Annotated in this window: 54 protein-coding genes and 4 pseudogenes (1 of these 58 running past the window's edge); 38 read left to right on the forward strand and 20 right to left on the reverse strand. The window is 34.5% G+C overall.

The window, feature by feature from the left end; genetic code table 11:
- The first annotated feature begins 768 nt into the window (after positions 1–768).
- The 3 genes from G7034_RS08195 (at position 769) to G7034_RS08205 (ending at position 4343) form a co-directional block, all read left to right on the forward strand.
- On the forward strand, positions 769–1635 hold the full coding sequence (locus G7034_RS08195) for a fibrobacter succinogenes major paralogous domain-containing protein (protein ID WP_166400483.1): 867 nt from the start codon (positions 769–771) through the stop codon (positions 1633–1635).
- 694 nt (positions 1636–2329) lie between these two features.
- On the forward strand, positions 2330–2920 hold the full coding sequence (locus tag G7034_RS08200; RefSeq protein WP_166400484.1) for an outer membrane beta-barrel protein: 591 nt from the start codon (positions 2330–2332) through the stop codon (positions 2918–2920).
- 40 nt (positions 2921–2960) lie between these two features.
- On the forward strand, positions 2961–4343 hold the full coding sequence (locus G7034_RS08205) for a peroxiredoxin family protein (RefSeq protein WP_166400485.1): 1383 nt from the start codon (positions 2961–2963) through the stop codon (positions 4341–4343).
- Between the two features lie 249 nt (positions 4344–4592).
- On the opposite strand, the gene G7034_RS08210 is transcribed toward G7034_RS08205, so the two are convergent.
- From G7034_RS08210 to G7034_RS08235, 6 genes are all read right to left on the reverse strand, one after another.
- A complete protein-coding gene (locus G7034_RS08210) occupies positions 4593–6728 on the reverse strand; it encodes a prolyl oligopeptidase family serine peptidase (RefSeq protein ID WP_166400486.1) in 2136 nt (711 codons plus the stop codon).
- Between the two features lie 114 nt (positions 6729–6842).
- Complete coding sequence (locus G7034_RS08215) at positions 6843–7442, reverse strand: lipoprotein signal peptidase (RefSeq protein WP_166400487.1); 600 nt, start codon at positions 7440–7442, stop codon at positions 6843–6845.
- Positions 7443–7473: 31 nt separating this feature from the next.
- Positions 7474–8004: a DUF4097 family beta strand repeat-containing protein gene (locus G7034_RS08220; RefSeq protein WP_166400488.1), complete on the reverse strand. Its 531-nt coding sequence runs from the start codon at positions 8002–8004 to the stop codon at positions 7474–7476.
- Positions 8005–8336: 332 nt separating this feature from the next.
- Positions 8337–9281 carry a 2-hydroxyacid dehydrogenase gene (locus G7034_RS08225; protein WP_166400489.1) on the reverse strand — a complete coding sequence of 315 codons (945 nt, stop codon included), beginning with the start codon at positions 9279–9281 and terminating at the stop codon, positions 8337–8339.
- The gene (locus tag G7034_RS08230) at positions 9281–9682 is read right to left on the reverse strand and encodes an acyl-CoA thioesterase (RefSeq protein WP_166400490.1); all 402 of its coding nucleotides are present in this window, start codon (positions 9680–9682) and stop codon (positions 9281–9283) included. Before G7034_RS08230 ends, G7034_RS08225 begins: the two co-directional genes overlap by 1 nt.
- 81 nt (positions 9683–9763) lie before the next feature.
- Complete coding sequence (locus tag G7034_RS08235; RefSeq protein ID WP_166400491.1) at positions 9764–10351, reverse strand: CPBP family intramembrane glutamic endopeptidase; 588 nt, start codon at positions 10349–10351, stop codon at positions 9764–9766.
- A gap of 171 nt (positions 10352–10522) precedes the next feature.
- Between G7034_RS08235 and G7034_RS08240 the strand changes: the two genes are divergently transcribed.
- On the forward strand, positions 10523–13666 hold the full coding sequence (locus G7034_RS08240; protein ID WP_166400492.1) for a UvrD-helicase domain-containing protein: 3144 nt from the start codon (positions 10523–10525) through the stop codon (positions 13664–13666).
- Positions 13667–13684: 18 nt separating this feature from the next.
- Here the strand turns inward: G7034_RS08240 and lipB are convergent, their stop codons facing one another.
- Together lipB and alaS are read right to left on the reverse strand one after the other, a co-directional pair.
- On the reverse strand, positions 13685–14386 hold the full coding sequence (gene lipB / locus G7034_RS08245; RefSeq protein WP_166400493.1) for a lipoyl(octanoyl) transferase LipB: 702 nt from the start codon (positions 14384–14386) through the stop codon (positions 13685–13687).
- A gap of 225 nt (positions 14387–14611) precedes the next feature.
- Positions 14612–17221: an alanine--tRNA ligase gene (gene alaS / locus G7034_RS08250; RefSeq protein ID WP_166400494.1), complete on the reverse strand. Its 2610-nt coding sequence runs from the start codon at positions 17219–17221 to the stop codon at positions 14612–14614.
- Positions 17222–17340: 119 nt separating this feature from the next.
- Here alaS and G7034_RS08255 point away from each other — a divergent pair, with 119 nt between their 5' ends.
- The 4 genes from G7034_RS08255 to G7034_RS08270 all read left to right on the forward strand — a co-directional run bounded on the left by G7034_RS08255 (position 17341) and on the right by G7034_RS08270 (position 20243).
- Entirely contained in the window at positions 17341–18315 is a 975-nt protein-coding gene (locus G7034_RS08255) for a M23 family metallopeptidase (RefSeq protein WP_166400495.1), read from the forward strand.
- Complete coding sequence (locus G7034_RS08260) at positions 18315–18653, forward strand: MerR family transcriptional regulator (protein WP_166400496.1); 339 nt, start codon at positions 18315–18317, stop codon at positions 18651–18653. The genes G7034_RS08255 and G7034_RS08260 overlap by 1 nt, the downstream gene beginning before the upstream one ends.
- A gap of 88 nt (positions 18654–18741) precedes the next feature.
- The gene (locus tag G7034_RS08265; protein WP_166400497.1) at positions 18742–19479 is read left to right on the forward strand and encodes an MlaE family ABC transporter permease; all 738 of its coding nucleotides are present in this window, start codon (positions 18742–18744) and stop codon (positions 19477–19479) included.
- A complete protein-coding gene (locus tag G7034_RS08270; protein WP_166400498.1) occupies positions 19479–20243 on the forward strand; it encodes an ABC transporter ATP-binding protein in 765 nt (254 codons plus the stop codon). The genes G7034_RS08265 and G7034_RS08270 overlap by 1 nt, the downstream gene beginning before the upstream one ends.
- Before the next feature lie 14 nt (positions 20244–20257).
- Here the strand turns inward: G7034_RS08270 and G7034_RS08275 are convergent, their stop codons facing one another.
- The 7 genes from G7034_RS08275 to lpxB form a co-directional block, all read right to left on the reverse strand.
- The gene (locus tag G7034_RS08275; RefSeq protein ID WP_166400499.1) at positions 20258–21694 is read right to left on the reverse strand and encodes a DUF389 domain-containing protein; all 1437 of its coding nucleotides are present in this window, start codon (positions 21692–21694) and stop codon (positions 20258–20260) included.
- The gene (locus G7034_RS08280) at positions 21694–22782 is read right to left on the reverse strand and encodes a mannose-1-phosphate guanylyltransferase (protein WP_166400500.1); all 1089 of its coding nucleotides are present in this window, start codon (positions 22780–22782) and stop codon (positions 21694–21696) included. Before G7034_RS08280 ends, G7034_RS08275 begins: the two co-directional genes overlap by 1 nt.
- Positions 22783–22801: 19 nt before the next feature.
- Positions 22802–23410, reverse strand: a complete 609-nt coding sequence (locus G7034_RS08285; protein ID WP_166400501.1) for a SprT family zinc-dependent metalloprotease — start codon at positions 23408–23410, stop codon at positions 22802–22804.
- A 3-nt stretch (positions 23411–23413) separates the two neighbouring features.
- On the reverse strand, positions 23414–24097 hold the full coding sequence (locus tag G7034_RS08290) for an SDR family NAD(P)-dependent oxidoreductase (RefSeq protein ID WP_166400502.1): 684 nt from the start codon (positions 24095–24097) through the stop codon (positions 23414–23416).
- 135 nt (positions 24098–24232) lie between these two features.
- Positions 24233–25165 (reverse strand): M28 family peptidase, encoded by a 933-nt coding sequence (locus G7034_RS08295; protein WP_166400503.1) that lies wholly within the window; start codon positions 25163–25165, stop codon positions 24233–24235.
- A gap of 161 nt (positions 25166–25326) precedes the next feature.
- Positions 25327–25764, reverse strand: a complete 438-nt coding sequence (locus G7034_RS08300) for a hypothetical protein (RefSeq protein WP_166400504.1) — start codon at positions 25762–25764, stop codon at positions 25327–25329.
- 102 nt (positions 25765–25866) lie between these two features.
- Positions 25867–26982 carry a lipid-A-disaccharide synthase gene (lpxB, locus tag G7034_RS08305; protein ID WP_166400505.1) on the reverse strand — a complete coding sequence of 372 codons (1116 nt, stop codon included), beginning with the start codon at positions 26980–26982 and terminating at the stop codon, positions 25867–25869.
- Between the two features lie 170 nt (positions 26983–27152).
- Between lpxB and G7034_RS08310 the strand changes: the two genes are divergently transcribed.
- Positions 27153–28313: a sensor histidine kinase gene (locus G7034_RS08310; RefSeq protein ID WP_166400506.1), complete on the forward strand. Its 1161-nt coding sequence runs from the start codon at positions 27153–27155 to the stop codon at positions 28311–28313.
- A 191-nt stretch (positions 28314–28504) separates the two neighbouring features.
- Complete coding sequence (locus G7034_RS08315) at positions 28505–29179, forward strand: SCO family protein (RefSeq protein WP_166400507.1); 675 nt, start codon at positions 28505–28507, stop codon at positions 29177–29179.
- 18 nt (positions 29180–29197) lie between these two features.
- Here G7034_RS08315 and G7034_RS08320 read toward each other — a convergent pair whose 3' ends face one another.
- Genes G7034_RS08320 through G7034_RS08335 form a run of 4 tightly spaced genes read right to left on the reverse strand, consistent with a single transcriptional unit; the run spans position 29198 to position 31343 of the window.
- The gene (locus G7034_RS08320) at positions 29198–29983 is read right to left on the reverse strand and encodes a nitrilase family protein (protein ID WP_166400508.1); all 786 of its coding nucleotides are present in this window, start codon (positions 29981–29983) and stop codon (positions 29198–29200) included.
- Between the two features lie 13 nt (positions 29984–29996).
- Positions 29997–30860, reverse strand: coding sequence for a ChaN family lipoprotein (locus G7034_RS08325; RefSeq protein WP_166400509.1), 864 nt, complete (start codon positions 30858–30860; stop codon positions 29997–29999).
- 43 nt (positions 30861–30903) lie between these two features.
- Positions 30904–31125 (reverse strand): hypothetical protein, encoded by a 222-nt coding sequence (locus G7034_RS08330; protein ID WP_166400510.1) that lies wholly within the window; start codon positions 31123–31125, stop codon positions 30904–30906.
- Positions 31116–31343 carry a hypothetical protein gene (locus G7034_RS08335; RefSeq protein WP_166400511.1) on the reverse strand — a complete coding sequence of 76 codons (228 nt, stop codon included), beginning with the start codon at positions 31341–31343 and terminating at the stop codon, positions 31116–31118. The genes G7034_RS08330 and G7034_RS08335 overlap by 10 nt, the downstream gene beginning before the upstream one ends.
- Before the next feature lie 332 nt (positions 31344–31675).
- Here G7034_RS08335 and G7034_RS08340 point away from each other — a divergent pair, with 332 nt between their 5' ends.
- Positions 31676–33286, forward strand: a complete 1611-nt coding sequence (locus tag G7034_RS08340; protein WP_166400512.1) for a SulP family inorganic anion transporter — start codon at positions 31676–31678, stop codon at positions 33284–33286.
- 54 nt (positions 33287–33340) lie between these two features.
- Entirely contained in the window at positions 33341–33973 is a 633-nt protein-coding gene (locus G7034_RS08345; protein ID WP_166400513.1) for a SanA/YdcF family protein, read from the forward strand.
- Between the two features lie 14 nt (positions 33974–33987).
- Here the strand turns inward: G7034_RS08345 and pdxA are convergent, their stop codons facing one another.
- On the reverse strand, positions 33988–35046 hold the full coding sequence (gene pdxA, locus G7034_RS08350; RefSeq protein ID WP_166400514.1) for a 4-hydroxythreonine-4-phosphate dehydrogenase PdxA: 1059 nt from the start codon (positions 35044–35046) through the stop codon (positions 33988–33990).
- A 102-nt stretch (positions 35047–35148) separates the two neighbouring features.
- Between pdxA and G7034_RS08355 the strand changes: the two genes are divergently transcribed.
- The 26 genes and pseudogenes from G7034_RS08355 to G7034_RS08475 form a co-directional block, all read left to right on the forward strand.
- Positions 35149–35751: a riboflavin synthase gene (locus G7034_RS08355; RefSeq protein ID WP_166400515.1), complete on the forward strand. Its 603-nt coding sequence runs from the start codon at positions 35149–35151 to the stop codon at positions 35749–35751.
- Between the two features lie 183 nt (positions 35752–35934).
- Positions 35935–36711 carry a S1/P1 nuclease gene (locus tag G7034_RS08360; RefSeq protein ID WP_166400516.1) on the forward strand — a complete coding sequence of 259 codons (777 nt, stop codon included), beginning with the start codon at positions 35935–35937 and terminating at the stop codon, positions 36709–36711.
- A gap of 582 nt (positions 36712–37293) precedes the next feature.
- Positions 37294–38712 (forward strand): nucleotide sugar dehydrogenase, encoded by a 1419-nt coding sequence (locus G7034_RS08365; RefSeq protein WP_166400517.1) that lies wholly within the window; start codon positions 37294–37296, stop codon positions 38710–38712.
- A gap of 401 nt (positions 38713–39113) precedes the next feature.
- Entirely contained in the window at positions 39114–39980 is an 867-nt protein-coding gene (gene rfbA, locus G7034_RS08370) for a glucose-1-phosphate thymidylyltransferase RfbA (RefSeq protein WP_166400518.1), read from the forward strand.
- A 410-nt stretch (positions 39981–40390) separates the two neighbouring features.
- Positions 40391–40678: a GIY-YIG nuclease family protein gene (locus G7034_RS08375; protein ID WP_166400519.1), complete on the forward strand. Its 288-nt coding sequence runs from the start codon at positions 40391–40393 to the stop codon at positions 40676–40678.
- Between the two features lie 327 nt (positions 40679–41005).
- A complete protein-coding gene (locus G7034_RS08380; protein WP_166400520.1) occupies positions 41006–41644 on the forward strand; it encodes an NAD-dependent epimerase/dehydratase family protein in 639 nt (212 codons plus the stop codon).
- A gap of 49 nt (positions 41645–41693) precedes the next feature.
- Positions 41694–42503 carry an AlbA family DNA-binding domain-containing protein gene (locus G7034_RS08385; protein WP_166400521.1) on the forward strand — a complete coding sequence of 270 codons (810 nt, stop codon included), beginning with the start codon at positions 41694–41696 and terminating at the stop codon, positions 42501–42503.
- Positions 42504–42513: 10 nt separating this feature from the next.
- Positions 42514–42768, forward strand: coding sequence for a GIY-YIG nuclease family protein (locus G7034_RS12095; protein ID WP_166400628.1), 255 nt, complete (start codon positions 42514–42516; stop codon positions 42766–42768).
- Positions 42765–42977 (forward strand): annotated as a pseudogene (locus G7034_RS12100) (ATP-binding protein); the annotation flags it as partial. The gene G7034_RS12095 and the pseudogene G7034_RS12100, both read left to right, overlap by 4 nt.
- Positions 42972–43295, forward strand: a complete 324-nt coding sequence (locus G7034_RS12155) for a winged helix-turn-helix domain-containing protein (protein ID WP_449421263.1) — start codon at positions 42972–42974, stop codon at positions 43293–43295. The pseudogene G7034_RS12100 and the gene G7034_RS12155, both read left to right, overlap by 6 nt.
- A complete protein-coding gene (locus G7034_RS08400; RefSeq protein WP_166400523.1) occupies positions 43295–43666 on the forward strand; it encodes a winged helix-turn-helix domain-containing protein in 372 nt (123 codons plus the stop codon). Before G7034_RS12155 ends, G7034_RS08400 begins: the two co-directional genes overlap by 1 nt.
- A gap of 13 nt (positions 43667–43679) precedes the next feature.
- Positions 43680–44033 (forward strand): annotated as a pseudogene (locus G7034_RS08405) (hypothetical protein); the annotation flags it as partial.
- A gap of 70 nt (positions 44034–44103) precedes the next feature.
- On the forward strand, positions 44104–45297 hold the full coding sequence (locus G7034_RS08410) for an ATP-binding protein (protein WP_187349886.1): 1194 nt from the start codon (positions 44104–44106) through the stop codon (positions 45295–45297).
- Positions 45298–45359: 62 nt separating this feature from the next.
- A pseudogene (locus G7034_RS08415) lies at positions 45360–45722 on the forward strand (NAD-dependent epimerase/dehydratase family protein); the annotation flags it as partial.
- Positions 45723–45897: 175 nt separating this feature from the next.
- Positions 45898–46455, forward strand: a pseudogene (locus G7034_RS08420) (UDP binding domain-containing protein); the annotation flags it as partial.
- A 93-nt stretch (positions 46456–46548) separates the two neighbouring features.
- Complete coding sequence (locus G7034_RS08425; RefSeq protein WP_166400525.1) at positions 46549–47586, forward strand: NAD-dependent epimerase; 1038 nt, start codon at positions 46549–46551, stop codon at positions 47584–47586.
- 120 nt (positions 47587–47706) lie between these two features.
- On the forward strand, positions 47707–48585 hold the full coding sequence (gene rfbA / locus G7034_RS08430; protein ID WP_166400526.1) for a glucose-1-phosphate thymidylyltransferase RfbA: 879 nt from the start codon (positions 47707–47709) through the stop codon (positions 48583–48585).
- A complete protein-coding gene (gene rfbC / locus G7034_RS08435; RefSeq protein ID WP_166400527.1) occupies positions 48585–49151 on the forward strand; it encodes a dTDP-4-dehydrorhamnose 3,5-epimerase in 567 nt (188 codons plus the stop codon). Before rfbA (G7034_RS08430) ends, rfbC begins: the two co-directional genes overlap by 1 nt.
- Positions 49151–50476: a flippase gene (locus G7034_RS08440; RefSeq protein WP_166400528.1), complete on the forward strand. Its 1326-nt coding sequence runs from the start codon at positions 49151–49153 to the stop codon at positions 50474–50476. Before rfbC ends, G7034_RS08440 begins: the two co-directional genes overlap by 1 nt.
- Positions 50477–50486: 10 nt before the next feature.
- Positions 50487–51305, forward strand: coding sequence for a sulfotransferase family 2 domain-containing protein (locus G7034_RS08445; RefSeq protein WP_166400529.1), 819 nt, complete (start codon positions 50487–50489; stop codon positions 51303–51305).
- Positions 51302–52288: a glycosyltransferase family 2 protein gene (locus G7034_RS08450; protein WP_166400530.1), complete on the forward strand. Its 987-nt coding sequence runs from the start codon at positions 51302–51304 to the stop codon at positions 52286–52288. Before G7034_RS08445 ends, G7034_RS08450 begins: the two co-directional genes overlap by 4 nt.
- A gap of 6 nt (positions 52289–52294) precedes the next feature.
- Positions 52295–53233, forward strand: coding sequence for a glycosyltransferase family 2 protein (locus tag G7034_RS08455; RefSeq protein WP_166400531.1), 939 nt, complete (start codon positions 52295–52297; stop codon positions 53231–53233).
- Positions 53234–54481: a PD40 domain-containing protein gene (locus tag G7034_RS08460; RefSeq protein WP_166400532.1), complete on the forward strand. Its 1248-nt coding sequence runs from the start codon at positions 53234–53236 to the stop codon at positions 54479–54481.
- Positions 54478–55614 (forward strand): glycosyltransferase family 4 protein, encoded by a 1137-nt coding sequence (locus tag G7034_RS08465; RefSeq protein WP_166400533.1) that lies wholly within the window; start codon positions 54478–54480, stop codon positions 55612–55614. The genes G7034_RS08460 and G7034_RS08465 overlap by 4 nt, the downstream gene beginning before the upstream one ends.
- Entirely contained in the window at positions 55607–56791 is a 1185-nt protein-coding gene (locus G7034_RS08470) for an O-antigen ligase family protein (protein WP_166400534.1), read from the forward strand. The genes G7034_RS08465 and G7034_RS08470 overlap by 8 nt, the downstream gene beginning before the upstream one ends.
- Positions 56788–57671, forward strand: partial view of a glycosyltransferase family 4 protein gene (locus tag G7034_RS08475; RefSeq protein WP_166400535.1) — the 5' portion only. It continues 241 nt past the right edge of the window; 884 of the gene's 1125 nt are visible here — the first part of the coding sequence; the start codon lies at positions 56788–56790; the stop codon falls past the right edge of the window. The genes G7034_RS08470 and G7034_RS08475 overlap by 4 nt, the downstream gene beginning before the upstream one ends.

Raw genomic sequence — 57671 nt, forward strand, 5'->3', positions numbered from 1 at the left:
TCACGATAGCTAAGGCTATCCTTCAAAAAATTGCCTTGTAACTGAATATCCTTATTGATTTTGACTTTGTGATTATAATCGAACTCAGGTTAATATTAAGTACAGCGAATTAAGAATTAAGAAATAAGAAGAGAGAAGTTTGGAACTCAGCATCTAAATTTGATTTCAAAACAAAAAACACCCCAACCCCTCCCCTCCGAGGGGGGAAATTTGATTGTAACTAAAAATATGATGTTGAATTCAAAACAAATTGTTTCCCCTAGAGGGAAATGCCGCAGGCAATGGGGTTTTGGAAAGTGAATTGGAACTTAAATTATGATTTTGATTTCAAAACAACACTCCCCTCCTTCGGAGAGCCTGTCCCGATACTTCCGGCTTCGAGAGGTAGGGGGAGGCTTCAGCTTCTGAGGGAAGCTTTTTTAACCCAAAAAATCACACATAAGACGCACTAGCACCAAGTTTAGAGCTAGGACTATTACTACAAAGCTTAAAAACAGACCTTTAAATTACAAAAACACAACATTCATCCAAAAAAAGCAACTTTAAGGTAAAATTTGTATTCATTTAGTCTGAATTAATTTCAAAAAAGTAACTAATTGCACTCTGGTATTTTCATAAATGAAATGATTCATTTTCAACTTACTTTTTGAGATGTACATTTAATTGTGAATTACTAAACAATCAAATAAGTAAAACCAAATTAAAATGGAAAAAACAATTTTACTTCTAGCGCTTGCCTTTCTAGGCTTAAACATCACTAACGCTCAAGTGGGCATTGGTACAACATCACCAGATGCCTCAGCGGCATTAGATTTGGAATCCACAGAAAAAGGCTTCTTGCCACCGCGGATAGATCCCGCACAGCGCGATGAAATAACAAGCCCGGCTAAAGGTCTAACGATTTATAATACCGATACTAATTGTCTGCAATTTTATACAGGGGCAACATGGTATAACACCTGTAATATTAACCTTGTTACACCATCAGTTTATAGTCCTAGCACAGGTCAAATCTGGATGGACCGCAACCTTGGTGCTAACCAAGTAGCTACTTCTCCCACTGATACCGATAGCTATAGCTATGGTAATCTTTACCAATGGGGGCGAGGAACAGACGGACATCAGCTAAGGTCTTTAGACTGTAGTAACGCTGCAGATTGTTTTGATGCAGGTGGTGATAACACTAACCTACCAGCAACGGCTGCAGATGTGACTAACGCAACTTGGAATGGTAAGTTTATCATTAATATGGAAAATGGAGTTTTAGATCCACGTGATTGGATTCAGGGCCCTTCTGATAATTCGCTTTGGCAAGGTGTTGACGGGATAAATAACCCCTGTCCTGCAGGTTATCGTGTACCTACTGTTGCAGAGTGGGAAGCAGAACTATTAACCTGGGCGGATAACAACGCATCTGAAGCTTTTGCCTCGCCGCTTAAATTGCCCACGGGAGGCTTTCGCAATAGAGCTGATGGCTCGCTAGTTTATGATGATACTGGCCGCTATTGGTCTAGTACAGCACCTTCAGGCTCAAATGCTTTCAGTGCTGGCTACCTTTTCTTCAGTAGCACCAATGCATTGACGAACAACTTCCCTCGTGCTCAAGGTTTCTCTGTACGTTGTTTACAAGAGTAGAAGCCCCTCCTAGCCTCCCCAAAGGGGAGGAATGAAAAATATGAACTGGAAAGTTAGAAAGCTGCTTAAGTTTAGTTACTTTCAAACTTGAAACTCTAGAAAGCTCCGGCTTAACCAACTCAAAAACCTTCTTCTTGCATTTATGGCAGGAGGGAGGTTTTTTTTGTGAAGTGGAAGGAATAAAGTATTAAGTATTAAGAAATTAGAAGAGAAAACTTTAGCATTTGAATTATGAATTTGATTTAAAAACATCAAGAACACCCCCCTGCCCCCCTTACTTCGATTATACTCAGCACAGGCCGAGGGGGGAAATTTGATTGGAACTAAAAATACGATGTTGAATTCAAAACAAATTGTTTCCCCCAGGGGGAAATGCCTTTAGGCAATGGGGGTTTGGGATGTGAATGGGAATTCAATACGTCAATCTAATTTCAAAAAAACAGAACAATAGATAGTGAAAACTTAAAAAATGCACCCTAGTTCATTCTTTTTTTTTAAAAAACCGACTTTTATTGAATTTATTACTACTTTTTTCATAAATAAAGCTAATGATATTAAGTACCTAGCCTTTAAAAGGTAAATTTTGTAGTAAAAATAATGATAGGATAACGCAAATAATATATTTTTGTACTTAATTTTGTTTTTCTGAAAAAATTTAATATTAATTTATCTACTTTTTATGTACTTAAAAAAAATGAACAACAAATACAGAATAATTGCAATTGCCTTATTTGTTATTTGTTCCGTCAATCAATCTTTTTCTCAAAATGAGTCTAAGTTTTTGGTTACTTCTGGTTTATCAATTATAGATGATAATTTTACAACCAACTACAATCCCGTTGATGTTTCTGAGCATTGGCATTTTGGTTATTATTTAGGAATGGAGTATGCTCTTTCTAAGGGTTTGTCATTTAGCTTGTCATATTCATTTAACGCTTATGAAGAAGGAAAACAAGTTGACGGAAGTTTATTGGAAGAGGATTCTGAATTCCATTTTATTAATTTAAAAATGGGTTATAGGTTTCAAGAGGTTTTAAACCTTAATCCAGCAATAGACCCCTTCGCTTTTATAGGTATTGGAAATATTAATTTGTACGACGAAGATAGGTTTGTGTTTAATTTAGGCTTGGGCTTAAGGTACTGGATTCCAATTACTATAGCTAGAAGGCTATACTCACGCAAGTTAGCTATTGAAGTTAGTTCGTCTGGAATTTTAAATTATGAAATTCCCGACTATGGAAGGCAAATTCAACACCAATTAGGAATCATTTATAGCATTAACTAATAATTTTTAAATCAATTATATTTATAAACAATCATATATCATGAAAAGAGTTATACTTCTATTTTTATTTGTTTTTATTCAGACTAATGTTTTTTTTGCACAGCAAATTAAAGGTCAGTTTTCAGCATTGCCTAATCAATCAATCAAACTTCAAGGTTTTGATAATTTTGATACTTATGTTATTGATAGTACTCAAACCGATGCTGCAGGTAACTTTACACTTCAATTTACACAGCAAGATTATGGTATGGGATTATTAGTACCAGAAAAAAACAAGTCTTTCATTACTGTATTAAGCAATGAAGATGTAAAATTAAAAGGCTCTACAACAGCAGCGCCTGAGTCTATCAAATTAACAGAAGGGACTCAAAATATAGCCTTTATTGATTATGTTAGTCAACAACCAAAACGCGATCAAGCTTTAAGTGCTTGGAGTTATTTGCAAAAAATGTATGCAACAGAGGACATATTTAGTGAAGAGAAATCGCCAAAAAAAGCCATTACTAAAGAGATTAAACGCATCCATAAAAGTGAAGCTTCTTTTCTTAAGGATTTGCCTGAAGAAAGTTATGTTAAATGGTATATTCCAACCCGAAAACTATTGGGTAGTGTAGCTCAAGTGGCTCAGTACAGAACGGAGGAAATTCCAGCTACTCGTGAAGCATTGCGCGAAATGAATTTTGCCGATGAACGCTTATATAAAAGCGGTCTTCTTAAAGAAGCTATTGAAAATCACATTTGGTTTATTGAAAATAGTAGCGGAAATTTAGATCAGGTATTTGCAGACTTGAATACTTCAGTTGACATTATTTTAGACCAACTCACCGAAGACAATGAAAAATTTAATCTTGTTGCTTCTAAAATGTTTGAAGTTCTAGAAGAACGCAGTTTGTTTACTTCCAGCGAATACCTGAGTAAAAAATTATTAGAAAGCGATGATTGTGGTTGCTTGAATATCGACTTAGAAAAGCGTTTACATAAATATGGTAAAATGGCTACCGGGGCAAAGGCTCAAGATATTACCTTTACTGAATATACATATTTTCCTGAAGGAGTATCAGCTACTAAAATGAGCGAACTAAAAGCCGATTATTACTTGGTTGTGTTTGCCGCTGGTTGGTGTCCTCATTGTACAGAAAGCCTTCCAAAAATAGCTAAGATGTATCCTGAGTTTAAAGAAAAAAATGTTGAAGTAATATTGGTTTCATTAGACGAAAATGCTAAAGATTTTGCTCAATTTGCAGCTCCTTTTCCTTTTATTAGTACTACAGATTACCAAAAATGGGATGGAAAAGCAGTAGCTGACTATCAAGTATTTGGAACCCCAAGTTATTTTATGCTTGACCAAGAACTTACTATTGTTAAGAAATTGAAGTCGGTAGATCATATCAAGTCATATATTGATTATAAAATAAAAGAATAATTACAGGTCATGTTCTATATTTTAAAAAAAATTATGCTGACTGTGTAATGATTACTTTTTTTAAATTTATGGATGTGCTACCTAACCATCAAATGACGCTATTTAGCTCTATTAACGACATCTAATAGTCAAATAGGTATAATAAATAAGCCCTCCTTAAAATTAAATTTCAAGGGGGGCTTTATTATAAAAATTACTTGTTTTCTCTTTCTTACAGTAGTGAGAAAAAGGGATATTCAAAACTATAACTTACAGTTCTTTAACTCCCATGTTGTAAAATGTAAATGCAAAGATATCTGCGTATTCTTCAATGATTTTTGAAGTTGGTTTTCCAGCCCCGTGGCCAGCATCTGTTTCAATTCTTATCAGCGTAGGATTATTTCCCGATTGTTTGCTTTGTAATTCGGCAGCAAACTTAAAACTATGTGCCGGTACTACGCGGTCGTCATGATCTCCAGTAGTTACTAATGTAGCGGGATATTTTTCGCCTTCTTCTACATTATGTAGTGGTGAATATCCTAACAGGTATTCAAACATTTCTTGATTGTCTTCAGAAGTACCATAATCGTATGCCCAACCAGCCCCTGAAGTGAAGGTGTGGTAACGCAACATATCTAAAACACCAACGGCAGGAAGTGCTACTTGAAATAAATCTGGACGTTGCGTCATACAAGCGCCAACAAGAAGCCCTCCGTTAGAGCCTCCACGAATGGCTAATTTTTTTGAAGAGGTGTAATTTTCTTCAATCAGAAATTCAGCAGCAGCTATAAAATCATCAAATACATTTTGTTTTTGAAGTTTGGTCCCAGCTTTATGCCATTCTTTTCCATATTCACCACCTCCACGAAGATTAGCTACAGCATATACTCCTCCGTTTTCTAACCAAACGGTGTTTGCTGTGCTAAATGAAGGTGTAAGTGGAATGTTAAAACCGCCGTAACCGTAAAGCATAGTTGGATTATTTCCGTTGAGTTCAATTCCTTTTTTATGTGTAATAATCATAGGAACTTTAGTGCCGTCTTTAGAGGTATAAAACACTTGTTTGCTCTCAAAATCTTCAGGATTGAAATCAATTTCTGGACTAACGTATAATTCAGATTTACCTTCTTCAATAGCGTATTTGTAAATACTTCCTGGTGTGGTATAATTCGTAAACGAATAATACAAGTGGTCTTCCTCTTTTTTAGCTCCAAACCCACTAGCCGTTCCAACACCGGGGAGTTCAATAGCTCTTACAAGTTCACCTTGGTAATCGTATTGTTTTACCTGAGTAATGGCATCCACCATATAAGAAGCAAAGAAATACCCGCCTCCAGTTGATGGAGAAAGTACATTTTCAGTTTCTGGAATAAAATCCTCCCAATTATCGGGCGTTGGATTTTTAGCATCAACGGTAACCACGCGTTTGTTAGGTGCATTTAAGTTGGTGACCATAAAAAGTTTACTGCCTTCATTTTCAATTACCGACACATCATTGTCGTAATGGTCAATCACTGAAATTAAATCACCATCTTTTTCTAAATCTTTAATAAACAAGCGATTTCCAGAAGTAGCTACTGAAGCCGAAATGACTAAATACCTGTCATCTTCAGTTACATAGCCACCAACATAACGGTGTTTTTCTTCTTCAGTACCACCAAAAACAACTTGATCTTCTGTTTGAGGAGTTCCAAGTTTATGGTAGTACAATTTATGTTGATCGGTTTTTGCTGAAAGCTCACTTCCCTCAGGTTTGTCATAGCTTGAGTAGTAAAATCCTTGATTTTTATACCAAGAAACTCCGCTAAACTTCACATCTACAAGCGTATCTTCAATTTGCTCTTTAGTTTCAGTATTCAGGAGAATGATTTTTCGCCAATCGCTTCCACCTTCAGAAATGGAATAAGCTAGGATTTCTCCATCTTCGGTAAAACTTGCCCCTGCTAACGAGGTGGTTCCTTCTTCGCTAAATTGGTTGGGGTCTAGGAAAACTTCAGCGTTTTCAGGATCTTCGCTAGTTTTGTAACGGTACATCACCGATTGATTTTGCAATCCGTCATTTTTGTAGAAATAAGTGTAATCACCTCGAACAAATGGAGCACCAATTTTTTCATAATTCCATATTTCGGTCAGTCTTTCTTCTATGCTTTTTCGATAAGGAATTTCCTTCAGGTAACCAAAGGTAACTTCATTTTGAGCTTTGACCCAAGCTTCTGTTTCTTCGCTTCGGTCGTCTTCTAACCAGCGATAAGGATCATTGATTTCGCGGTCAAAATAAGTGTCTTTGGTATCGTCTTTTCTGGTTTCTGGATATTGAATAGAACTCACTTCATCAGGTTTTTCTTTCTCCTCTTGGCAAGAAATCAGTGTTCCAGCAAGAAGAATAGGTAAAATTATTTTTCTCATAGTTATTGTATTTTGTTAGTAAAGGTAGATAAATTGTTCAAAATTTAAAAACTTTACAAGGCGAAGTCGGTAGTTATTTTTTCAATATTAGTTTAAGCATTAGCAAGGAGGCATTTAATCTTCCTTAGGAAAAGCTTTTTTATTAAACAGAATTAGTAAAGCAAAACCAAGGCTTATAGCAGAATCGGCAATATTAAACACAGGTTCAAAAAAGACAAAACGCTCGCCTCCCCAAATGGGCATCCATTCGGGTAAAATGCCATCGTAAAGAGGGAAGTATAACATATCAACCACATTTCCTTTTAGCCAATGGCCATAATTGTCTTCCGCAAACAAACTAGCTACTTGGCTCATACTATGATCAAAAATAACTCCGTAAAATACAGAATCTAATATATTACCTAAAGCTCCAGCAAAGATTAGACTTACACTTAAAATAAGAACTTTTGGCGCATTATCTTGAATGCTTTTCCATAGCCAATAACCAATACCCACAATGGCAAAAAGGCGAAAAGTAGTTAAAATAATTTTACCATAATCACCGGGTATTTTAGCGCCCCAAGCCATGCCTTCGTTTTCTACAAATAAAATACGAAACCAACTAAAGACTTCTACTTGTTCTCCCAACATGAAGTTGGTTTTGATATAAATTTTAGAAATTTGATCAATTAGTAAAATCAAGACAATGAGTAAACTTGCTTTTTTTAAGCTCATAATTTTTGAATGATTGGCAAAAGTAAAATATTTAATTGAAACTTACCACTTTAATATCACCTTCAATAGATTGGAGTTGAATTAAATTTTTAGGATAATAAAAATCATCTACTTCAACTTCTCCTTTTCTTGATGTAGCTTCTACTTTTGCATCTTGGGTACTTAAATTAATATGACCTCGGTAAGTAGAAATCTTAGCTTTACCTGTGAATGGTTTTAAATCAATGTCACCATATTTTAAATCGGCTGTAAACGAATAAAATTTACCGCTTACTTCTACAAAACCAACATTAGACTCTAGGTATAATTGGGTGTTTTCTGGAACTTTTATTTCAACTTCAAAAACCAAGACTTTATGTGAGCTCAATTTGTCAAAGCCACTACTTAATAGTTTAGGGTAAGTGGTAAATAGGCGGAGTTCTTCCTCGTTTTGCTCATAATCTAAGCGCATTTGATTTTCATAAACACCTTCCGATTTACTTTTAACTTCAATATAGTCTATGGCTTTATCAGCAGTAATTTTAATGATAAAACACTCATCTAAATTTAAATCAATTTTCATTCCTTCAGTATAAGGCAATTGAAAGGAAGCAGTTTCTTGAGCGTTATTTTTTGTGAAATATAAAAATGTACTAAAGCAAATAAAATAAAGTTTTAAAAAATTTACCATGTTCAGAATTACGAAATATGAAGTTTAATTAGGAAATAGAAAAACATAATTTATTTTCCAAAATCTTCCTTATTTGTCAAAGTTACAAATAATTATAATGATTTTCAGTTTCGTTTGAGAATTACCGAAGATGTAAATCTAAGCGTATTCATTTTTATATTTGACGGTAAAGGAAATAGTGGGTTTTTCCCTATATTTTCAAGAGTAAATCTAGGTTATAATTTTTAATTTTTTTTTCCAAAATCTCTTGCAATTTTATCAACTATAGTTTGCGCTAATTTCTGTTTACTTTCAACAGTCCAGCCACCAATATGAGGAGATAATAGCACATTTTTAGCTCGAATTAAATAATTGAATTCGGGAGGGATTTCGCCTTCAAATAAACTTTCAAAAGAAGATTTTTCGTATTCTAAAACATCTAATCCAGCGCCTAAGATTTTCCCAGATTTTAGCCCCGCTACCAAGTCTTTGGTAACAACCGATTTTCCCCTAGCGGTATTAATCAACCAAAATGGTTTGGCAAAAGCTTCAATCATTTGCTGGTCAATTAAATGAATAGTACTGCTGGTTAATGGCGTATGTAAACTAAGTATATCCGCTTTTTGTTGAAGCTCCTTTAGACTAACGGCCTTGGCATATTCATTAGCGGGTAAATTTTGAATATCGTAAAAAATCACTTCGCAATCAAAACCTAATAGTTTTTTGGCAAAAGCTTTTCCCATATTCCCGTAGCCAATTATACCTATACATTTTCCTTCAATTTCTACTCCTCGGTTTTCTTCTCTCTTCCAAATTCCTTCGCAAACTTCTTGGTGCGCCGTATGAAGTTTATTCATTAATGAAAGTAACATACCAAGAGCGTGTTCGCCCACAGCATTTCGATTTCCTTCAGGTGCATTGTAGAGTTTTATTCCTCTTTTTTTTGCTTCTTTTTCGTCAATATTCTCCAGCCCTGCACCCACGCGACCAATAAACTTGAGGTTTTTAGCTTCTTGAAGAAATTCAGCATCAATAGGAAACCGACTTCTAATTACAATTCCGTCGTAGTGATTAATCTTCTTCATGATTTCCGCTTTTGATGAAATACAATCTTCATCATTTTGAAAACCTAAACGTTCAAGTTCGCTGATTAAAATTTCGTGATTGGGGTCCAGGTGTAAAATTTTCATCAGTCTTCAAAAAAGGGGGTTACTACTTCGCTAAAAATAGAGGCAGGTTTTTGCTTCTCTTGGTCAATAAAACACCAATTAGTCTCAGAATAAGCTACTACTTTTTGATCGGATATCCGTTTCATTTCTACCGCTCTTAAGGACTTAAACTTTCCATGACTTTTAATCCACGTACTTATTTCAAGTTCGTCACCTAAAAAGGCTGGACTTTTGTAATACATGTGATGCTCTAAAACTACCCAAGCATATTGATCTATGATTTCTTTATAAGCAATTTCTTTCCAATGTTCTTCCGCAATTTCCATCACCCATTTCATGTAAGTCAAATTATTTACATGATTGAGCGTATCTATGTGCTCAGGTTGAACTTGAATGGTTTTGGAATACTTTATAGCGTTCATTTTTGGTTCAAAGTTAGGCGATTTAATTCAAGTTTTAGTTAGCTAAAGGCATAAAGATTTTAAATTGACTTTTATAAAAAGTTAAGCTTCTTCTTCAACATCAAGTTTTTTGTTTTTATTTTTCAAAAAGCCAAACATAATTACATCGTAAAGGAAATGGGCAGTCATTGCAGCATAAATGCCAAAGTACTCCATTAAATAGCCAAAACCAGCAGCTACAAAAATCAAGTAAACACCGTATAAACTTCGAGGCAGATTTTTTGGCGTGATGTAGCCGTGCAGTAATACAAAAATAATGGCGGTAGGCCAAATACCTAGAAAAGGTTGAATGGCTCCTCGAAACAAAATTTCCTCACCTACACCGGCACAAAATGAATAAAAAAGCACGTCGGCCCAGCTTAAATCTAGGTCTTTAAAAAGCTTTCCAAAAAAGCGATTGACTTCATTAAAAATAGGGGCTTTTAAGATGCTTAAACCTAAAAAACCCGTGAGCAAACCTGCTAAAACTCCGTAAATAGTACTAGTAAAAGGTTGGGCTATGTCAAAAATTTCATCGTAGTTATAGGTATCGCTAAATCCTAAAATAATATAAGCTATAAAACTGAATCCAAATAAGGTAAATATGGATAGTAATAAAAGCGATTTTTTATTGAGTTGATTTCCTTGCATGCAACAAAATTACAAACTAATGGCTAAACTTTTCAGCAAAAAAATAGTAATTTCACTGCTTTAAATGAAGTTTGTTGCAACTGTTGTTTGAAAATTATTCAATTTATTTCTTTCATTATTGATTTTCAGACAACTATTGGTTTTATCAATTCTAATTTATATAAAAAAAGTATGGAAAGCTCCTTAGATTTTAAAATATACGATGCTTCAGCTGGAGCAGGAAAGACTTTTACCTTAGCGGTAGATTACTTAAGCTTACTTTTGAAAGCGGAAGATCATTTTGCTTTTCAGAAGATTTTAGCCATCACTTTTACCAATAAAGCCGTGGGTGAAATGAAAACGAGAATTTTATCTTATTTAGTTGATTTTTCGAAGGGAAAAATGGAAGGTGATAACCGTGATTTTTTTCTTCAAGTGAAAGCAAAAACGGAATTGTTAAAGGAGGAAATTCAAAAGAAATCAAAGCTAATTGTACGTCAGATTTTAAATAATTACGGGGGGTTTGAAATCTCTACCATTGATGCTTTTACTCACAGAATTATTCGAACTTTTGCTAAGGATTTAGGGCTGACTACCAATTTTGAAATTGAATTAAATACCTTAGAATTACTTGCTGAAGCTGTTGATCGATTAATTGACCAAGCCGGCGAGGAAAGCGAGTTAACTCAGGTGTTAGTAGATTTTGTGATTGAGAAAACCAATGAAGATAAAAGTGGCGACATTAGCAGAGATGTATTAGCTATTTCTACAATTCTATTGAATGAAAATCATATTCACCAAGTCAAGACACTAGCTAAATTTAAGCTTTCTTCTTTTAAAGCCACGCAGCTTGCCTTGCAAAAAAACAGCAAAACTGCTCAAACTTCTATTCGAGAAAACGCCCAGTCTTTTTTTGATGCTTTGAAAACTAACGGCTTAGAAGAAACCCATTTTATAAGACAAAGCATTCCTAAGTTTTTCCGAAATATACAAACAAATAAAACCGTAAAATTTGATGCTAAATGGCAAGAACATATTGAAGAGGGAGGCTATTATAAAAAGTCTGAAGACGAATTTATTAAGGCGAAAATAGACCAACTTACTCCGCAGATTGTAGCTTGGTTTTATGCTTGTAAAGAGGCTTATTATAAATTGACTTTTTATCAGGCTGTGGGTAAAAATTTAACTCAATTAGCGCTGCTTAATCAAGTGCAACATCAGCTTAATCAAATCAAAAAAGATAAGAATTTACTACTGATTTCTGATTTCAACCAGAAGATTAGTCAGCAGATTAAAAATCAACCTACACCCTTTATTTATGAACGTTTAGGCGATCGGTTTCAGCATTATTTTATCGATGAGTTTCAGGATACATCTATCATGCAATGGGAGAATATTCAACCTTTGGCGGTAGATGCTATGCAGGGAGTTTTTGCCAACGGAAACCCTGGAAGTCTTACCTTAGTTGGTGATGCCAAACAATCCATTTACGCTTGGCGAGGTGGGGAGGCACAACAATTTATAGACCTCACTCGGCAAAAAAACAAAAACCTTCCGGCAAAAGTAATTCCTTTGGCTTATAACTTTAGGAGTGAAAAAGAAATCATTGACTTCAACAATCAATTTTTTGAGTTTGTAAGTAAAGCATCCGACTTTGAATTAGTAAAAGAATTGTTTTCTGACGCACATCAGAAGCAAGTAGAAGACACCAAAAAAAACAAAGGATATGTAGAAATTTCCTTTCTTGAGGCGGCCAACGTAGAAGAAAAAAATGAAGTTCATCCTGAAAAAGTAACTCAAATTATTCGCCAGCGAATAGCTGATTCAGCGGCCACTTATGGCGATTTCTGTATTTTGGTTCGCAGTAAAAAAGACGGGGTTGTGCTTGCCGAATATTTAACTGCACAAGAAATTCCTATCATTTCTTCTGAAACGTTGTTGATCCAAAATAATCCCGAAGTACAATTTCTTGAAGCTTTGATGCAGCACTGTTTGCAACCCGATGATGCGGAATGGAAATATAAAGTTTTAATTTATTTATACAGAAAATTTGAACAACCACCTCAATTTGAAAATTTAATTATTGATTTACATCAAAAAAGTTTCAGTAGTATTATAACGAATTTTGAAATTCAGTTTTCACTCACTAAATTTGAATCGCTTCCCGTATATGATGCTATTGAATACGCTATTCAGTCGTTTCAACTTCATCAAGAAAGCTCAGCACACTTGCTTTTCTTCCTCGATGAAATTTTTCAGTTTAGCCAAAAAAATCAATCGGATATAGGTAGTTTTATTAGGTTTTGGGGAAATCAAAAAGAAAGCAAAAGCATTAGTGCTCCAGCGGGAGAAAATGCAGTGCAAATCATGACCATTCACAAAAGTAAAGGCTTGCAGTTTCCAATAGTAATTTTACCTTATTTAGATCAAAGTATAGGCGATTTGAGCAAGGACAAGTTTTGGGTGCCCTTAGAAAATTATCCAATTCCACTAGCTTTAATTAATGGCAGTGATGAATTAGAAAATTATTTACCTGCATCAATTCAACCTTTGTTTGACGTTTGGAAAGGCAAAAAAACCTTAGAAGACTTAAACGTTTTGTACGTTGCTTTAACTCGTGCGGCTAAAGAAATGTATTTGCTTTCTTCTTACAAGACTTCAAAAAACGGCATGTCTTTTGGCAAAAATGCATACGCTTCGTTTATTCAGCAGTTTCTTGTTAAGCTTGAAGTTTTTCAGGAGGAAAAATTAACGTATTCGTTTGGAACACCCTTTAATTTTCAAAAATTAAACTCAGCAACTCAAAAGTCAAGTCAGAAAAATGATTTCATGTTTACTTCTAGAAGCATAAGACAAGATTTGCACTTTGCAGGGCAAGGCGTAAATTTATGGCAAGATGAAAGAAATCAAGCCCTTGAAGAAGGTAATATTATTCATTGGATTTTATCAAAAACACTTTATGCTAAAGATGTTACTAAAGCTATAGACCTAGCTTTACGTCAGGGAATAATTACAGAAGAAAAGCGAATTCATTACAGCTCAAACTTAGCAACTATTATTCAGCATCCATTACTCAAAGCTTATTTTGAAGGGCATTGGGAAATAAAAAATGAACAAGATATAGCTTTTGAAGGAAAAATATATCGTCCAGACCGTTTGTGTTTGCAAGCTAATAATGCGGTAATTATTGATTATAAAACAGGCGAACAAAATTTGAAGCATCACGAACAAGTGAAGTTTTATCAAACTATTCTTGAAGCTTTAGGGTATAAGGTGCAAAACTTGCTTTTGGTTTACATAAAAGCAACAAAGCTTGAGGTGATTGAGGTTAAATAGGTATAAAAATAAAAGTTTTTAGTTGCTCTCTTCCGCTTCAAATAATTCAAGAAAATGCTTCTTTAGTTTTTGTTTTACTTCTTGAAGAGGAATTTCTTTCTTTCCTAATTCAACATTTAGTGAAGTAACCGCTTTGTCTTTAATTCCACAGGGAACGATGTGATCAAAATAACCCAAGTCGGCATTTACATTAAGCGCAAATCCGTGCATAGTAACCCAACGAGAAGCTCTTACGCCCATGGCACAAATTTTTCTTGCAAAAGGCGTCCCAACATCAAGCCAAACTCCCGTTTCGCCTTTACTTTGTTCTGCGTTAAGCCCATATTCTTTTAAGGTAAGTATGACCATTTCTTCCAACAGGCGTAGGTATTTATGAATATCGGTAAAAAAGTTTTCTAAATCTATAATAGGGTAGCCCACAATTTGTCCAGGACCGTGATAGGTAATATCACCCCCTCGATTAATTTTATAAAAAACGGCTTTTTTTTCTTTCAACTGACTTTCATCAAGCAGTAAATTAGATAAATCGCCACTTTTACCTAAGGTATAAACGTGAGGATGTTCTACAAAAAGAAAATGATTAGGTGTAGAGAGATTTAAGCTTTCTCTTCGATTTCTGATTTTTAAATTCAGAATTTCTTCAAAGAGTGATTCTTGAAAATCCCAAGTTTCTTTGTAATCTTTTTGCCCTAAATCAGCTACTTTTATTTCTTTATTCATAAGTAGCAAAGTTAAACAATTTGCCTGCTTTAATTAGAGGTGTTGAGGTTTTTTTGAATATTTGATGTAGGAGTGGGGTATTATTAATACCTTAATTATTTGATTTTTAATTTACATTCAAGCTACTTTAACCATTAAATGATACTAGATAGTTCATTTATATTTCATACATTTTCTTGTTTTCAATTTCGTTCTTTTTTATTTTTCAAATTTATATTAATGTCTTTACAAGTAAGATTTGGCTTCTTGCAAAGCTTGATTAATTCCTTGTGGATTTTTACCACCAGCAGTAGCAAAAAACGCTTGACCGCCGCCACCACCTTGAATAAATTTTCCTAATTCTCTTACTACTTGACCAGCGTTAAGCCCTTGCTTTTCTGCAAGTTTTTTGTCGATAAAGCAGGTTAGTAGGGCTTTACCGTTGACTTCTGCACCTAAAATAATGAACACTTGGTCAACTTCGCCTCCTAATTGAAAAGCTAAATCTTTCATTCCGTTGGCATCTAAATCTACTTTTTCTGCTAAGAAATTGACGCCATTAATCGGCTGAAATTGTTTTTTTAAATCGGCTTTTAGGTTTTTAGCCTGGGCTCTTTTTAACCCTTCTATTTCTTTTTTTAGCAAGGTGTTTTCGTCTTGTAGATTTCCTAGTGCTTTGATGGGGTCTTGAGCATTATTGAGTAAGGTTTTTACTTCATCAAAAGCGGTGGCTTTTTGAGTTAAGTAATTTTTTGCTTCGTCTTTTGTAATGGCCTCAATTCTTCTAATTCCAGCGGCAACAGAAGTTTCTTGAGTGATGGTGAAATGCCAAATTTCGGAGGTGTTTTGTACATGAGTACCTCCGCATAATTCCATAGATTCACCAAATTTTACAGTCCTTACGGCATCGCCATATTTTTCTCCAAATAAAGCTATAGCTCCAGCTTCTAGGGCTTTTTTGTAAGGAATATTCCGGTTTTCTTCAAAAGGAATACTATCTTGAATCCGGGCATTTACAAAATTTTCTATCTGTTGCAATTCGTCATCGGTGAGTTTGCTGAAATGCGAAAAGTCAAACCGAAGATAAGCACTTCTAACCAAGGAACCTTTTTGTTCAACGTGGGTTCCTAAAAGGCTTCTTAAGGCTTGGTGAAGTAGGTGAGTAGCGGTGTGATTACAAGCCGTTCTTTGTCGTTGTTTGGTATCTACAAAAGCTTGAAAAACTCCTTCTAATTGTTTAGGCAATTGTTTGGTAAAGTGAACAATGAGGTTGTTTTCTTTTTTAGTATCAACGATGTAAATTGTATCTCCGTTAGGTGATTTCAAATAGCCTTTATCGCCTACTTGGCCTCCTCCTTCTGGGTAAAAAGGGGTTAAATTGAATACCAACTGATACATTTCACCCTCTTTTTTACTGGTTATTTTTCGGTACTTAACCAGCTTTACTTCTGCATCTAAATAATCGTAACCAATAAATTCTTCTTCATCGTCTTCTCGTAAAATGACCCAATCACTCGTAGTTGAAGCGGCCGCGTCCTTAGAACGATTTTTTTGTTGCTGCAAAGCTTTTTTGAATTCTTCTTCATCTAGTTGATAGCCTTTTTCTTCTAAAATTAAAGAAGTTAAATCAATGGGGAATCCATAAGTATCGTAGAGTTCAAATGCTTTTGTTCCAGCAAGTGTTTTTCCTTTACTTTGGGCTATCATTTGATCAAGTAATGATAGTCCTTGTGCTAAGGTTCTTAAAAATGAAATTTCTTCCTCTTGTATAACATTTTCGCATAAATGTTGTTGTTTTTTAATTTCAGGAAAAGCTTCCCCTAGTTCAATTACTAATGTTTTTACCAGTTTATAAATAAATGCTTCATTCGTGTTGAGGAAGGTAAAACCGTAGCGAATAGCTCTTCGTAAAATTCTTCTAATCACATAACCTGCTCCGGTATTGCTAGGAAGTTGACCGTCTGCAATAGCAAAAGCTACCGCCCTTACATGGTCGGCAATCACACGAATAGCAATGTTCGTTGCTTCATCTTTTCCGTAGGTAAATCCTGTAATGGTTTCAATTTCAGCAATTATTGGTGTAAAAACATCGGTATCGTAATTGGATTGAACACCTTGCATAACCATGCTTAAGCGTTCAAAGCCCATACCTGTGTCAATGTGTTTGGCAGGTAATTCTTGAAGTTTACCGCTGGCCAAACGGTTAAATTGAATGAAAACTAAATTCCAAATCTCTACAACTTGCGGGTGGTCTTGATTAATCAAGTCTTTTCCAGGAACCTTTGCTTTTTCTTCATCAGAGCGAATATCTACATGAATTTCTGAAGCTGGACCACATGGCCCTTGGTCACCCATTTCCCAAAAGTTATCTTTTTTATTGCCTAATAAAATCCTTTTTTCATCTATGATTTCTTTCCAAATTTCAAAAGCTTCTTGGTCTTTTTCCAAGCCATCTTCTTTGTGGCCTTCAAAAATAGTAACATACAAGTGGTTTGGATTGATTTTTAATTCTTTGGTTAGAAATTCCCAAGCCCATTCTATGGCTTCTTTTTTAAAATAATCTCCTATACTCCAATTCCCTAACATTTCAAACATGGTATGGTGGTAGGTGTCTTTGCCAACTTCTTCTAAATCGTTGTGTTTTCCGCTAACGCGAAGGCATTTTTGGGTATCAGCAATGCGTGTATGTTTAGGAATTGAGTTGCCTAAGAAGTATTCCTTAAATTGATTCATGCCTGCATTGGTAAACATCAATGAGGGGTCATCTTTTAAGACAATAGGGGCAGAAGCTACGATGGTATGCGATTTATTTTTGTAAAAATCTAAAAATCGCTGGCGAATTTCTTTTGATTTCATGTTCAAAATTTATGAGTTTGCAAACATAAAAAGCTAGATTAAAAAACAATCTTTATCTTTGCTTTTTTGTGCGCTAAAAATTAATTTAAATTCAGTGGCAAAAATACACAAAATAAACTATGAGTAAGGTAAAATATTATTACGATACAGAAACACTTTCTTACCGAAAGATTGAACCTAAAAAAGGGAAAGCTTTTGGTATAGTTATTTTGTATGTATTAAGTGTTATGTTAGTTTCAGTGGCTTTATTAATTACTTACTTGAGTATTCCAGATTTAGAAACGCCTAAGGAAAAAGCCTACAAACGAGAATTACAACACATGGAGTTGCAGTTTGAATCTTTAAACAGAAAAATGAACCAGGTAACTGAAGTGCTTCATAACTTAGAAGATCGAGACGATAATATTTACCGCGTTTATTTTGGAGCAAATCCAATTTCTAAAGAACAAAGAAAAGCAGGTTTTGGAGGGGTAAACCGCTACCAATCTTTAGAAGGCTATAACAATTCTGCCTTGATTATTGAAAGCGCTAAGCGAATGGATGAATTAACAAAACGCATTGTTGTTCACTCAAAATCTTTGGATGAAATCTATGAAATGGCGAAGAATAAAGAAGATAAATTAGCTAGTATTCCTGCGGTACAACCTGTAAAAAATGAAGAATTAACTCGAATGGCTTCGGGGTATGGAATGCGAATACACCCCATTTATGGTCACCGAAGAATGCACAATGGAATGGATTTTTCTGCTCCCGTAGGAACTCTGGTTTATGCTACTGGAAATGCAAAAGTGAAACAGGCTAAAACTTCGGGTGCTTTTGGAAAATTGATCATTTTGGATCACGGTTATGGAATAGAAACTTATTACGCGCATCTAGACGGTTTTAACGTAAGAGCAGGTCAGGAAGTAGTTCGGGGTGAGCATATAGGTTATGTAGGAGATACGGGAAGGTCAACTGCACCGCATTTGCATTATGAAGTTAGAAGAAACGGGCATGCAGTAAATCCGATTAATTATTACTACAATGATTTAACCTCAGAAGAATATGATTTGATGATGAATAGAGCCTTGCAAGAAAATCAATCGCTAGACTAATGATGAACACCTTAGAAGGAAAACTTTACTACAGTATTGGAGAAGTGGCAGAAGCCTTTAACGTAAATACGTCGTTAATTCGTTTTTGGGAAAAAGAATTTGATCAAATTCAACCTAGAAAAAACGCAAAAGGCAACCGAAAGTTTTCTAATGAAGATGTGAAGACCCTTGAATTGATCTTTCATTTGGTAAAAGAACGTGGGTTTACTTTGGAAGGGGCCAAAATTCACTTAAAAGAAGAGAAAAAAGAAACCCTTAGTAAATTTGAAATAATAAGTAAACTCAAAAAAATTAAACGTGAATTATTAGAAATCAAACAAAGCTTAGATTATAATTAAAAGTAAAAAATCAATGAAGGGCAAGTAGTTTAGAATTAAGCTTGTCCTTCATTTTTTTATAGTATTTTAGCTCGATAATAATAAATTAATGAATTACATTTTTTCCATTGGTCGGTATTTTTTGATGATTAAAGGTACTTTTAAAAAAATGACCAAAAGAAGAGTTTTATGGAACTTAATCTTTCAGGAAGTGAATGATTTGGTAATTAAGTCATTGGGAATCATTATTTTTATTTCCTTTTTTATAGGTGCTGTAGTTACTATACAAACAGCACTTAATCTAACTAATCCTTTAATACCTAGAGAATTAATTGGTTTCGCAGCAAGACAATCTATCATTTTAGAATTTGCTCCTACTTTTGTTTCTGTAATTATGGCAGGAAAGGTTGGCTCTTTTATTACTTCAAGTATTGGTACGATGCGTGTTACTGAACAAATTGATGCCCTGGAAGTAATGGGAATCAATTCTTTAAATTACCTTGTTTTTCCTAAAATAATAGCTATGCTTTTTTATCCTTTTGCAATTGCTATTGCTATGTTTGTAGGTATTGGTGGAGCTTATTTAGCAGGTGTGTATGGTGGGTTTTTAGAAGCTGATGAGTTTTTGAACGGACTTACCGATGATTTTACACCTTTTCATATATTTTATGCCTTTTTCAAAACCTTTATTTTTGCTTTTTTATTAGCCACAATTCCCGCTTATCACGGCTATTACATGAAAGGAGGCGCCTTAGAAGTAGGGAAGGCAAGTACCACCTCATTTGTTTGGACAAGTGTAGTAATAATTATAGCAAACTATATCATCACTCAATTACTCTTAAGCTAATGATTAAAGTTGAAAATTTACATAAGTCGTTTGGAGAAACTAAAGTGTTGAAAGGAATATCAACCACTTTTGAACAAGGTAAAACCAACCTAATTATTGGTCAATCGGGTTCAGGAAAAACCGTGTTTCTTAAAAATCTAATTGGTTTATTTGAGCCTAATGAAGGAAATATATTTTATGACCAACAAAAATATGGCGATTTATCTACCTCTAACCGAACTGAACTGAGAAAAAAAATAGGAATGGTTTTTCAAGGGGGAGCTTTGTTTGACTCCATGACGGTTGAGGAAAATGTAATGTTTCCGCTAAAAATGTTTACCAAAAAATCTAATGCAGAAATGCTTCATCGGGTGCACGAAGTACTTGAGCGTGTAAATTTAAATGAAGCTAATCAAAAATATCCTGCAGAAATTAGTGGGGGAATGCAAAAGCGTGTTTCTATTGCTAGAGCTATTGTGAACTATCCAAAGTTCTTATTTTGTGATGAACCTAATTCTGGTTTAGACCCAAGAACGGCAACAGTTATCGATAAATTAATTCAAGAAATTACCAAAGAAAACAACATTACTACGGTGATTAATACCCATGATATGAATTCTGTTTTTGAAATTGGAGAAAAAATAATTTACCTTCAAGATGGTATCCTAGCTTGGGAAGGAACAAAAGATGAAATTCATCATAGTAACAACAAAGACTTATCCGATTTTGTGTATTCTTCTAATTTATTTAGAAAGGTACGTCAAGCTTATCAAAAAGGCTTGTAAGTTTTACTCAACCTCTATTGCTCCACAATCTCCACTTTAATCTTTTCTTGCTTCAGTTTAAAGCTAAGCCATTTACTCAATTTTTCTTCAAATTCTTGTTTCTCTTCTTTTTCTAGAACCGATTTCCATAAAATTTGAAAATAAGGTAATGTATCTGTTCCGTTGAATTCTGTAGTGAGCATTTCGCCAAACTTTACTCTTTTGGCTTCAGGATAATTCAACTTAATTTCTTCAGCGACATCTTCAAAAGGCACAAATTTTTTCTTTTCTTTGAGTTGGTCTAATTCTTTTTTGAGGAACTCAATTTCCTTCGATTTCTCAATCACACCTAATGAATCTCTTCGCTTTAGCTCCATCAAATACTTCATTTGATCAAAATTGTCTGAACTTTCATTTTGAAGAATTCTGAGTTTTGTTTCTGTTAAAGCCGAATAAGAGGCTAATTTATCTTCCCAAAGATTAATTACCGATTCAGGAATTTCTTTTCCTAGAAAAGAAGCTTCAATTTCAGGTTGTAAGCCAGAATTATAATTGATAACAGTCGAGTTTTTCTGCAAAAAAGCACCTTTGTAAACCATCAACTCCTGTTCTACAAATCGCTTTGCATCTTGTTCAAAATAAGATTCTTTCAGTAAATTATAGAACAAATAAATACTAGGAATCATTACAATAATAGCAATGGTAGAAGCTATTTGAGCAATTCTCTTTCTTCGTAATGAGTTGGCATATTTAACTAAGGGAAACTTTAGCAACTTAGAAACCATAAAAGTAGATAGGGCAATAAAAATAGTATTGATGGTAAACAAATACATGGCTCCTCCAAAATAGCTCAAGTTCCAAATAGCTAACCCATATCCTGCTGTACAAAGTGGCGGCATTAAGGCTGTGGCAATAGCTACACCAGAGATTACCGTGATGATTGTTCCTTTTTTAGTTTTAGCAATGATGAGCGCTAATCCACCAAAAATAGCAACTAAAACATCTAAAATAGTGGGATAAGTTCGGGCTTCTAATTCGGGGGTTAACTCGGTTAATGGCGAAAGTTTAAAGTACAAAAAGGCAGTAATTATACTCAAACCAACCATCACTCCTAAGTTAATTAAAGACCTCCTCAGCGTATCTACATCATTGATGGCTACTGAAAACCCTAAACCAACAATAGGCCCCATAAGCGGAGAAATTAACATGGCACCAATTACCACAGCGGTAGAACTTACATTTAATCCAACCGAAGCCACAATAATCGAGAAAATTAAAATCCAAGCCGTATGGCCTTTAAATGGTATATCTTTTAAAATCGCCTCCATCGTAGAATCTCGATCGGTATCTTCCCGGATATCTAAGAGTTCTTTTAAGAAACTACGTATGCTACCGTATGTTTGTTTTACATTCTTCTGAATTTCATTCTTCTGATTTCCAGAATTTTCGTTTTGTTGTTGGTTTTCTTCCATTATTCAAATTGCTTTCCATATTTTTCAATGGCCGCTCTGCGAATTTGTTTGATGTCTTGTTCTTTTTCTTTAGAAACAATGACTAACTCGTCTTCAGTTTCAATAACCATGTATTTTTTTAGACCTTCCAAAACTACTAATTTATTTGTTGAAGTTCTCACAATATTTTCTGAGGAATTAATTTCGATTAGTTGATTTGAATTAATCACTACATTTTCTTGCTCATTTTTTGGAAGCTGCTCATAAAGAGAACCCCAAGTACCTAGGTCATTCCAGTCAAATGATGCCGTAAGCATATAAATATTTGAGGCCTTTTCTAAAATGGCGTAATCAATTGAAATATTTTCTGCTTTACTGTAATCACTAGTTAAAAATTTATTTTCTGCTGAAGTGTTTAAGACTTCATAACCTTTAGCAAATAAGCTTTTCATGCTTGGCTGATGCTGCTCAAAGGCTTCTAAAATTGCTTTTGCGCTCCAAATAAAAATACCTGCATTCCACGTATAATTGCCTTCTTGAAGAAACTTCTTCGCCGTTAAGTAATCTGGTTTTTCAGTAAATTTTTCAACGGCTTTGATGGTTGATTTATCGTTCTCTAAAAATTTGATGTACCCATAGCCCGTATTTGGAAATGAAGGCTGAATACCTAAAGTCATTAAAATTGACTGACGCTGACAAGCATCAAAACTCATTTGCAAATTTGAAGTAAAGGCTTCTTCATCTTCAATCCAATGATCGCTAGGGGCAACTGCCATGAGCGCATTGGGATTTTCTTTGTAGATTTTTAAACTGGCTAACAAAATACAGGGAGCAGTGTTTCGCATGGCTGGTTCCAAAACCAGCTGCCTTTCTGTAATTTCAGGAAGCTGTTTTTGAACTAGCGCTTGGTAATTGGCATTGGTTAAAATAAAGATATTTTCTGTAGGAATGATTTTTTGCAAGCGACTAAAAGTGGATTGTAAAAGGCTTTTTCCTGTTCCTAGCATATCATGAAATTGCTTAGGGTAAGTAGCTTTACTTACAGGCCAAAACCTTGAACCAACTCCACCGGCCATTAAAATAGCGTAGTAATTTGCATTTTTTTTCATTCTGAATTTTTATAAAGTTTTAGATTGAGCTTTCTGCTAATAATTCTACTTCTGCATGAGGTTGAAAAACATACTTTTGTTTAGTTTGTACACACAGACACTCATACCTTTTTATTCGTTTTTCTCCTTTTATAAACACCCTGCCTTTTTTGGTTCTAAATTTACTTCCAATAGGAATTTCAAAGATATAACTATTTTGATTAGGTTGGTCGTAGGCTTTTAAAAGTATGGTTAAACGGGCATCGGTGTCGCTACTTGCGGTAGGGTTTCTAAAATGACTTGCAAGCGAAGGCAGAAGTTTTTGAGGAAATATTTCGGGATGAATAAAAGGCAGCATTAGTTTTTGAAAGCTTTTTTTCCATTCTATACCATGAGGTTTAATACCAAACCCAAAATCTTCGTAGGCTTTTAAATGGGCAAATTCATGAATTAAAGTAATTAGGAATCGGTATTTGTTTAAACTGTTATTTACGGTAATCTTAACTTGCCCTGAAGCTAGCTTTCGGTAATCGCCATGCCTTGTTTTTCGTTCGCCTACAATATGCAACTGTACCTTGTGTTGCTTGATTAAGCTAACACAAGGTTCAACCGCCCTTTCAGGTAAATATTTAGCTAAGATTTTTTCCAAAGCTTAAGGAGTTGAATTGGAAACTTGCATTAATTTACCGTTGTAATACTTGTGTCCGTTAAGCGAAAAATCAGCAATATATTGCCCCATTTCTTCTGCTGTTACCGGAGCTTCAAAACCAGGAAAAGCTTCTGCTAACATTTCAGTTTGTACAGCGCCTAATGCTAACACATTAAAACTAGGGCCGTTTTCTTTATATTCTTCAGCAAGGAGTTCGGTCATGGTAATTATTGCTGCTTTACTTGAGCTATAGGCGGCTAAACCTGGAAATTTTACGCTTCCTTGAACGCCTCCCATGCTACTAATGGTCACTATATGCGAGTTTTCGTTTGTAAAGGGCAAAAGCTGATGCGTTAAATCAAATACCGAAAATACATTGACTTCATAAACTTTTTTTACTTCGCTCATTTTAGTTTGGCTGAAATCTTGTTTTAAAAACTTTCCTGCATTATTAATTAAAACATCTACCGTTTCCCAATTTTGCTTTACGTAATCCACCGCTTTTTTTAGGTGAATAGCCTCTCCTAAGTCGCATGAAATAGCGGTTACATTAGGAAGTTTTAGTTGGGCTACTGGACTTTCATTTCTTGACAAGGCTAAGATTTGATGACCTTGAGCTGCTAAAATCTTTACTAATTCAAATCCAATTCCTCTGCTTGTTCCCGTTATAACTATGTTTTTCTTCACTTTTTTTTAGTTTAAATTTTATTGATGGAATAATTTCTAACAGATGCGAAGTTACAAACTTCATGCGAATCTAGGTTTGAAGCTACCAACTTCTAACAACAAAACCACCTAAACTTTACATAGTATTAAATCACTTTAATTTTTATTCATTTTGACTTCATCTTTTTTAGAATTGGCAATGCCTTCAATACCCAAAGAAAAATTATAAATCAATTGATTCATGTGGTCAATGTTCATCAACTCTGCTTCGTCATTAGGATGGTGGTAGAATTCGTAATTTTGGAAATCGAAAGTGCAAACTGTGTGAGAAGGAATACCAAATTCTTGGTAAAACGGATAATTATCACTTCGCTTAAATAATTGCATTTTATCGGCTTGTTCAAGGTAGCCTAATACTTTTTCTTCAGCGGCTTGATTAAAAATTTCAGCAAAATTAGATTTCTTTATTCCTGTAAAATAAGCCTTAAACTCTACATTTTCCATAGGAATACCAATCATTTCAATATTGAATACCGAGTGTAAATTATGTTTTTCGTTTTTCATGCGTTTGGCCAGATGCCTAGAACCTAACAAGCCTAATTCTTCGGCCGAATACAAGGTAAACAGCAAGCTTCTTTTGGGAGGATTTTCAGCAAAATGCTGGGCTAACTGCATTACAGCTACTACACTAACGGCATTGTCGTTTGCTCCATTTACAATCGAATCGCTGGCTATTTTTTTATGGGTAATCCCAATATGGTCATAATGCGCACCCACCATTACCAATTCGTTTTTTAGTTTTTTGTCGGTGCCTTCTACTACGGCAATAATGTTGTAGGCGTGTTTGTTTTTCACCATAAAACTATCACGATAAGTTTCATAAAAAGGCTTGATGTTATGTTTTTTGAAATGTTTTTCAAGGTATTGAGCGGCTAGTTCAATTCCTTCAGAGCCAGTATCTCTTCCCAGCAATTCATCAGAAGCTAAGTAAAATAAATGCTTCTCTATGTGATCTTTAGAAAATCGTGTTTCTTGAGCGTAGGTTTGAAAGGCAAAAACAAAACTGAATAAATAAATTATTTTTAGCATGGGTAAATGTATGTTTAATCTTTTAAAATTTGATTTGCTTGATTGAAGTGGTTAATAATATAATTTTAATCAACTTTTTAGGCTAATAAATTATTCTTTAAGATGAGAAGATACAATCTTCGCATAACATTCTCGCTCTTTTCTAGGCTGTAAGTGTTTTTTTAATAGGCATAAATTATTTGTTCATCCCACCCCTCAATAGTTAGTGGGATTTCATTTTGTCCATCGACTTGAAATGGGGTTAAATTAAATGAAACAGTCTTTTGAAAAACAGCTTGACACAATTGTTCATTTATCAGCTCTATCTTTACCACTCTTTGTAATGGAAATACAGTGTAAAACGCATCTACACTATATAGGTTCATCTCCCAAGATTCAGGTTCACAGCCACTTGAACGGATAGTGATTTCTAAACACTCATCGTTTAACGCAATTTCAGTTACCTCATAATTAGCGGTGCTTATTGCATTAAAGTCCTCTTCATAAATAACCTCAGCTAAAGCTTCACAAGTATTAATGCTTGAAGGATTATCATCATCATTGGAACAAGAAAAGAAGAGAACCCCCAATAATACTGTAAAAAGATAAACATTTTTCATAGAAATATTATTTTAATTTATAATCAACTTATGCATAATTTTTTTTTACAATCGCAGTTCATTTATTTTATAAAAACTTAGTTAGCACAAAGCCGCATAAGCTTATTTCTTTAAAGACTTCAGCAGCAATGATGCAGTTTTTTCACTAGCGCCTTGGCCCCCTAATTTTTTCTTTAAAAGTTGATAATCGGCTAAAATTTCTGTTCGTTTCTCTGTAGAAAGAATTTTTTCTAGCTCTAATTGAAGTTGCTTTTCATTAAACTCATCTTGAATTAATTCCTTCACCACTTCTCGGTCCATAATTAAATTAACTAGCGAAATATAATTCAGTTTTACAATGCGTTTGGCAATGTGATAGGAGATCAAATTTCCTTTATAACAGACCACTTCAGGTACGTTAAACAAAGCCGTTTCAAGCGTAGCTGTACCTGAGGTTACCAAGGCAGCCTGAGCCACACTTAATAAGTCATAAGTTTTGTTTTTGATGAAGTTTACTTTTTGATTTCCAATAAACTTTTGATAAAATTCATCTTCTTGTCCTGGTGCGCCTGCAATTACAAATTGATAGTTGGGAAAATGAGGCGTCATTTTCAGCATCAACTCCAGCATTTTGGTAATTTCTTGCTTTCTGCTTCCCGGAAGTAGAGCAATTATTGGTAATTCAGAAAGTTGATGTTGTTTTTGAAAAGCTTCAACTGAAACAGATGCTCTATTTTGAATAGCATCTAAAAGCGGATGCCCTACAAAATGAACAGGAAATTTATGTTTTTCTTCGTAAAATTCTTTTTCAAAAGGAAGAATAACATACATTTCATCTACATCTCGTTTAATGGCATTAATTCGGTTTTCTTTCCATGCCCAAATTTGGGGCGAAATATAATAATGAGTAGGAATTCCTCTTGGTTTAGCCCACTTAGCAATGCGCATATTAAACCCCGGATAATCAATAAAAATCAACGCGTCAGGCTGAAATTCATCAATATCTTTTTTGCAAAAAGCAATATTATTAAGAATGGTTTTCAGGTTGGTAATTACTTCCCAAAAGCCCATAAACGCTAACTCTCTGTAATGCTTTACCAAAGTAGCACCAGCTTCCTGCATTAAATCGCCTCCCCAGGCCCTAATTTGAGCAGATGCGTCTTTTTGCTTCAAGGCTTTGATTAAATTTGCCGCGTGTAAATCGCCTGAAGCTTCACCAGCGATGATATAATACTTCATGAAAAGTAAGTTCTTTAAATAACAAAGTTACTTAAGTTTTTTGAAATAACTTGAAACTAAAAGCGGACTTCTATTTTAGAACGGCTCAAAAAGAACTTCTAAAGGCGTAGGATTCTAATTTTTGTTTTTACATTTACAAAATACAAGGTTTATTTTTTGTAAGTAAAATTATGCGAATTATTAAAGACAAAAACGTACTTAGGTTCATCATCATTGGCATTTCGTTGGTAATTATTGGTTTAATTACTTGGAATGTGATTTCTTTTTACGACCGAATTAAAAAGGAAGAACGCAATAAAATGTTCATTTATTCCATGGCGCTGCAATCGGTTAACCGAGCCGATTTAAAGGATTCTGATATCAATTTTGAGCTGAATATTTTAAATAGAAACGAAAATATTCCTGTTGTGATTTATGATATATATGGTGAAGTTGTTGAAGTTGTGAATATCGATGAAGCTATCCTTGACCGCCCTAAAGCTTTAAAGCGAAAATTAGATAAAATCAGGGCTGAAAACGAACCTATTGAATTGGATTTAAAAGACGGTAATAAGCAGTTTTTATTTTATGGAAATTCTTCTGTACTGAATAAAATTACTTACTATCCATTTATTTTAATTGTAATTATAGCTCTTCTTGTTACTTTGGTTTACTTTTTTTACATCACCTCTAAATCTAGCGAACAAAACAAATTATGGGCAGGAATGGCAAAGGAAACCGCTCATCAAATTGGCACACCGCTTTCTTCTTTAATAGGGTGGTTAGAAATTTTAAGGGCCGAAAATGTTGATCCTTCCTATCTAGAAGAGATGGAAAAAGATATTCATCGCCTTAATACCATTACCGATCGATTTTCGAAAGTAGGTTCACACGTAAAATTAGAAAAAAACGATGTGGTCGCTACAACCAAATTGGCTGCCGAATACCTAAAATCTAGAAGTTCTAAATTAATTCAGTTTAAAATTGATTTACCAACCGAACCTGTTTATGTAATGCTGAATGAAGCTTTATTTTCCTGGACCATTGAAAACTTGGTAAAAAATGCCATTGATGCCATGCGTGGAAAAGGAAATTTAGAAATTGAATTGGCGCGCAGCGAAGATTGTGTCAAAATTTTAATAAAGGATACCGGAAAAGGTATTCCGATTAAAAATTTCACAAAGGTCTTTGCGCCTGGATTCAGTACAAAAAAAAGAGGCTGGGGGCTCGGCTTATCTTTAGCTAAGCGAATTATTGAAGACTTTCATCACGGAAAAATTTATGTGGCTTACAGTGAAATTAACAAAGGAACCACCTTTGAAATTAGATTAAACAAGGTGGTAAATGAATGATTTTAGGGGTGTAAACCCTTCTGCAATATCCGTTTCACAATTTCTAGTTAAGAAAAAAAAACACCCTAAAAAACTAGTTTATTGTTTCATTCAAAAAACAAATTCAACATGCGCTAAAATTTCGGTTAATTGTAACCTGCGTCACATTTTAATCCTAGTTAAATACGTAAATTTGCATAAAAAATAATGCTATGATTAAGTTTTTTGCTAAGTACAAGTTCTTTGCTATTGTCATGCTTTTTTTGTCGGCTATAATTATTGCATTTATCTACAATGCCTTAAAAGTAGAACCTCAACTTCCGGTTTATCAACCGGATATGGTGACCGCCGATTTGGTTGATTCTACTGTGCAGCACGTTCGGAAATTTCACAAAGTGAAAGACTTTGAGCTCATTAACCAAAATGGCGATACCCTCACTCAAAAAGAGTTTGATGGTTTTATCTACATTACCGATTTCTTTTTTACTACTTGTCAAACTATTTGCCCAGTAATGACAGATAATATGAAAGTAGTACAAGATGAATTTATAGCTGATGAAGAAATTAAATTACTCTCACACACTGTAACGCCGCAAATTGATACCGTAGAAAAACTTAGAGCTCATGCCGATGAAATGGGTTTAATTGATGGAAAATGGCACATGGTAACGGGAGATAAAAAGCATATTTACGATTTGGCTAGAAAAGAATACTTGGCTTCTAAATCAAGTGGTGATGGAGGCCCTTATGATTTAGTACATACCGAAAATTTTGTTTTAGTTGATAAAGAAAAAAGAATTAGGGGGTTTTATGATGGAACGAACGATGATGAAATTGAAAAACTAATTAAAGACGTTGCTATTCTTAAAAAGGAATACCAAGAATAATCGAACTAAGATTTATCCTTAATGATTTAGCTTAAAACCATCGCGGTCTTTTAGAAAACCGAATTGATGGCGAATCTCAGTAAGGTGTTCTGCTTCCAATGCAATTACCTCGGTAAAATTTGTGTGATGATGAAATGGATTTGAAATTTGCTTTCCTAACCCGTTAAATATAGCAGAATGACCAGCATGTTCAAACCCCTTGCCGTCTTCACCAACACGATTTACACCCACGGTATAGCACATATTTTCAATAGCTCTTGCTTTTAATAAAGCATCCCAAGCAGAAATTCTTTTTTCAGGCCAATTCGCAACCAAAATAAGTAAGTCGTAATCTTCCGTATTTCTAGCAAAAACAGGAAATCGTAAATCGTAGCAAATTAACGGACAAATCTTCCAATCTTTATAAGTAACAATGAGTTTCTCTTTGCCTGCTGTATAAATTTGTTCTTCTTTGGCAAGTGAAAATAAATGGCGTTTGTTGTACGTTTTGTAAGTTCCATCAGGAAATACAAAATACAAGCGATTGTAATACTTGCCGTTTTCTTTTACCATTAAACTTCCGGTAACGCAAGCTTGTTTTTGTTTAGCCCACTTTTTTAAACACCCAAAGCTTTCTCCCTCAGTTGATTCAGCTAAAGTTTCAACATGCATACTAAAGCCAGTAGAAAACATTTCAGGAAGAACAATTAAATCGACTTCTTTTTTAACACGATTAATTTTTTCATCAAAAAGTTTTCGGTTTTCAGCAGGATTTTCCCAGATTAATTCAGACTGAATAATTGCTACACGCAAATTTTCTTTCATGGTTTTAAGCTTATTAGTAAGTTTTAGTCATACTTTCGGGGACACAAATAATATAATCGGCTATTTCTTTGTATTCTTCGTCAAGTGTGTAAATGTCTTTTTGTTCAACAGTGGTTAAGGTAATAATCTCTATGTTTTCTGCATATTGGTTTAAATACCAGGCAATTCCTTCGTAAAAGTTGGAGTGATAAGCTCCGTTGAGGTGAAGAAATAAATGCTCATCTTTTAAGTTATTCCAAATAAAATAAGCCATTGTGGCATCTTTTATGGCTTGTGCTTTTACGATGTCTGGATTGGCATGTTCGCCTCCCATCAGTTCAAGCATGTTTTTATAGGTTTTCAAATTTTTATCATAAGGAATAGGCAAGGGGGCAACCCAAGATTTTTCATTTTCAGAAAGCCCTTCTAATGCCTCAAATCCCCCTTCCTTATATACCTTTGAAGCAAAAGCTCTCGGGACGTTGGTGGCCGTCCATTGGACTTTATTTTGTTTTGCCCATTCAAAAAGTGGCTGGTAATCGGTAGTGAAATTTGGCCACAAACGCATTTTTTGTTCAAATTCATCTGCAGAAATAGAATCCTTAACGTACAAATTGATGAATTCTTGTTGGTCGGTTTCAAACATTTCTGCTCCTATACTTAGTGGCACATCTTTCTTCTTCAAATCCTTTGCTATTTCAAGCTGAAGCCAATGAGAAATAGGGTTGTTGTGATATTCGCCAAAAAGAACGACTTGCGCTTTAGGAAGCTTTTTTAGCATTCGTTTGTAGGAAATTTTTCTGGCGTTAGATTTGTAAATGACATAGGCCTCCTTTTTTTGGGCATAAAGCCCCAAACTAATAAGTAAAACCAATAAAACAAATATGTTTTTCTTCATTGTAGCTAGGTATAAGGGGTTGTTTGCTGCTTTACGAATAATACTATTTCGGGCCTAATAGAGGTGGAGATTTAAAAGGTAGTTCGATAATTATCGGGATTTGGCTTGCCTGTATTTCGGCTTGATACTCAAGCTTTAATGCTTGTTTATAAATTCCGCCAGTGGTTTTCATAGCTATGTTGTAGCCTGCTTTTTTAGTGTAGTAATCAAAACTATTTTCAAGTTCCCTTCCGGAAAACCCTATGCAATATACTTCTAATACCATTTCTGCACTTTTGCTTTTAAGTCACTTGCTTTGGTTAATCTTCCATTTTTAGAATCCTCCATTGATTTGTCCATTCTTTGATTAAACTCTTCAATGCCCATTTGCTTAAAATTTTCATTTTCTTTTTGTAAAATTTTCTCAAGACGAATAATTACTTCTTCGTTCTGAATTTTTAGAAACTCTTGCACAAATGCTATTTTTCTAGTTTGAATATCCATTTCTACGATTTTTATCAAATGTACAAATTAAAACCTATAAGTTTATAGTTTAGTTTAAAGAGGTTTTAAGAGCTAATTTAAGCTAACCTATAAAATCTAAGCCTCAAATCTTGTCTTTTTTCTAGTTTGATGAGTGATGGTTTTGATTAATTTAATTTAACTTTACAGAAAATTGAAGGGTAGATTTTTAAAGATTATTCATTAATTCTATTTAATCTGCGCTAAAAATATTGAATTTGATCAATAAGCTTAAATTCTAAATACGAGTTTGTTTAAAATGATGTTTTTTTGAAATTTCTTAGCGAACAAAAAAAATTAGAAAATAAAAGTTAATGAGTAGAAAAATTAGAAGCAGGAATACAAGTTTAACTGGTTTAGCTAAGTTAAAAGCGTATTGGAAGCAGGATATGCTTGCTGGTTTTATGGTTTTTCTTATTGCTTTGCCTTTGAGTTTAGGGATAGCAAAAGCTAGTGGATTTCCTCCCGCTATGGGGGTTTTAACCGCTATAGTTGGAGGTATTTTTACCCCTATTTTTCGCGTTTCAGAATTGAGTATTAAAGGCCCTGCTGCAGGACTTATTACTATTTGCGCTGCCAGTGTAATGGAGTTTGGTGGCGATGAACAAGCTTGGATGATTACTTGTGCCGCCATTGTTGTTATGGCTATTTTACAAATCATTTTATCCTTGCTTAAGTTTGGAGATTATGCCGATTTCTTTCCTCATTCTGCGGTACATGGGATGCTGTCAGCTATTGGAATTATTATTATTGCCAAACAAATTCCTGTTTTGTTAGGCGAAAACCCAACTGCCTACGCTGGAGAAGGTCCAATTGAGCTTTTGCTTGATATTCCAAGGTTTATTAGTCATGCTAATTGGCCAGTTGCTGTGGTGGGCTTTGTAGGTCTTTTGGCGATGTTTTTAATTCCTGTAATTAAATTAAAACTCATTCAAAAAATACCCGCACCAATGTGGGTGTTGCTTTTAACTGTTCCGCTCTCAATTTATTGGCAGTTTGGCGATATGAAAGGAAATTACACTCTAGTACAAGTAGGAGACTTTTGGGGTAGTTTTGGCTTTCATTTTGATTTTTCAGCCATAGCTACTTTTGCTTTTTGGAAGTATGTTTTTATGCTTTTGTTTGTCAATAGCTTAGAGTCTATGCTTACGGTAAAAGCGGTGGATGACTTGCAGCCAGAAACTGAAAAATCGGATGCTAATGGCGATTTAATGGGGAATGGATTTGGAAACATAATCACTGGTTTTTTAGGCGCAACACCCATGATTTCTGAAGTAGTTAGAAGTTCTGCCAACATTGGTTTTAAAGCCAAAAGCAAGTGGGCTAATTTTTTTCACGGGGCTTTTTTGTTATTGGCTATGATATTTTTAATTCCTATTATTGAGAAAATTCCTAATGCTGCCTTAGCCGCTATTTTGATTTATGCCGGCTATCGCCTTGTTGCTCCTAGAGAATTTTTGCTTACTTATCGTGTAGGAAAAGAACAACTAGCCGCTTTTTTAGTAACCATTGTTGTTACTTTAGCCCAAGACTTGTTGATTGGTATATTGGCAGGTTTAATTGTAGAGCTTAGTATTTATTTGTTCATGGGGGTAAAGCTTTCAAATTTAGTTAAAGCTAATTATCAATTAGTAGAGCGCGATAAAGAGTTAGTAGTGGTTTTAAAAGGAGCTGCTTTATTTACCAATATTATAGGATTTAAAAAAGTATTTTATAGAATTCCAGAAAAATCTACCTTCTTTTTAGATTGCAGTGAAGCTAAATTAATCGATCATTCATTTTTGTTTTTCATTCAGGTATTTCAAAAAGATTATAACCGCAAAGGTGGGCATTTTAAGCTTATAGGAATGCAAAACCACAGTCGGTTTTCAAGCCACAAATTGGCCACGCGAATCAAGAAGGAAAAAGAAGGTTCAAATGAATAATTGTATTCTAAACTTGAAGTAAAAAGCTGTGAATTAAATTGAAAACCAAGAACTATGCTTAGAAAAACTATTCTTTTATTTGTTTTGCTTATTGGGTTTACCCTTAGTTTTCTTTTAATCAGCGATGGGTACGTAAAGTCAACTGCAAAAGATCACCTTCACTCGGATGTAGCATCAATTCCTTCAGCTAAAGTAGGAATTGTATTAGGTACGTCAAAACACTTAAAGTCGGGCCAAGAAAAATTGTATTTTAAGTACCGCATTGCAGCAGCGGTAGAATTGTATAAAGCGGGGAAAATCGAAAAAATTTTGGTAAGTGGAGATAACAGGCATAGAAGCTATAACGAACCGAAAGATATGCAACAAAGTCTGTTAGCTTTAGGTATTCCAAAAGAAGCTATTGTATTAGATTATGCTGGTCTCAGGACCTTAGATTCCATGCACCGAGTTAAGTTTGTGTTTGGCCAAGAAGAGGTCATTGTTATTTCGCAAAAATTCCACAATGAGCGGGCTGTTGTTATTGCGGCATCTATTGGATTAAAGGCTCATGCTTACAATGCAAAAGACGTATCGGTGAGCTACGGTATAAAAACTAAGATTAGAGAAAAATTTGCGCGCACAAAGTTAGTTTTAGACTTGCTGCTTAATAAACAACCTAAATTCCTTGGTGAAAAAGAAGTCATTTAAACGCCTAATAAAACCTAGCCTTTACTTCGGTGGCGTTTTTGAATTTCTAGTGGATTTTTAGTAATTGCTATATAATCCATTCGATTCTTAAAAATTTCAATGGCTTTAAACACTGCTTCAGCAAATGAAGAATGATCAGCTTCTCCTTTTCCTGCAATATCAAATGCTGTTCCATGGTCGGGAGAAGTTCTTATGCGATTCATGCCTGCTGTGTAATTTACTCCTTTTCCAAAACTTAATGTTTTAAATGGAATTAAACCTTGATCATGATAAGCCGCCAAAACTGCGTCAAAGTTTTCATGATTTTTACTCCCAAAGAAACTATCGGCGGCATAAGGGCCAAAAACTAATTCGCCTTGCATATCGTTAATTTTATGGATGGTAGGTTTTAATATTCGGTCGTCTTCATCGCCAATTACTCCATTGTCGCCAGAATGAGGATTAATGCCTAATACAGCAATTTTAGGTTTTCTAATACCAAAATCCTTGCGTAAAGATGCACTCATAATGCCTACTTTTTTCTCAATTAATTCGGGAGTAATATGGTTGGCTACATCCTTCACCGGAACGTGGTCGGTGAGTAAACCCACGCGAATTTTATCTGAAACCATAAACATCATGTTATCGCCTTTCAAAGCTTGTGCAAAATAATCGGTATGTCCAGGAAATTTAAATTCTTCAGATTGAATGCTATTTTTATTAATGGGGGCGGTAACTAGCACATCTATATGTTTTTTGATGAGTGCTTGGGTAGCAACTTCAATAGAGCGCACAGCGTATTTTCCAGCAACTTTGTCTTCTTCGCCAAAATTCACCTTAAAATTAGACTTCCACGCATTTACCACATTTAATTTACCATCCACTACCTTTTCAGAATGAGGAGCGGTAAAAAACCTATTTTCTAGACCAAAATGTTTTTTAAAAAACGAAAGCATTTTTACATTAGCAAAAATAACTGGCGTACACAACTCCATCATTCTTGGGTCTTCAAAAGTTTTTAAAACAATCTCAGGACCAATACCGTTTAAATCGCCAATGCTAATACCAACTTTTACTTTCTTTGTTTCGCTCATAGGTGCATAATTTTATTTAAAAATAGATAAAGTTATGATAAGAAACCCAAGTCCCTTTAAAAAACATCTATTTTTGCAAAGGTAATTAAATATTCTACAACAATGTTTACAGGAATCATAGAAGAAATAGGTCATATTAGAAAAATTTTGCAAGAAGGCGAAAATATACATTTTTATGTGGAAGCCAATTTTACCCCCGAATTAAAAATTGACCAAAGTGTAGCTCACAATGGGGTTTGTCTTACGGTGGTAGAAATTTCTGACCCAATATACAAAGTTACAGCCATTCAAGAAACGCTGGACAAAACTGCTTTGGGGCAGCTGCAAATTAATGATGCTGTTAATTTAGAACGGGGTATGAAAATGAATGCGCATTTAGACGGCCACATCGTACAAGGGCACGTTGACCAAACTGCCACTTGTGTTCACCGGGAAGAAAAAAATGGAAGTTGGATTTTTACTTTTTCGTATGCTCCTCAACAACAAAATGTAACCATAGAAAAAGGAAGTATTACTATTAACGGAGTAAGTTTAACGTTAGTTAATAGCCAACTTAACCAATTTAGCGTCGCTATTATTCCGTTTACTTATGCGCATACCACTTTCAGAAACCTCCAAAAAGGAGACACCGTCAACTTAGAATTTGATGTTATCGGGAAGTACGTAAAACGCTTAATGGAACTTCAAATCCATCAGAAAAAGTAATCACTTCTGTTGATGCTTAAGCGCAAGCTATCGTATTTTTGATGCAGTAAAGCACAGCAAACTAATAAATGGACTGTTTTTTTTATAAATAGAACACAGCATCTTACAAAATATCCCTCAAAAAATAAACTTAAGATCAAATTCAAGTACCTAGTTTTTGCTACTTTTGAAGCAAAAATTGATATGCGTATTTTAATTTATTGTTTTAGCTTTTTGTTTTTTTCATCTGCGGTTTTTGCTAATGAAGATTGGGGAAAGAATGGTCATCGAGCCGTAGCTCAAATTGCTGAATCTTACCTTTCTAACAAAGCCCGCGATCAAATTGAAAAACTACTAGAAGGCGAATCTATGGCAACAGCCTCAACTTTTGCCGATGAAATTAAAAGTGATTCGCGCTACGACGAATTTAACACCTGGCATTATGTTAATGTGGATTTTGATGCGACTTATCAAACGGTTGATAAAAACCCCGCAGGAGATCTTCTTCAAGGAATTAAAACCTGCCTAACGCAACTAGAAGATACAACTACCTCAGCAAATGATAAAACATTCTATCTAAAAATGCTGATTCATTTGATAGCCGACATGCATCAACCGTTGCATTTAGGCTTGGAAGAAGACCGTGGTGCTAACGATATTAAAGTTACTTGGTTTGGTAATTCAACTAACTTGCACCGTGTTTGGGATACAAATATGATTGAATCTTACAACATGAGTTTTACTGAATTAGCGCATCATAAATTTCCACTTACAGAAGATGAAATAAACATTTATCAAGAAGGCAACCTCATGGACTGGTTTGATGAAACTAGAATCTTGACTCAGGAAGTTTATCTTTCTGCCCAAGATGGCGATGCTTTAGGATATGCTTATTCTTACCAATGGCTGCCTAGGCTTCGTAAACAATTACACAAAGCTGGAATTCGGTTAGCTCAAATGCTGAATGAGCTTTACGGGTAAGTTTTGAAATAAAAATACCTTAAAAACAGCCATTACTAGCTCTAATCAAAAAAAGTGAGCTAACTAATAGGAAGTAAGTAACTGCAAATTTCAAAATAATTCTTAACAAATTAAACCCCTAAAAGTTTGTATAATTCTAGTAAGTTTCCTTATATTTGCTACCTGATTAAAATAGCCAATTTTAAAGTGCAAGAAAAAACAGACTTTTCAATATCAATATTCTAAAGTTAACTGTAAATCAGCTTTTTTGAAATTCAAGAGCTGAATTTTTTGTGCCTTTTTTTGAAATCGTGAGTTGTTAAATGGGACTCGCGACGGCGAAGCCGTGCAAAATTTCACCCAAAACCAATGTCAGCTCGAGTGTTTTTTTAAATGAAGCACAGCGAAATTCAAAAAAAAATGTATCGAGAACCTTTATGGAATAAGCTCTCGTTACATTCGCCGTACCGAACACTCGAGCTAATAGAAAACGAGCTATTAGTTAAAAAAACAGAAAATGAAACACGCATGTTTAAAGCTTCTGCAATGGGACAATGATTATATGTGTTGCATCTGACAACTAAAAAGCAATAAAATAAACCGATGAAAAAAATCAAAACAATCACCTGTATTGGTGCGGGATATGTAGGCGGGCCTACCATGGCTGTCATTGCTAGTAAATGTCCCGAGATAAAAGTAAATGTAGTTGATATTAATGAAAAACGCATTGCTCAATGGAACGATGCTGATGTAAATAATATCCCTATTTATGAACCAGGACTTGCTGAAATTGTAGCTGAAACGCGTGATAAAAACTTATTTTTCTCTACAGAAGTCGATCAAGCGATTGATGAAGCAGAGATGATTTTTATTTCGGTAAACACGCCAACCAAAACTTATGGAATAGGAAAAGGAAAAGCAGCCGATTTAAAATATATTGAACTCTGTGCGCGTCAGATTGCTCGCGTGGCAAAAGACGATAAAATTGTAGTTGAAAAATCAACTTTACCCGTGCGGACGGCAGAGGCCTTAACAAGTATTTTGCATAATACTGGTAATGGAGTGAAGTATCACATTCTTTCTAATCCTGAATTCCTAGCCGAAGGAACAGCAATTCAGGATTTATTAAAACCCGATCGAATTTTAATTGGCGGTGATTCAGATACCCAAGAAGCAAGAGAGGCTATGCAGGCTTTGGTAGATGTATATGCGCATTGGCTAACCGATGAGCAAATCTTAACCACTAATGTTTGGAGTTCTGAATTGTCTAAATTAACCGCCAATGCCTTTTTAGCTCAACGCATCTCCAGCATCAATGCCATGAGTGAATTATGTGAAAAAACAGAAGCCGATGTAGATGAAGTAGCCAAAGCTATTGGCATGGATTCTAGAATTGGCCCTAAATTTTTAAAAGCCTCTGTTGGATTTGGAGGTTCTTGTTTTCAAAAAGATATTTTGAACTTAGTTTATATCTCACAATCTTTAGGCTTGCAAGAAGTAGCCGATTATTGGGAGCAGGTCATTATCATGAACGATCACCAAAAAAGAAGATTTGCACAACACATTGTAAAAACCTTATACAATACCGTTTCAGGAAAAAAGATAAGCTTATTAGGGTGGGCGTTCAAAAAAGACACCAATGATACACGAGAAAGTGCGGCTATTTATGTTTCCGATTACTTGCTAAGTGAACATGCAAAAATAGTGGTTTACGACCCTAAAGTTTCTTCAGAGCAAGTTTATGCCGACTTAGAATACCTTGGTACCCACGACCCAGCATTTATTAGGGAACAAGTGAAAGTAGTGAGTTCACCAACCGAAGCTTGTTTTCAGGCTCATGCTGTGGCTATTATGACAGAGTGGAACGAGTTCAATACTTACAACTGGAAAGAAATCTACCAACACATGATGAAACCCGCATTTTTATTTGATGGACGTAATATTTTAAATCGCTATGAAATGAAAGAAATTGGTTTTGAGGTGTATGCGATAGGGAAAGGCCCTTCGATACAAATCGCTTAACAGCGATTCACTCAGGGACCTTTGTTCCTTGTTATAAAAAGTGGGCTTCGATATATTTTTATTTCGTTCCCTGAGTGTTCCGATGGTAATCGGAACGTATCGAAGGGCGAAATAAAAACTCTCAGCCACCTTTTAAAATACGTTAAATAGAAAATTTAATACTGAAAACTAAATAATAGATCCCTGAGTGTTCCGATTATAATCGGAACGTATCGAAGGGAAACATAGGTTCCTGAGTGATTTTGCGATAGCAAAATTGTACCGAAGAATTTTTCTCTATTGAAAACCAAAACATAGGTCCCTGAGTGATTTTAAAAACGATCCCTGAGTGATTTTGTGATAGCAAAATTGTATCGAAGGGCCTTTTTAAAATTGTATCGAAGGGCCGATAAATAATAACCATGAAAGGAATCATACTTGCAGGAGGATCAGGAACACGCTTACATCCGCTAACTTTAGCGGTATCTAAGCAACTGCTACCCATTTACGACAAACCCATGATTTATTATCCTTTGTCGGTATTAATGCTGGCAGGCATTCGGGAAATTCTTATCATTTCTACGCCACACGACTTGCCAAACTTTAAGCGCTTGCTGGGTGACGGCTCGCAATTTGGAATTGATTTATCTTACAAAGAACAACCCAGTCCCGATGGCTTGGCACAGGCTTTTATTTTAGGCGAAGATTTTATAGGAGATGAGGACGTATGTTTGGTACTTGGTGACAATATATTTTATGGGGCTGGCTTGCAAAAACTACTCTCAAACGCAGTTGAAACTGTAACGCAAAAAAGCAAAGCCGTAGTCTTTGGAAATTATGTGATTGATCCTGAACGCTATGGCGTAGCCGAATTTAACAAGGAAAAAAATGTGATCAGCATAGAAGAAAAACCGCAGCAACCCAAAAGTAATTTTGCGGTGGTTGGACTTTATTTTTATCCCAACAGCGTTGTGGATATGGCTAAAAAAGTGAAACCATCCAAGCGTGGAGAGCTTGAAATTACCTCAGTGAACCAAGCTTACCTGCAGCAAGAAAATTTAAAAATGGAAATTTTAAGTCGTGGTTTTGCCTGGCTAGACACCGGCACTCATGAAGCGCTCTCGGAAGCCACAGAATTTGTAAAAGCCGTTGAAAAACGTACCGGTTTAAAAATTGCTTGCTTAGAAGAAATTGGATTGCGTTTTGGCTGGATTAAGCAAACAAAAATAGCCTCAGATATACAAGGAAAAAAAGGCGAATACTATAAATACTTAAAGGGACTACTTTAGGGATAAAAGTCTAGGTATTTTGGGAAGTTTGGGAGTTTAAAAAGTGCCCTTCGATACAAATCGCTTAACAGCGATTCACTCAGGGACCTTTGTTCCTGATTTTAAAAGTGCCCTTCGGTACAATCTCGTTAACACGAGATCACTCAGGGGCCTTTGTTCCTTGTTATAAAAAGTGGGCTTCGATACATTTTTATTTCGTTCCCTGAGTGTTCCGATGGTAATCGGAATGTATCGAAGGGCGAACTAAAAACACTCAGCCACCTTTTAAAATACATTAAAGAAAAAAATTAATACTGAAAACTAATAATAGATCCCTGAGTAATTTTAAAAGGCTCCCTGAGTGATTTTGCGATAGCAAAATTGTATCGAAGGGTCTTTTTAAAATTGTATCGAAGGGCCGACTCACAAAAATGAAAGCCTATACCTACATTCTCAAATGTTCAAATGGTAGTTATTATGTGGGGAGTACAAAAGATTTGAATAGAAGAATTGAAGAGCATCAATCAGGGGAAGGAGCCAAGCATACTAAAAAGTATTTGCCCGTAGAATTGATTTATTACGAAGAATACACCAGAATAGATGATGCTTTTTATAGGGAAAAACAACTTCAAAAGTGGAGTAGAAAGAAAAAAGAGGCCTTAATCAATGGGAATATGAAATTATTACCAGATTTAGCTAAGAAAGTATTTGTTAGCTAACCACCCGGCCCTTCGATACAAATCGCTTAACAGCGATTCACTCAGGGGGCGAACTAAAAACACTCAGCCACCTTTTAAAATACATTAAAGAAAAAAATTAATACTTAAAACTAAATAATAGATCCCTAAGTAATTTTAAAAGGCTCCCTGAGTGATTTTGCGATAGCAAAATTGTATCGAAGGGCCAACAAATGTTAGCCAAAATAATGTAATATTTGTTTCAAGTTCGAGCGGAGTCGAGAACCAACTACATCTCGATACTTCGACTATCGCTCACTACTGGCACGCTCGATGCTAAAACTTATATTAAACGTCACTTTATATTAAATGAACTACCAAAATTTCCAAAGGCTCGAATTGACAGAATTTTGTCAAAATGCACAAGGAGTTTTATTCAGTTGGCAGCCTGCTGTAGACTTTGCAGATTATACCATTTCATTGACAGAAAATCTTCAATCCAATCGAAAGCATTATCGTTTAGTGGAACAATTTGAATCCTCTGCAACGTCAGTAGCGATGATTCGCAAGTTCCACGAAGCGAAAGTATCAAGTTCCAAGAGCGAAACCCCCCTTGGGGGGGCAGGGGGGAATTCAACAGTTAACCTTTGGGGAAGTGGCACACCCATGCGCGAATTCCTACACGTAGACGACCTGGCAGAGGCGGTTTCTTTTGCTTTAGAACATAAATTAGAAGAAAACTTGTACAACATTGGTACAGGGAAAGACTTAACCATCAAAGAACTCGCAGAAACCATACAAGAAATCGTTGGCCACAAAGGAGAAATCATCTGGGATAGCTCCAAACCAGACGGAACACCTCGGAAGCTGATGGATGTATCAAAAATGAATGCCCAGGGTTGGGAGGCGAAGATTGACTTGAAGGAAGGAATAAAAGAAACGTATAAATGGTTTTTGGTCAAAGAAAGGGAGTTTAAGGAAGTCAAGATTAAAAGCTCTAACCTCTAAACCTTTAGCATGAGTTTGAAGAAAGGTATAACTTAGAACCCAAAAGCAAATGACCGAAAACAACCGAATAGAATATAAAAAACAAGTAACCGACATGTTCGAAAAAGAAGTCGTTGCATTTTTAAACTATATCGGAGGAGGAATCATTTATATTGGAATAGACGATGATGGTTCTGTTGTAGGTATTGAAAATTCTGATAAACTACAGCTACAAATTAAAGACCGTATAAGAAACAATATTTCTCCATCATGCATGGGGCTTTTTGATATTGTTGAAGAATATAGAGAAGAAAAACCGGTAATAAAGTTAATCGTAGCGAGCGGACAAGAACGACCATACTACATTAAGAAATACGGAATGTCATCAAAAGGAGCATTCATGAGAAATGGAAGCGCTTCAGAGCCGATGACCGGGAGAATGATAGAAGACCTATTTTCAAAAAGAATAAAAACTTCTATCGGTAAAATAGAATCACCAAATCAGGAGTTGAAATTTGAACAACTTCGGATTTATTACGACACAATAGGAAAACCTCTAAAAAAACAATTTGCTAAATCTTTAGAGCTTTTAAATCCAGATAAAAAATACAATTATGTAGCGTATTTGTTGGCTGATAACAATAACGTTTCTGTAAAAGTAGCGAAATACGCTGATACATCACGAGTTGATTTGGTACAAAATGAAGAGTTTGGTTACTGCTCATTGATAAAGGCCACTAAACTAGTACTTGACAAAATAGATGTTGAAAATAAAACTTTTACGAAGATTACTTCAAAAGAACGCTTGGAAAAAAAGCAATGGGATACTGTTGCCCTGAGAGAAGCAGTTATTGACCCCGTTAGATATTGTATTTATTAAAAAATTGGTGATGTATTATGTGTATGTCTTAAGAAGTGAAGTAGATAATAATTTCTATGTTGGATATTCCAGTAATTTGGAAAATAGACTAATTCAACACGAAAAAGGATTAGTAAATTCAACAAAAAACAGAAGACCTTTAGAATTAGTTTATTATGAGGGTTGTTTAAATCAACAAGATGCAACCCACAGGGAGAAATATCTCAAAACATCGTGGGGAAAACGTTATATAAAGAGTAGGTTGAAAAATTATCTAACGGGGTAAATGCTATGGTACACAATGACTATTCGTATGAATTAGCTCCAAAGTTTGAATTTTTCTCTGATCGTTTTGAAATTACATCTTATGGAGGTTTACCACAAGGCCTTTCTAAAGAAGAGTTTTTCTTAGGAGTATCTATTCCTAGAAGTAAAGAAATAATGCGTATTTACAGAGATATGGAATTAGTAGAACAACTAGGTTCCGGTGTGCCAAGAATTCTAAAAACTTATGGAGAGGAATGTTTCTACTTTTCAGAAAACTTTGTTAGGATGAGTTTCCCTGCTGAAAAGGTCGTAGAAAAAGTCGTAGAAAAGGTCGTAGAAAAGGTCGTAGAAAAAATATCAGAAAATCAAATGAAAATAGTAGAATTAATGAATCAAGACTCAAGTATCTCGGCGCTACAAATTTCAAAAGAAATAGGAATTTCACAACGAAAGACACAAGAAAATATTGCAAAACTTAAAGAACTAGAAATTATCGAACGAATCGGACCAGCCAAAGGCGGCTATTGGAAGCTATTAAAGAAATAATGCGTATTTACAGAGATATGGAATTAGTAGAACAACTAGGTTCCGGTGTGCCAAGAATTTTACAAACCTACGGGGAGGTATGTTACTACTTTTCAGAAAATTTTATTCGTATGAGTTTTCAAATGGAGAAACAAGTAGGGAAGACTGTGGGAAAGACTGTGGGAAAGACTGTGGGAAAGACTCAATTAGATATATTACAATTACTTATTGTTGATCCACAAATTACCAATAAAAAGATAGCTGAAAAGTTGAAATTAAGTGTTCGTGGAGTAGAGTATAACATAAAAAAATTAAAAGACAACGACATTATTCAAAGAAGAGGAGGAAGAAAAGAGGGGTATTGGATAGTTTTAGAACAACTTGAATTATAAATCGATTGTTTATGGAGGAATTCCCGATGGATTAGGAGAAAAAGAATTCTTTGAAGGCTACACCATTCCTAGAAGTAAAGAAATAATGCGTATTTACAGAGATATGGAATTAGTAAAACAGCTTGACTCAGGTAAGTGTATTACCATCAAAGAACTCGCAGAAACCATACAAGAAATCGTTGGCCACAAAGGAGAAATCATCTGGGATAGCTCCAAACCAGACGGAACACCTCGGAAGCTGATGGATGTATCAAAAATAAAAGCACAGGGTTGGGAGGCGAAGATTGATTTGAAGGAAGGAATAAAAGAAACGTATAAATGGTTTTTGGTCAACGAAACAGATTTCAAAGAAGTCAAAATCAATTAATTCTAACTTTAGATCTCAAAAAATTGGAATATACTCCAATAAATAGCTATATTCGATCTATATTTGGAATATGAAACAAATAAATAGACCACAATATTTGCAATTTCTTACATCATGGAAGGATGAAGATGTAATTAAAGTAGTGTCGGGAGTTCGACGCTGCGGGAAGTCTACCTTATTTGAAATGTTTAAACAACAGCTACGAAATGAAGGAGTAAAGGAAGATCAAATCATTAGCATCAACTTTGAAGATATTAATTTCGACAACCTTCTCACCCCAACAGCCTTAAATAACTATATAAAGGAACGCATACAAGAGAAAAACAACTATTATGTTTTTTTAGATGAAATTCAAAATGTTACTGCCTTTGAGCGGGTAGTAAATAGCTTACAACTGAATAAAAATCTAGACATCTATCTCACTGGTTCTAATGCTTATTTTTTAAGTGGTGAGCTAGCTACTTTATTAACGGGTAGATACGTAGAACTAAAAATGTTGCCCTTATCATTTAAGGAATACCTTACGGTGAACAAGAATGAAAACCAACTTGAAGCCTATAATAATTACCTTAAGTCTAGTTTTCCTTACGCCATAACACTAGATGAACTAAAAAAACGTCAGTATTTAGAGGGGATTTATTCGACAGTTGTATTAAAAGATATTGTAAAACGTTTAGGTGTAGCGGATGTAAGTGTTTTGGAGCAATTAATCCGTTATATGTATGCTGAAATCGGTAACCTGCACAGCATTAACAAAATAACAAATACCTTAAACAGTTCGGGAAGTAAGATTACCAACAAAACAGTAGCAAATTATGTAAGCGGTATTGAAGACAGCATGTTGGTCTATCGTGCTGATCGTTATAATGTGAAAGGTAGAAAAGTTTTTTCGAGTAATTCGAAATATTATGCGGTAGATATTGGTCTCCGCCGATTAATCGCTGGAGATAGAACGGAAGATTATGGACATATCCTAGAAAATATTATCTATTTGGAATTGTTGAGAAGAGGATATCAAGTGTTCGTAGGTGTGGTGGATAACTTGGAAGTAGATTTCTTGGCTATCGGATCAGGGGAAGAACGACTTTATATACAGGTTGCCTACTCCACTGAACAGGAGGAAACCTTAAAGCGTGAACTGCGGCCGTTAGAGCTTATAAAAGATAATTACCCAAAGCTATTATTAACGATGGACACAGTCCTTCCCGAACAAAATTTTGGAGGAATACAAAAAACAAATGCATTAAACTGGCTAGCGAATTAGTCCTGAGCAGCGGAGCGAATCGGGAAGCCAACAGCGAAACCCCCCTTGGGGGGGCAGGGGGGAATTCAACAGTTAACCTATGGGGTTCCGGTGCTCCCATGCGCGAATTCCTACACGTAGACGACCTGGCGGAAGCGGTGTCTTTTGCTCTAGAGCATCAACTAGACGAAAACTTATATAATGTTGGAACAGGTACAGACCTCACTATTAAAGAACTTGCAGAAACCATTCAGGAGATCGTTGGCCACGAAAGCGATATCCAATGGGACAGCAGCAAACCCGATGGCACGCCGCGAAAACTCATGGACGTCTCCAAAATGAATGCCCAGGGCTGGGAGGCAAAAATTGACCTGAAAGAAGGCATCCGAGACACTTACCAGTGGTTTTTTGATAAAAAAATCGTATCGAGAACAAATTCATATTGAAAATTCTTATTCTCGATACAAATTTCACTCATTCCAATCGTGAAATTTACTCGAATTGACAGAATTTTGGCAAAATGCACAGGGAGTTTTATTCAGTATCTTTGTATATCAAGAGGTTCCCTGTATGAGACAGTAACTTTGGCTATTTTATTTAGCAGACGGAGCTAATTACTAAAAAGACATACTTAATTTAGTCTACATCGCCAAGTCTTTAGGGCTGACTAAAGTGGCGGATTACTGGGAACAGGTGATCATTATGAATGACCACCAGAAAAACCGTTTTGCTAGTAAAATTGTAAGCACGCTATTTAATACAGTTTCTGGTAAGAAAATAGCCTTTTTAGGCTGGGCGTTTAAGAAAGACACTAACGATACCCGGGAGTCTGCCGCTATCTATGTAGCAGATCAATTAATTGATGAACAGGCTAAGGTTTGCGTATTTGACCCCAAAGTGAAGACTCAAAAAATCTATGAGGATCTTAACTACCTCGATAGCCGCAAAGAAGAATTAAACCAGGAGCATCTGCAGGTGGTTTCAGATCCTTATGAGGCTTGCAAAGATGCACATGCTATTGCCATTTTAACCGAATGGGATGAGTTTAAAGACTACGACTGGCAACGCATTTATGACCAGATGAAAAAACCGGCTTTTGTTTTTGATGGAAGAAGACTTTTGGATAGAGCTCAACTTGAAAATATAGGTTTTAAAACCTATAAGATAGGGCATGTATAACTTGAAATATAGTTAACGTTGTAAAAAAAATTAAACAAAGACAAAAACTAAGACCTTGACAAGTTTACGTTAAGCTCAAAGGCAAAAAAATTTATGCATACAAATCAATCTAATACATCAGAAAGCAAAACCATCCTAGTAACCGGCGCAGCAGGATTCATCGGTTACCACTTATCTAAGAAGTTGTTAGATCAAGGGCATCAAGTCATAGGCTTGGATAACATAAATGGATATTATTTAGTACAACTTAAACTTGACCGTCTTAAACAACTTGGAATTAATGAAGTTGCAGAAGGAGAGTTAGTTTCCAGCAAGGCCTATGGCGAACAATTTCTATTTATTAAATTGGATTTGGAAAACCGAAATGAACTTCCTAAGTTATTTGAAAAATTTAATTTTGATGTCGTCTGCAATTTAGCGGCACAGGCAGGCGTAAGATATAGTATTGAAAACCCAAATGCATATATCGATGCTAATGTCGTAGGGTTTGTCAATTTAATGGAATGTATGAGACACCACAGCGTAAAAAAATTAGTGTATGCCTCCAGTTCCAGCGTTTACGGCATGAACGAAAAAATTCCATTTGAAACTACAGATCGTGTGGACCATCCCATCAGTCTATATGCTGCAACCAAAAAGTCAAATGAGTTGATGGCTTATACGTACAGCCACTTATATGATATGCAGTGTATTGGCTTACGTTTTTTTACGGTGTATGGCCCCTGGGGCAGGCCCGACATGGCTATGTTCTTATTCACAGGTGCAATCCTTAATGATAAACCCATAAAGGTATTTAACGAAGGTTATCTCTCACGAGATTTCACGTATATAGATGATATCGTAGAGGGTGTACAAAAAACAATACTTGAAGAACAACCAGAACAAAAGCCGTATAGTTTATATAACATAGGCAATAGCAATCCTGTAAAACTTTTAGACTTTATTGAAGCTATAGAAAAAAGCACAGGGAAAACTGCCCAAAAGCAAATGCTGCCCATGCAACCCGGAGATGTGGAGCAAACCTGGGCAGATACCAAAGATTTAGAAAAAGATTTTAACTATAAGCCTCATACTCCTATTCAAAAAGGGGTAGATAAGTTTGTAGAGTGGTATAAAGATTATTATAATTAAGTTGTAAATTAGCAGATTGTAGTCTTTATAAACATGGTAAAGCGTATAGCAGCAAAACACCTGCTATTCTTTACCCCTACTTAATTAAGCCATTACCGTTTAAATTAATTTATTAAGGATATGAAAGGAATCATACTCGCCGGAGGTTCGGGAACACGGCTACATCCATTAACCTTGGCCGTATCTAAGCAATTGTTGCCGATTTATGACAAGCCGATGATTTACTATCCCTTATCGGTATTAATGCTAGCAGGAATAAGAGAAATACTCATCATCTCAACCCCTCAGGATTTACCAAATTTCGAAAGATTACTTGGTGACGGATCTCGTTTTGGGATTGAATTATCCTATAAAGAACAACCTTCTCCAGACGGGCTGGCACAGGCTTTTATTTTAGGGGAAGAGTTTATAGGTGAGGATGATGTATGTTTAGTATTAGGCGATAATATATTTTATGGTGCCGGCCTGCAAAAACTGCTTTCGAACGCAGTTGAAACCGTAAAACAAGAAAACAAGGCCGTAGTCTTTGGAAATTATGTGAATGATCCAGAACGTTATGGTGTGGCAGAATTTGATCAAGATAAAAATGTAATCAGTATAGAAGAAAAACCAGTACAACCGAAATCGAATTATGCTGTGGTTGGGTTGTATTTTTATCCAAATTCTGTGATTGAAGTCGCTAAAAAAGTAAAGCCGTCTCATCGTGGTGAATTAGAAATTACCTCAGTTAATCAGGATTATCTCAATAAAGGGGAGTTGAAAATGCAAATTTTAAGTCGTGGTTTTGCCTGGCTGGATACTGGGACTCATGAAGCATTGACGGAAGCCACTGAATTTGTAAAAGCCGTTGAGAAGCGTACAGGTTTAAAAATTGCCAGTCTAGAGGAAGTGTCTTGGAGGATGAAATATATTAGTGATTCTCAATTGAAGAAATTATCCAAACCACTTATCAAGACTGGATATGGTAAATATTTACAAAGTCTGCTAAAAAAATTATAATGAAAATATTAAAAGAACCGATACAAAGTCTTTTGGTTTTAGAACCAACAGTTTATAAAGATGAAAGAGGTTTTTTCATGGAAACATGGCAAAAAGAACTCTTCACTAATTTGGGAATTACCGAACAGTTTGTCCAAGATAATCATAGTAAATCTACGAAAGGAGTTTTAAGAGGGTTACATTATCAAATAAATAACCCTCAGGGAAAACTTGTAAGAGTTACCAAAGGTGAGGTTTTTGATGTAGCAGTAGATTTAAGAAAAGGATCTAGTACTTTTGGAGAGTGGTTTGGGGAATACATTTCTGATGAAAATAAATTAATGATGTGGATACCACCCGGATTTGCACACGGATTCTATGTTATGAGTGAATACGCTGAATTTCAATATAAATGTACGGATTTTTATTCACCTGAAAATGAAAGATGTTTATTATGGAATGATAATAAAGTCAAGATAAAATGGCCGTTTATAAACAAAAATATTCCAATACTATCCAAGAAAGACCAAAAGGGTAAAAGATTAGAAGACATTGAAAAGATTGTAATTAAGCCTATGAAATACTGATGAAGCTAATATTCAATAAGTTACTTAAGATTAGTAAAGGTAATAACATTAAAGGACAATTAGTGAGAGGAGCGATGGGCGTTGGAGGATTAAAGATTCTTTCTATACCTATTGCCCTAGTTGCTTCTGTATTGATTGCTCGATTTTTAGGACCTGAAGGATATGGTAAATACTCTTATGTAATGGCAATAATAACAGTGTTATCTCTTCCTGTTGGAGCCGGTATTAAACAACTGGTTACAAGAGAAGTTGCCTTATATGAATACGATAAAAAATGGAGTTTATTTAAAGGGCTTTTAAAACGGTCCCATCAGTGGGTTGCATTTATCTCATCTGTATGTATCCTTATAATGCTTGGCTTGTCCGTTTATTATGCTGAATGGAAGTTTAACGATAATTGGACACTACTTGTAATTGCTATATTTACTCTTCCGCTTATTGGATTTAAGCAAATTCGTTCAGGAACCCTGCGAGGGCTGGGAAGTGTTGTTAGTGCTCAAATTCCAGATTTAATCGTTGTTCCAGGCGTACATTTAATTAATGTTACAATATTAATCTTTATTGGAATGTTAAATCCTGCTACTGCAATATTTAGTCAAATTTTAGGTGCTATTGTGGCTTTTATAGTAGGCACCTATCTGCTTTACAAGAAAACACCTTCAGAATTAGTTAAAGTGACATCTAAATATGAAAGTAAGAAATGGTTAATTGCCTGGGTTCCATTTACTCTGCTGATGGCAGTAAATATGTTTAATAATCAAATTGGTATTATTCTGCTTGGTTGGTTAGGTACTGATGAACAAGTAGGAGCATTGAGAGTAGCAGACAAAGGTTCCCAGCTTGTATCATTCTCTCTTGCTATAGTTAATATGGTTATTTCACCGTTTATAACAAAATATTTTAAAGAGAACGATAAAAGTAAGCTTCAAAAGCTTTCCAGGCAATCCGCAAGAGCGGCTTTGGTTTTTGCACTACCTTTGGCACTACCTATGATTTTTTTTGGTGCGCCTATTATAAATTTAGTTTTTGGAGAAGAATACGTTGATTTGAGCGTTACATCTTTAGCTATTTTGGCTAGCGCACAACTAATAAGTGTTATATTTGGTTCAGTAGGCATGTTTTTAACAATGAGTGGATTTGAAAAAGACACACTGTTTGGACAAATATGTTCTCTCGCTATTAATGTATTATTGGCGATTTTACTAATTCCAAACTACGGTGCAGATGGTGCTGCTTTTGCGGCGGCAATAGGAGTGATTACCTGGAATTTAATTATGGCATTTAAATTTAAGCAACGCTTAAATTTAAGACCTTCAGCTTTTTAAAATAATATTTATGATTATCAGTGATAAATATCGGTTTGTTTTTATTCATATTCCAAAATGTGCTGGAAGTACTGTGCGTAAACAAATAGAATTTTTGGATGATAAAGGAGGAGTCTTTTCAAACGTAAAATTACATAAGGAACTGGGGCAAATTGATTATGGACATATACCCTTATTTGTATTAAAAAAATATTTCCCAATTGAGTTTAGAAAAATTGAAAAATATGAATCCGTAACTTTGATAAGAAATCCATATGAAAGATTTCCATCATCTGTTTCACAATATTTAAGGTTTTATGGTGAGTCTGCAATACATAAAATGAAGAATGCTGAGATTAAAAATAACTTAAACAAAATAATTAATTATTTATATAAGACACCAGACGACCAATTTTTTCTCCCTAAAGAATATATTCATTTCCAGAAGCAAGTTGATTTTGTTATTGAAAATAAAATCATCTTGACTAATAAAATATTTACAACTAGTGAGGTTGATTTATTAATTGCACACCTTGAAAATCACACAGATATCGAAATCCAAAATCAAAGCATTGAAAAAATAGCTCAAAGCAAAGTTTACCGTAATGAGTTCATTCAATTCTTAATGGAAGATATACGGCCGGGATTAAAAAAAATTTATAAACCTTTATTACCGAATAATCTAAAAAAGAAATTACTTGATACTTTTCTTGTACCACGGGATGCCCGGTATCAATCTTTGTTTCAGGCAAACTATGTTATTGACTTTATAGAAGAATATTATAAAGATGATATTGCTTTGTATAATAAAGTCAGTATTGGGAACAACAAGAAAATATCTAATATATGAAAATTTCTATTGCTATGGCCACATATAATGGAGAAAGATTTTTACAGGAACAGTTAGATAGTTTCGTGGCACAGTCAAGACTACCTGATGAATTGGTTGTTTCCGATGATTGCTCTACAGATGGTACTCTCGAAATTTTAGAGCGTTTTGCCAAGGAAGCACCTTTTGAGGTTATTATAAATAAGAACAAAAATAACCTTGGTTATGCTGGTAATTTTAATCGCGCTTTAGAACTTACTACTGGTGATCTTGTATTTTTAAGTGATCAAGATGATGTTTGGTTTGATAATAAGATTGAAGTAATGTGTAATCATGCATCAAATACAGATAAAATGGTATTGCTTAATGATGCAGTAATTACGGACACTGAATTAAAGGACACTGGCGTAACACAATTGGGGCAAATAAAATCTGGTAACCTCCCTGAAAGTTTGTATGTTTTGGGATGTTCTGTATTAATTAAAAGACAATTTTTTAAAGTGTGCCTGCCAATACCTAAAGGATATTCTTCACACGATGGGTGGATAGTAAAGTTAGCTGAAGGATTAAATAATAAATTAATTATCGATGAGCCTTTTCAATATTATAGAAGGCACAATTCAAATGAAACATCATATGTGGTAAATAAAAAAAAACAACTTAAGAAGGTACATATATTGGTCGATAAATTGAACAAAATTTATCACAGGCGAAAGGGTACAAGTAAATTTAAGTCGAAAGAATTACTAAATCAGCAAAATACACTTCTAAAGAAAAGATTGACAAGCATTGATAATCAAAAGATTGATTTTTTGGCATCCGGTATTGTTGAAAATTTTATTGATGTGTTGAATGAAAAGACGAATAATTTGACTGTGAGAGAATCGCTTAGGTCTAAACCAATCTTGCAAAGATTGACAAGTGGTTATAGTTTATATAAAGATGGTTTTTATGATAAAAATAGTGGGATAATGAGTTACCTCAGAGATATCCTTTTAAGATAGGTAAATATGTTAGTAAATTTTTCAATTGTAATTCCTGTTTATAACAAGAAACCGCATATAAAAAGGTGTCTTGATTCAGTCTTGAACCAAACTCACAATGAGTTTGAAGTAATTATAGTGGATGATAATTCTACCGATGGTAGCTTTGAGGAAATTAAAAAGTATAATGATCCAAGGATTCAGGTTTTCCAGAGAACCGAGCCAGGTCCAGGAGGATATGCTGCCAGAAATCTTGGTATTGAAAAAGTACAATATAAATGGATAGCTTTTCTTGATGCAGATGATGAATGGTATCCTAATCATCTTGAAAATTTATCAAATACTATAAATAGGTTTTCCGATGTGGGTATTATTGGAGCAGGATTTATAGCTATTTCGAAGAAATTAAAAGTTACACAACCTTATTTTCAGATTAATGAAAAAAAAGGTGCTCACCGTCTGACGTTTTCTGATTTTTTAAATATTTACTTGAAGAATCATAGATTTGGAAATACCTCCGTCGTAGCTGTTAAAAAAGATATTATTGAAAAAGCCGGTTGTTTTCCTGCTGGGAAAACTAATAAAGGAGGGGATCTCTATACCTGGATAAAAGTATTTTCAGAAAGCGACGGAGCTTGGAGTCCGCATATTGGTGCTAATACCTACCATGATGCAGTCAATAAAGTAACTCACACATCGTATTTTAATATAGATTTTTTTAAATCAGCAGTGAATGAAGTAAGGGTTTCTGGACCAGATCAAATGCTTTTAAAACAATATATCAATACGCTCATTTTAAAAGACTTTATACGATTTCTCGTTAGTAATAAATCTAAAGCTTTTAGTTTGACCAAAGAAGCATTTTTTATTGATATCAAAAGTAAGGCTCTGCATTTAGCGTTAGATATCATTCCTGCTTTTATACTTCGAAAATTAATATTAATGAAAAGATCTAATTTGGATTAAATGAAAAAAGACGATTCAACAATTATAGATCAAAAGTCAGGGAATGAGATAATCCAATGGACTGATTCTGATAAGCATGATCAGCATCTGTATTTTACATCTCCATCCGTGACTGATGATGATCAGTATTTAGTGATTATATCCGAGAGAAAAGGTAAACCTGATCTGTTTTGTATAGATCGAGGTACCAGTGAAATATCTCAAATAACCGACTCAAAAGGATTGCTCAAATCTTATACCTATCCACAAGGTGGTGAAGTAGGTTTAAGCAAAGCATCACCGTTTCTCGATTCAAAGAATAAGATTCTATATTGGATTGAAGATGATTGTCTTTGGAAAAAAGACTTAGCTTCGAATGAAGCGCCAAAAGAAGTTGCTTGCTTACCCAAAGGGTGGTTAACCGGCTATACTCATGTTTCGTCTGATGGAAAAAAAATCTGTGTACCTTGTACAGATCCAAACGCTTTTACTGAAGAAGACAAAACACAGCACGATCAGCTTAAGAATGTACCAATCATAATGTTAAATGAAGGGTATAAAACCAAAATTATTGTGGTTGATATTGAAAGTGAAACATGCTCTGCTGAAGTAGAGTTGCCGTTTTGGGTTACTCACGTACAATTTGATCCAAATGACCCAGAAAAAATTCTATGTAACAGCGAAGGAAGTTTGCCAAGTACGGCAAGAAGAGAGTACCCCTATTGGGGTAGAATTTGGTTAGTAAATACTGATGGTAGTTATCGGCGATTATTCGAACAAGAAGAAGGGGAGTATGTTAATCATGAGAATTGGTTTAGAAGTGGTGAGGGAATAGTTTACCATGGAAAATATGATCAAACCTTTTTTAAAAAAGCAGGCTACTATGGTATGATTGCCTTTAATAAATTTGTTAGAAAATTCTTCTCAAGGCAAAAATTGGATGTAATGTTTGATCATTTTGTGGCAGCCAGAGATAGAAACGGCAAACAGTTATTTTCAATAAAAGTAAACCATCCTATTAGTCATGCTGTAGCAGGAACTAAGGGTGAAAATTTTGTTACAGATAGCAGAGATGGAAATATTTATGGATACAGAGAAGTCCACAATGATTTCAACAAAAGTTTAATATGTCACCATGGATCCAGTTTGAGTTTTCAAGATGCCCATCCTCATCCTCGTGTAACTAAAAACGGGAATAGTATTATCTTTACCTCTGACAAAAATGGGTCATGTAATGTTTATGAAGTTAAGTTAAAGGAAACTATATGAATATTTTACTATGGGCACCTCATGGTTCTGGGGAACATTATTGGGGACCCGGAATTAGTGCTTATCGATTATATAAATCTGGCCTTCCCGATGGTGTTAAAGTTTACTTAGCTCACGGATATAAAGAACAGAAAAAATATCCCGATGTTTTTGAAGATCAATTTTTTATTTCTGATTTAAAGAAAACTAATAGATTTTTTGAATTGGAGTTTCTCTGGAAGGTGAAAAAATGGATTGCAAAAAATGCAGCAAAATTTGATGCTGTTCATGTTTTAGGGTTATATGAAGTTAGTTTCAGACCAGCTATATGGTTTGAAAAAAAAGGTATTCCGGCATTCTGCAAGATTACAAGTTTAGGGGAAGGACTGAATGAACAATCTTTACTAAGTAAACTGCTAGGCTTGGCAAGGTATCGCAGAAATAACATAACTCAAATAACCGGATTTATAGCAATAAGCGAAGAGATAGAGAAAAGTTTAATTGACTATGGAATAGATGAACAGAGTATATTTCGAATTCCAAATGGTGTTGATACGCAGAGATTCAGACCAGTAGGTGCTCAAAGAAAACAAGATTTGAGAAGTGAACTCAACCTGAGAGACGTATTCACGGTCATATTCGTCGGGGGTATTTCAGAAAGGAAGCAGCCATATATGTTAGCTGAAGCTGTAAAAGATTTAGTAAAGGAAAAAAGACTTGATATTCAATTAGTTATAGTCGGACCGGACAGAGATCAGATTGAGTTGAAAAAAATTAAAAACTTAATATCATCAGAGAGACTGAGAAAAAATATTATTCATATAGAAAATTCAAACGAACCAGAAAAATATTATCAGGCCTCTGATTTATTCTGTTTGCCCTCAAAACGTGAAGGAATGTCGAATGCATTATTAGAAGCTATGGCCTGTGGTTTACCGGCTTTAGTTACGCCAATATCAGGGTCGGTTGATTTAGTGGATGATGGTAAAAATGGATACTACGTCAATAATAAAAATGATATTATACAAATAGTAATGGATAATATTGATGCAGATTATACTAATATGAAATTTAATATAATGAGTACGATAAAAAAATACAGTTCTGTAAAAGTAGGTATAAGTCATATTAATATTTTCCGATCAAATGGTTAGAAGAGAAAGTTTAAATAAATTTTATAAATTTATAATATTCTTTCTTGGTTTTACTGGATTCTATGCTATTCTTGTGATAATGGTAAATTCTGGGTTCGAAAATCAGAGTAGAATAATAACGGTGCCATTAAGATTAGTTGTAATTTTTGGAATTATATTGACAGTTATATCACAAAAAAAACTAAAGATAGATAAATTATTAACACTATTTTTTATATTTTCATTTTTATATTATGCAAGAATTCTTTTTAGCTTTTTGACTGAAGAAACATATAATATTACTATTGAATCATTTTTTTTATATTACACTGCATATGTATTTATCCCTATTATAATTGGCTCATTGATAAAATATAGAAGATCTGATATTAACAGATTATATTGGGCCATAACAATAGGAGGAATTATTTTAGGTATATCTAGTCTCTTGTTTTACGGTGATGCTATTGGAAATGTAAAAAGATTATCTGCAAATTTAGATTCTGGAGAAGTGTCTCCATTGATATTATCATATAATTCCGCATTGGCAATTGGTGTCTCAACGACTGTCTTTTTGATAAAAAATTGTTCAAAAAAAGTCAAATGGTATTCAATATTAGTTATTTTAATTAATATAGTACCTTTCTATTTAGGAGCATCCAGAGGCTCAGTCTTAGCTTTAGCATTTCCACTATTATTTATTTTAATTACTGGTAGGTTAAATGTCTCAAAAGGTAAGGTCTTAACCATTATTGCAGTGTGTGTTGTTGTATTCTTTATTGGATCTGAATTTTTAGGTTCAGGGCTTCTTGACAGAATTTTTAAAACAAATGAGGTTTTAAATTATGGTGAAGACGTTAGACTTCAAATGTGGTTTTCAAGTATTGATCAATTATTAAAAGATCCAATAATAGGCAATAGCTTGGTAAATAATTTATTTAATATGTATCCACACAATATATTGATTGAAAGTGCATTGGCTACTGGAATAATTGGCTGTCTTATTTATATGAGCTTTTTTGGTTTTATATTTAAGCGAATTAAATTTTTAATGAAAAAAGATCCAATATATATGATAGTTTTTGTAATATTTTTGCAGTCTTTTATTAAGGCAATGTTTTCAGGCGGTTTATATACGACATTATTGTTGTCATTATCATCTGGAATGATTATTTCAATTTATAAATATAGATCATGATATTACATATAGCTAATTCATTTAACAGAACAGAAGTATATAAAAATTTATTCAATAAATTAGGGGAAAGTGGTTATAAACAGATAATTTATTGTAATACAAAAGAAGGAAAAAAAAATCTTTTTGATGTCAGTAAGGTCGAAGCTGACAAGATTGTTTTAAAATATAATGTAAAGAAAATACATAAGTTTTTATTTCGGAATAAAAGCAACATGATTTTCAATGATATATTGAATGATGAATATTTGAATGATATTAGTATTATGCATTGTCATACACTATATACGGATGGTTATGTAGGGTATAAAATTTTTAAAAAATTTAACATACCATACTTAGTAACTATACGAAGTACTGATATTGATTATTTTGACAAATATAGAATTGACTTAAAGTTAATTAAAAATAATGTGTTGTCATCAGCATCAAAAATATTATTTACAACACCTGCTCAAAAAAACAAATTCAAAAATAATATAAGCAAAAAAAGATGGAAATCGATCAAAGATAAATGTATTGTTGTACCAAATGGTATTGATGAGATTTACTTTAAAAATAAACCTCCATTAAGTTCTAAAAGCAATGATGGGGTGTGTCGAGTATTATATGTTGGGAAATTTTTAAAAAGAAAGAATGTAGACATATTAATACAGTCAATTAAGGCTATAAGTAAGAATAATAAAATTAAATTGACAATAGTAGGTGGTGGTGGAAATTGTCATGCTAGAGTAAATGAACTAATAATCGCTAATAAAAATATTGTTGATTATATGGGAAAGATTGAAGATAAAATGAGACTGATAGATATATATCGGGCTAATGATATTTTTTGTATGATTAGCAAAAATGAGACATTTGGTCTTGTATATTTTGAAGCTTT

Source organism: Psychroflexus maritimus (genome assembly GCF_011089875.1).
GTDB lineage: Bacteria > Bacteroidota > Bacteroidia > Flavobacteriales > Flavobacteriaceae > Psychroflexus > Psychroflexus maritimus.

Bases quoted from the DNA above. Each gene is read 5' to 3' on its own strand.
- G7034_RS08200 (WP_166400484.1), top strand. From the start codon at position 2,330: ATGAACAACAAATACAGAATAATTGCAATTGCCTTATTTGTTATTTGT.
- G7034_RS08205 (WP_166400485.1), top strand. From the start codon at position 2,961: ATGAAAAGAGTTATACTTCTATTTTTATTTGTTTTTATTCAGACTAAT.
- G7034_RS08210 (WP_166400486.1), bottom strand. From the start codon at position 6,728: ATGAGAAAAATAATTTTACCTATTCTTCTTGCTGGAACACTGATTTCT.
- G7034_RS08215 (WP_166400487.1), bottom strand. From the start codon at position 7,442: ATGAGCTTAAAAAAAGCAAGTTTACTCATTGTCTTGATTTTACTAATT.
- G7034_RS08220 (WP_166400488.1), bottom strand. From the start codon at position 8,004: ATGAAAATTGATTTAAATTTAGATGAGTGTTTTATCATTAAAATTACT.
- G7034_RS08225 (WP_166400489.1), bottom strand. From the start codon at position 9,281: ATGAAAATTTTACACCTGGACCCCAATCACGAAATTTTAATCAGCGAA.
- G7034_RS08230 (WP_166400490.1), bottom strand. From the start codon at position 9,682: ATGAACGCTATAAAGTATTCCAAAACCATTCAAGTTCAACCTGAGCAC.
- G7034_RS08235 (WP_166400491.1), bottom strand. From the start codon at position 10,351: ATGCAAGGAAATCAACTCAATAAAAAATCGCTTTTATTACTATCCATA.
- G7034_RS08240 (WP_166400492.1), top strand. From the start codon at position 10,523: ATGGAAAGCTCCTTAGATTTTAAAATATACGATGCTTCAGCTGGAGCA.
- lipB (WP_166400493.1), bottom strand. From the start codon at position 14,386: ATGAATAAAGAAATAAAAGTAGCTGATTTAGGGCAAAAAGATTACAAA.
- alaS (WP_166400494.1), bottom strand. From the start codon at position 17,221: ATGAAATCAAAAGAAATTCGCCAGCGATTTTTAGATTTTTACAAAAAT.
- G7034_RS08255 (WP_166400495.1), top strand. From the start codon at position 17,341: ATGAGTAAGGTAAAATATTATTACGATACAGAAACACTTTCTTACCGA.
- G7034_RS08260 (WP_166400496.1), top strand. From the start codon at position 18,315: ATGATGAACACCTTAGAAGGAAAACTTTACTACAGTATTGGAGAAGTG.
- G7034_RS08265 (WP_166400497.1), top strand. From the start codon at position 18,742: ATGAATTACATTTTTTCCATTGGTCGGTATTTTTTGATGATTAAAGGT.
- G7034_RS08270 (WP_166400498.1), top strand. From the start codon at position 19,479: ATGATTAAAGTTGAAAATTTACATAAGTCGTTTGGAGAAACTAAAGTG.
- G7034_RS08275 (WP_166400499.1), bottom strand. From the start codon at position 21,694: ATGGAAGAAAACCAACAACAAAACGAAAATTCTGGAAATCAGAAGAAT.
- G7034_RS08280 (WP_166400500.1), bottom strand. From the start codon at position 22,782: ATGAAAAAAAATGCAAATTACTACGCTATTTTAATGGCCGGTGGAGTT.
- G7034_RS08295 (WP_166400503.1), bottom strand. From the start codon at position 25,165: ATGCTAAAAATAATTTATTTATTCAGTTTTGTTTTTGCCTTTCAAACC.
- G7034_RS08300 (WP_166400504.1), bottom strand. From the start codon at position 25,764: ATGAAAAATGTTTATCTTTTTACAGTATTATTGGGGGTTCTCTTCTTT.
- lpxB (WP_166400505.1), bottom strand. From the start codon at position 26,982: ATGAAGTATTATATCATCGCTGGTGAAGCTTCAGGCGATTTACACGCG.
- G7034_RS08310 (WP_166400506.1), top strand. From the start codon at position 27,153: ATGCGAATTATTAAAGACAAAAACGTACTTAGGTTCATCATCATTGGC.
- G7034_RS08315 (WP_166400507.1), top strand. From the start codon at position 28,505: ATGATTAAGTTTTTTGCTAAGTACAAGTTCTTTGCTATTGTCATGCTT.
- G7034_RS08320 (WP_166400508.1), bottom strand. From the start codon at position 29,983: ATGAAAGAAAATTTGCGTGTAGCAATTATTCAGTCTGAATTAATCTGG.
- G7034_RS08325 (WP_166400509.1), bottom strand. From the start codon at position 30,860: ATGAAGAAAAACATATTTGTTTTATTGGTTTTACTTATTAGTTTGGGG.
- G7034_RS08330 (WP_166400510.1), bottom strand. From the start codon at position 31,125: ATGGTATTAGAAGTATATTGCATAGGGTTTTCCGGAAGGGAACTTGAA.
- G7034_RS08335 (WP_166400511.1), bottom strand. From the start codon at position 31,343: ATGGATATTCAAACTAGAAAAATAGCATTTGTGCAAGAGTTTCTAAAA.
- G7034_RS08340 (WP_166400512.1), top strand. From the start codon at position 31,676: ATGAGTAGAAAAATTAGAAGCAGGAATACAAGTTTAACTGGTTTAGCT.
- G7034_RS08345 (WP_166400513.1), top strand. From the start codon at position 33,341: ATGCTTAGAAAAACTATTCTTTTATTTGTTTTGCTTATTGGGTTTACC.
- pdxA (WP_166400514.1), bottom strand. From the start codon at position 35,046: ATGAGCGAAACAAAGAAAGTAAAAGTTGGTATTAGCATTGGCGATTTA.
- G7034_RS08355 (WP_166400515.1), top strand. From the start codon at position 35,149: ATGTTTACAGGAATCATAGAAGAAATAGGTCATATTAGAAAAATTTTG.
- G7034_RS08360 (WP_166400516.1), top strand. From the start codon at position 35,935: ATGCGTATTTTAATTTATTGTTTTAGCTTTTTGTTTTTTTCATCTGCG.
- G7034_RS08365 (WP_166400517.1), top strand. From the start codon at position 37,294: ATGAAAAAAATCAAAACAATCACCTGTATTGGTGCGGGATATGTAGGC.
- rfbA (WP_166400518.1), top strand. From the start codon at position 39,114: ATGAAAGGAATCATACTTGCAGGAGGATCAGGAACACGCTTACATCCG.
- G7034_RS08375 (WP_166400519.1), top strand. From the start codon at position 40,391: ATGAAAGCCTATACCTACATTCTCAAATGTTCAAATGGTAGTTATTAT.
- G7034_RS08380 (WP_166400520.1), top strand. From the start codon at position 41,006: ATGAACTACCAAAATTTCCAAAGGCTCGAATTGACAGAATTTTGTCAA.
- G7034_RS08385 (WP_166400521.1), top strand. From the start codon at position 41,694: ATGACCGAAAACAACCGAATAGAATATAAAAAACAAGTAACCGACATG.
- G7034_RS12095 (WP_166400628.1), top strand. From the start codon at position 42,514: ATGTATTATGTGTATGTCTTAAGAAGTGAAGTAGATAATAATTTCTAT.
- G7034_RS08400 (WP_166400523.1), top strand. From the start codon at position 43,295: ATGCGTATTTACAGAGATATGGAATTAGTAGAACAACTAGGTTCCGGT.
- G7034_RS08410 (WP_187349886.1), top strand. From the start codon at position 44,104: ATGAAACAAATAAATAGACCACAATATTTGCAATTTCTTACATCATGG.
- G7034_RS08425 (WP_166400525.1), top strand. From the start codon at position 46,549: ATGCATACAAATCAATCTAATACATCAGAAAGCAAAACCATCCTAGTA.
- rfbA (WP_166400526.1), top strand. From the start codon at position 47,707: ATGAAAGGAATCATACTCGCCGGAGGTTCGGGAACACGGCTACATCCA.
- rfbC (WP_166400527.1), top strand. From the start codon at position 48,585: ATGAAAATATTAAAAGAACCGATACAAAGTCTTTTGGTTTTAGAACCA.
- G7034_RS08440 (WP_166400528.1), top strand. From the start codon at position 49,151: ATGAAGCTAATATTCAATAAGTTACTTAAGATTAGTAAAGGTAATAAC.
- G7034_RS08445 (WP_166400529.1), top strand. From the start codon at position 50,487: ATGATTATCAGTGATAAATATCGGTTTGTTTTTATTCATATTCCAAAA.
- G7034_RS08450 (WP_166400530.1), top strand. From the start codon at position 51,302: ATGAAAATTTCTATTGCTATGGCCACATATAATGGAGAAAGATTTTTA.
- G7034_RS08455 (WP_166400531.1), top strand. From the start codon at position 52,295: ATGTTAGTAAATTTTTCAATTGTAATTCCTGTTTATAACAAGAAACCG.
- G7034_RS08460 (WP_166400532.1), top strand. From the start codon at position 53,234: ATGAAAAAAGACGATTCAACAATTATAGATCAAAAGTCAGGGAATGAG.
- G7034_RS08465 (WP_166400533.1), top strand. From the start codon at position 54,478: ATGAATATTTTACTATGGGCACCTCATGGTTCTGGGGAACATTATTGG.
- G7034_RS08470 (WP_166400534.1), top strand. From the start codon at position 55,607: ATGGTTAGAAGAGAAAGTTTAAATAAATTTTATAAATTTATAATATTC.